Origin of the sequence: Labrenzia sp. R5_0, assembly GCF_017743835.1 — a bacterium.
Taxonomy (GTDB): Bacteria; Pseudomonadota; Alphaproteobacteria; order Rhizobiales; family Stappiaceae; genus Roseibium; species Roseibium algicola.
Map to the genome: position 1 here is coordinate 283,269 of NZ_JAGHRK010000002.1, position 57,671 is coordinate 340,939.

50 protein-coding genes and 1 riboswitch (1 of these 51 only partly in view) are annotated in these 57,671 nt (G+C 59.5%); of the genes, 36 read left to right on the forward strand and 14 right to left on the reverse strand.

Annotated elements, in window-relative coordinates; translation table 11 throughout:
• The first annotated feature begins 124 nt into the window (after nucleotides 1-124).
• The 5 genes from J7447_RS10165 (at nucleotide 125) to J7447_RS10185 (ending at nucleotide 6,590) form a co-directional block, all read left to right on the forward strand.
• On the forward strand, nucleotides 125-1,027 hold the full coding sequence (locus J7447_RS10165; protein ID WP_209169535.1) for a LysR family transcriptional regulator: 903 nt from the start codon (nucleotides 125-127) through the stop codon (nucleotides 1,025-1,027).
• A gap of 116 nt (nucleotides 1,028-1,143) precedes the next feature.
• A complete protein-coding gene (locus tag J7447_RS10170; protein ID WP_209169536.1) occupies nucleotides 1,144-2,799 on the forward strand; it encodes a sulfatase-like hydrolase/transferase in 1,656 nt (551 codons plus the stop codon).
• Between the two features lies 1 nt (nucleotide 2,800).
• Complete coding sequence (locus J7447_RS10175; protein WP_209169537.1) at nucleotides 2,801-4,912, forward strand: TRAP transporter fused permease subunit; 2,112 nt, start codon at nucleotides 2,801-2,803, stop codon at nucleotides 4,910-4,912.
• A gap of 28 nt (nucleotides 4,913-4,940) precedes the next feature.
• On the forward strand, nucleotides 4,941-5,915 hold the full coding sequence (locus J7447_RS10180; RefSeq protein ID WP_209169538.1) for a TAXI family TRAP transporter solute-binding subunit: 975 nt from the start codon (nucleotides 4,941-4,943) through the stop codon (nucleotides 5,913-5,915).
• A gap of 186 nt (nucleotides 5,916-6,101) precedes the next feature.
• Nucleotides 6,102-6,590, forward strand: coding sequence for a LysM peptidoglycan-binding domain-containing protein (locus J7447_RS10185; RefSeq protein WP_152506182.1), 489 nt, complete (start codon nucleotides 6,102-6,104; stop codon nucleotides 6,588-6,590).
• Nucleotides 6,591-6,677: 87 nt separating this feature from the next.
• Here J7447_RS10185 and rpsD read toward each other — a convergent pair whose 3' ends face one another.
• Entirely contained in the window at nucleotides 6,678-7,295 is a 618-nt protein-coding gene (gene rpsD / locus J7447_RS10190; RefSeq protein ID WP_023000837.1) for a 30S ribosomal protein S4, read from the reverse strand.
• 491 nt (nucleotides 7,296-7,786) lie between these two features.
• Between rpsD and J7447_RS10195 the strand changes: the two genes are divergently transcribed.
• Nucleotides 7,787-9,583: an EAL domain-containing protein gene (locus tag J7447_RS10195; protein WP_168692686.1), complete on the forward strand. Its 1,797-nt coding sequence runs from the start codon at nucleotides 7,787-7,789 to the stop codon at nucleotides 9,581-9,583.
• A gap of 183 nt (nucleotides 9,584-9,766) precedes the next feature.
• Here J7447_RS10195 and murI read toward each other — a convergent pair whose 3' ends face one another.
• Both murI and J7447_RS10205 read right to left on the reverse strand, forming a co-directional pair.
• A complete protein-coding gene (murI, locus tag J7447_RS10200; protein WP_152506181.1) occupies nucleotides 9,767-10,561 on the reverse strand; it encodes a glutamate racemase in 795 nt (264 codons plus the stop codon).
• 9 nt (nucleotides 10,562-10,570) lie between these two features.
• On the reverse strand, nucleotides 10,571-11,383 hold the full coding sequence (locus J7447_RS10205; RefSeq protein ID WP_023000834.1) for an RNA methyltransferase: 813 nt from the start codon (nucleotides 11,381-11,383) through the stop codon (nucleotides 10,571-10,573).
• A gap of 519 nt (nucleotides 11,384-11,902) precedes the next feature.
• Between J7447_RS10205 and J7447_RS10210 the strand changes: the two genes are divergently transcribed.
• From J7447_RS10210 to J7447_RS10225, 4 genes are all read left to right on the forward strand, one after another.
• A complete protein-coding gene (locus J7447_RS10210; protein ID WP_023000832.1) occupies nucleotides 11,903-12,220 on the forward strand; it encodes a hypothetical protein in 318 nt (105 codons plus the stop codon).
• Nucleotides 12,217-14,088 carry a bifunctional diguanylate cyclase/phosphodiesterase gene (locus J7447_RS10215; protein WP_209169539.1) on the forward strand — a complete coding sequence of 624 codons (1,872 nt, stop codon included), beginning with the start codon at nucleotides 12,217-12,219 and terminating at the stop codon, nucleotides 14,086-14,088. Before J7447_RS10210 ends, J7447_RS10215 begins: the two co-directional genes overlap by 4 nt.
• 311 nt (nucleotides 14,089-14,399) lie before the next feature.
• Nucleotides 14,400-16,625: an NADP-dependent isocitrate dehydrogenase gene (locus J7447_RS10220; protein WP_353653769.1), complete on the forward strand. Its 2,226-nt coding sequence runs from the start codon at nucleotides 14,400-14,402 to the stop codon at nucleotides 16,623-16,625.
• 76 nt (nucleotides 16,626-16,701) lie between these two features.
• Complete coding sequence (locus J7447_RS10225; RefSeq protein WP_077292513.1) at nucleotides 16,702-17,388, forward strand: hypothetical protein; 687 nt, start codon at nucleotides 16,702-16,704, stop codon at nucleotides 17,386-17,388.
• 187 nt (nucleotides 17,389-17,575) lie between these two features.
• Here J7447_RS10225 and J7447_RS10230 read toward each other — a convergent pair whose 3' ends face one another.
• Nucleotides 17,576-18,397 (reverse strand): alpha/beta hydrolase, encoded by an 822-nt coding sequence (locus J7447_RS10230; RefSeq protein WP_031269231.1) that lies wholly within the window; start codon nucleotides 18,395-18,397, stop codon nucleotides 17,576-17,578.
• 248 nt (nucleotides 18,398-18,645) lie between these two features.
• Between J7447_RS10230 and J7447_RS10235 the strand changes: the two genes are divergently transcribed.
• Both J7447_RS10235 and J7447_RS10240 read left to right on the forward strand, forming a co-directional pair.
• Nucleotides 18,646-19,146: a MarR family transcriptional regulator gene (locus tag J7447_RS10235; protein ID WP_209169541.1), complete on the forward strand. Its 501-nt coding sequence runs from the start codon at nucleotides 18,646-18,648 to the stop codon at nucleotides 19,144-19,146.
• Nucleotides 19,143-19,859, forward strand: coding sequence for an HAD family hydrolase (locus tag J7447_RS10240; protein WP_209169542.1), 717 nt, complete (start codon nucleotides 19,143-19,145; stop codon nucleotides 19,857-19,859). The genes J7447_RS10235 and J7447_RS10240 overlap by 4 nt, the downstream gene beginning before the upstream one ends.
• 6 nt (nucleotides 19,860-19,865) lie before the next feature.
• Here the strand turns inward: J7447_RS10240 and J7447_RS10245 are convergent, their stop codons facing one another.
• Complete coding sequence (locus J7447_RS10245) at nucleotides 19,866-20,813, reverse strand: AraC family transcriptional regulator (protein ID WP_023000825.1); 948 nt, start codon at nucleotides 20,811-20,813, stop codon at nucleotides 19,866-19,868.
• 183 nt (nucleotides 20,814-20,996) lie between these two features.
• Here J7447_RS10245 and J7447_RS10250 point away from each other — a divergent pair, with 183 nt between their 5' ends.
• Nucleotides 20,997-21,368 (forward strand): hypothetical protein, encoded by a 372-nt coding sequence (locus J7447_RS10250; RefSeq protein ID WP_023000824.1) that lies wholly within the window; start codon nucleotides 20,997-20,999, stop codon nucleotides 21,366-21,368.
• A 182-nt stretch (nucleotides 21,369-21,550) separates the two neighbouring features.
• Nucleotides 21,551-22,036, forward strand: coding sequence for a YHS domain-containing (seleno)protein (locus tag J7447_RS10255; RefSeq protein ID WP_023000823.1), 486 nt, complete (start codon nucleotides 21,551-21,553; stop codon nucleotides 22,034-22,036).
• Nucleotides 22,037-22,126: 90 nt separating this feature from the next.
• Here the strand turns inward: J7447_RS10255 and J7447_RS10260 are convergent, their stop codons facing one another.
• Nucleotides 22,127-22,804 carry an energy-coupling factor ABC transporter permease gene (locus J7447_RS10260; protein ID WP_023000822.1) on the reverse strand — a complete coding sequence of 226 codons (678 nt, stop codon included), beginning with the start codon at nucleotides 22,802-22,804 and terminating at the stop codon, nucleotides 22,127-22,129.
• A 53-nt stretch (nucleotides 22,805-22,857) separates the two neighbouring features.
• Nucleotides 22,858-23,069, reverse strand: a riboswitch (cobalamin riboswitch).
• Nucleotides 23,070-23,393: 324 nt separating this feature from the next.
• Between J7447_RS10260 and J7447_RS10265 the strand changes: the two genes are divergently transcribed.
• Entirely contained in the window at nucleotides 23,394-23,627 is a 234-nt protein-coding gene (locus J7447_RS10265; protein ID WP_023000821.1) for a hypothetical protein, read from the forward strand.
• A 50-nt stretch (nucleotides 23,628-23,677) separates the two neighbouring features.
• A complete protein-coding gene (gene aroQ / locus J7447_RS10270; RefSeq protein ID WP_209169543.1) occupies nucleotides 23,678-24,202 on the forward strand; it encodes a gamma subclass chorismate mutase AroQ in 525 nt (174 codons plus the stop codon).
• 35 nt (nucleotides 24,203-24,237) lie between these two features.
• On the opposite strand, the gene J7447_RS10275 is transcribed toward aroQ, so the two are convergent.
• Complete coding sequence (locus J7447_RS10275) at nucleotides 24,238-26,340, reverse strand: EAL domain-containing protein (protein ID WP_209169544.1); 2,103 nt, start codon at nucleotides 26,338-26,340, stop codon at nucleotides 24,238-24,240.
• Between the two features lie 740 nt (nucleotides 26,341-27,080).
• Between J7447_RS10275 and J7447_RS10280 the strand changes: the two genes are divergently transcribed.
• Nucleotides 27,081-27,881, forward strand: coding sequence for a class I SAM-dependent methyltransferase (locus tag J7447_RS10280; RefSeq protein ID WP_209169545.1), 801 nt, complete (start codon nucleotides 27,081-27,083; stop codon nucleotides 27,879-27,881).
• A gap of 9 nt (nucleotides 27,882-27,890) precedes the next feature.
• On the opposite strand, the gene J7447_RS10285 is transcribed toward J7447_RS10280, so the two are convergent.
• Entirely contained in the window at nucleotides 27,891-29,312 is a 1,422-nt protein-coding gene (locus J7447_RS10285; protein WP_209169546.1) for an MFS transporter, read from the reverse strand.
• 131 nt (nucleotides 29,313-29,443) lie between these two features.
• Here J7447_RS10285 and J7447_RS10290 point away from each other — a divergent pair, with 131 nt between their 5' ends.
• From J7447_RS10290 to J7447_RS10315, 6 genes are all read left to right on the forward strand, one after another.
• Nucleotides 29,444-29,884, forward strand: a complete 441-nt coding sequence (locus J7447_RS10290; protein ID WP_209169547.1) for an Rrf2 family transcriptional regulator — start codon at nucleotides 29,444-29,446, stop codon at nucleotides 29,882-29,884.
• 223 nt (nucleotides 29,885-30,107) lie between these two features.
• Entirely contained in the window at nucleotides 30,108-31,325 is a 1,218-nt protein-coding gene (locus tag J7447_RS10295; protein ID WP_209169548.1) for an NADP-dependent isocitrate dehydrogenase, read from the forward strand.
• Between the two features lie 142 nt (nucleotides 31,326-31,467).
• Nucleotides 31,468-32,076, forward strand: coding sequence for an ABC transporter ATP-binding protein (locus J7447_RS10300; protein ID WP_353653770.1), 609 nt, complete (start codon nucleotides 31,468-31,470; stop codon nucleotides 32,074-32,076).
• Nucleotides 32,073-32,879: an ABC transporter permease gene (locus J7447_RS10305; protein WP_023000812.1), complete on the forward strand. Its 807-nt coding sequence runs from the start codon at nucleotides 32,073-32,075 to the stop codon at nucleotides 32,877-32,879. The genes J7447_RS10300 and J7447_RS10305 overlap by 4 nt, the downstream gene beginning before the upstream one ends.
• Complete coding sequence (locus tag J7447_RS10310) at nucleotides 32,876-33,508, forward strand: glutathione S-transferase family protein (protein WP_209169549.1); 633 nt, start codon at nucleotides 32,876-32,878, stop codon at nucleotides 33,506-33,508. The genes J7447_RS10305 and J7447_RS10310 overlap by 4 nt, the downstream gene beginning before the upstream one ends.
• A 148-nt stretch (nucleotides 33,509-33,656) precedes the next feature.
• Nucleotides 33,657-34,094 carry a hypothetical protein gene (locus J7447_RS10315; protein WP_209169550.1) on the forward strand — a complete coding sequence of 146 codons (438 nt, stop codon included), beginning with the start codon at nucleotides 33,657-33,659 and terminating at the stop codon, nucleotides 34,092-34,094.
• Nucleotides 34,095-34,111: 17 nt separating this feature from the next.
• Here the strand turns inward: J7447_RS10315 and J7447_RS10320 are convergent, their stop codons facing one another.
• Complete coding sequence (locus tag J7447_RS10320; protein WP_208993906.1) at nucleotides 34,112-35,443, reverse strand: cyclic nucleotide-gated ion channel; 1,332 nt, start codon at nucleotides 35,441-35,443, stop codon at nucleotides 34,112-34,114.
• A gap of 190 nt (nucleotides 35,444-35,633) precedes the next feature.
• Between J7447_RS10320 and J7447_RS31285 the strand changes: the two genes are divergently transcribed.
• Entirely contained in the window at nucleotides 35,634-35,759 is a 126-nt protein-coding gene (locus tag J7447_RS31285; RefSeq protein WP_023000808.1) for a hypothetical protein, read from the forward strand.
• A gap of 302 nt (nucleotides 35,760-36,061) precedes the next feature.
• Here J7447_RS31285 and alaS read toward each other — a convergent pair whose 3' ends face one another.
• Together alaS and recA are read right to left on the reverse strand one after the other, a co-directional pair.
• Nucleotides 36,062-38,719 carry an alanine--tRNA ligase gene (gene alaS / locus J7447_RS10325; protein ID WP_209169551.1) on the reverse strand — a complete coding sequence of 886 codons (2,658 nt, stop codon included), beginning with the start codon at nucleotides 38,717-38,719 and terminating at the stop codon, nucleotides 36,062-36,064.
• Between the two features lie 353 nt (nucleotides 38,720-39,072).
• The gene (gene recA / locus J7447_RS10330) at nucleotides 39,073-40,146 is read right to left on the reverse strand and encodes a recombinase RecA (RefSeq protein WP_209169552.1); all 1,074 of its coding nucleotides are present in this window, start codon (nucleotides 40,144-40,146) and stop codon (nucleotides 39,073-39,075) included.
• Nucleotides 40,147-40,485: 339 nt separating this feature from the next.
• Here recA and J7447_RS10335 point away from each other — a divergent pair, with 339 nt between their 5' ends.
• Nucleotides 40,486-41,409: a PfkB family carbohydrate kinase gene (locus tag J7447_RS10335; protein WP_209169553.1), complete on the forward strand. Its 924-nt coding sequence runs from the start codon at nucleotides 40,486-40,488 to the stop codon at nucleotides 41,407-41,409.
• Nucleotides 41,410-41,514: 105 nt separating this feature from the next.
• Entirely contained in the window at nucleotides 41,515-42,447 is a 933-nt protein-coding gene (locus J7447_RS10340) for a pseudouridine-5'-phosphate glycosidase (protein WP_353653771.1), read from the forward strand.
• Between the two features lie 84 nt (nucleotides 42,448-42,531).
• Here the strand turns inward: J7447_RS10340 and J7447_RS10345 are convergent, their stop codons facing one another.
• Nucleotides 42,532-44,958 (reverse strand): DUF3772 domain-containing protein, encoded by a 2,427-nt coding sequence (locus J7447_RS10345; RefSeq protein WP_209169554.1) that lies wholly within the window; start codon nucleotides 44,956-44,958, stop codon nucleotides 42,532-42,534.
• A gap of 350 nt (nucleotides 44,959-45,308) precedes the next feature.
• Here J7447_RS10345 and J7447_RS10350 point away from each other — a divergent pair, with 350 nt between their 5' ends.
• From J7447_RS10350 to J7447_RS10365, 4 genes are all read left to right on the forward strand, one after another.
• Nucleotides 45,309-46,514, forward strand: coding sequence for a hypothetical protein (locus J7447_RS10350; protein ID WP_055655151.1), 1,206 nt, complete (start codon nucleotides 45,309-45,311; stop codon nucleotides 46,512-46,514).
• Nucleotides 46,515-46,576: 62 nt separating this feature from the next.
• A complete protein-coding gene (locus J7447_RS10355; RefSeq protein ID WP_209169555.1) occupies nucleotides 46,577-47,503 on the forward strand; it encodes a DUF6384 family protein in 927 nt (308 codons plus the stop codon).
• A 37-nt stretch (nucleotides 47,504-47,540) separates the two neighbouring features.
• Nucleotides 47,541-49,007, forward strand: a complete 1,467-nt coding sequence (locus J7447_RS10360) for a hypothetical protein (RefSeq protein ID WP_209169556.1) — start codon at nucleotides 47,541-47,543, stop codon at nucleotides 49,005-49,007.
• Between the two features lie 169 nt (nucleotides 49,008-49,176).
• Nucleotides 49,177-49,671 carry a hypothetical protein gene (locus J7447_RS10365; RefSeq protein WP_023000797.1) on the forward strand — a complete coding sequence of 165 codons (495 nt, stop codon included), beginning with the start codon at nucleotides 49,177-49,179 and terminating at the stop codon, nucleotides 49,669-49,671.
• A 145-nt stretch (nucleotides 49,672-49,816) separates the two neighbouring features.
• On the opposite strand, the gene J7447_RS10370 is transcribed toward J7447_RS10365, so the two are convergent.
• The gene (locus J7447_RS10370) at nucleotides 49,817-50,245 is read right to left on the reverse strand and encodes a VOC family protein (RefSeq protein ID WP_209169557.1); all 429 of its coding nucleotides are present in this window, start codon (nucleotides 50,243-50,245) and stop codon (nucleotides 49,817-49,819) included.
• A 140-nt stretch (nucleotides 50,246-50,385) separates the two neighbouring features.
• On the opposite strand from J7447_RS10370, the gene J7447_RS10375 reads away from it, so the two are divergent.
• Both J7447_RS10375 and J7447_RS10380 read left to right on the forward strand, forming a co-directional pair.
• Entirely contained in the window at nucleotides 50,386-50,994 is a 609-nt protein-coding gene (locus tag J7447_RS10375) for a TetR/AcrR family transcriptional regulator (protein ID WP_209169558.1), read from the forward strand.
• Between the two features lie 87 nt (nucleotides 50,995-51,081).
• Nucleotides 51,082-51,477 (forward strand): VOC family protein, encoded by a 396-nt coding sequence (locus J7447_RS10380; RefSeq protein WP_077293550.1) that lies wholly within the window; start codon nucleotides 51,082-51,084, stop codon nucleotides 51,475-51,477.
• Here the strand turns inward: J7447_RS10380 and J7447_RS10385 are convergent.
• Nucleotides 51,429-52,091 (reverse strand): helix-turn-helix domain-containing protein, encoded by a 663-nt coding sequence (locus J7447_RS10385; protein WP_209169559.1) that lies wholly within the window; start codon nucleotides 52,089-52,091, stop codon nucleotides 51,429-51,431. The genes J7447_RS10380 and J7447_RS10385 overlap by 49 nt on opposite strands.
• Before the next feature lie 172 nt (nucleotides 52,092-52,263).
• Between J7447_RS10385 and J7447_RS10390 the strand changes: the two genes are divergently transcribed.
• From J7447_RS10390 to fdhF, 4 genes are all read left to right on the forward strand, one after another.
• On the forward strand, nucleotides 52,264-53,148 hold the full coding sequence (locus J7447_RS10390) for a LysR family transcriptional regulator (RefSeq protein WP_031269215.1): 885 nt from the start codon (nucleotides 52,264-52,266) through the stop codon (nucleotides 53,146-53,148).
• A gap of 175 nt (nucleotides 53,149-53,323) precedes the next feature.
• On the forward strand, nucleotides 53,324-53,752 hold the full coding sequence (locus tag J7447_RS10395; protein ID WP_230057679.1) for a formate dehydrogenase subunit gamma: 429 nt from the start codon (nucleotides 53,324-53,326) through the stop codon (nucleotides 53,750-53,752).
• The gene (locus J7447_RS10400; protein WP_209169560.1) at nucleotides 53,749-55,266 is read left to right on the forward strand and encodes an NADH-quinone oxidoreductase subunit NuoF; all 1,518 of its coding nucleotides are present in this window, start codon (nucleotides 53,749-53,751) and stop codon (nucleotides 55,264-55,266) included. Before J7447_RS10395 ends, J7447_RS10400 begins: the two co-directional genes overlap by 4 nt.
• 32 nt (nucleotides 55,267-55,298) lie before the next feature.
• A protein-coding gene (gene fdhF, locus J7447_RS10405) for a formate dehydrogenase subunit alpha (RefSeq protein WP_209170130.1) crosses the window boundary here: on the forward strand, nucleotides 55,299-57,671 show its 5' portion. It continues 471 nt past the right edge of the window; only the first 2,373 of its 2,844 coding nucleotides appear in the window; it begins with the start codon at nucleotides 55,299-55,301; the stop codon falls past the right edge of the window.

Below are 57,671 nucleotides of genomic sequence, written 5' to 3' on the forward strand. Positions count from 1 at the left end.
CTGCAAGCCCGATAACGGCGGTTTCCGCCCCTTGTCCCAAGCCGAAATGCAGCGTTCTGTAGCCTGATCAACCGAACTTTGGCACAGTCTGGCACTGCCAGAAATCAACCGGAAGGCCCATGGCGTGAAAGCCCAGTATGTGGAACTGATCGACGCTGTCGCGACCCTTGGAAGCCTGGCGGCCGCCGCGAAGGTCCTTGGAAAATCTCAGCCAGCAATCACCAAGGCGTTGAAGAAGATCGAGGGCGATCTCGGCGTTGTTCTGTTTCACCGGGTGCCGAGCGGCATCGTGCCGACACTGGAAGGCCAGACCGTCATCGACCGCTGTCGCCGCATCCAAAGCGACCTGCAGAAGCTTTCGGAAGATGTCGCCCAGTCACGCGGGCAATATGTCGGCATGATTTCGGTGGTGGTCTCGCCGCTCGCCGCACTGAAGATCATTCCTCCTGTGCTGCGCCGGTTTCAGAACCGGTTTCCGGGCATCGAGCTGAACATCACCGGAGGCCACGCCCCGAAGGCCTTTCACGCGCTGAGGTCGGGCGAAGCGGATTTCGTCATCGGCCCGGCTCCTGACGGACAGCCCAAGGCAGGGCTTCATGTCGAACCGCTGCTGACGACATCGGTGACCTTCCTTGCGGGCCTGCAGTCCTACCTGAAGGACCTGTCAAAACCGCAAGACCTGTTGAACGCACGATGGGCCGTTATCGGCCCGAGCAGCCGCCGCCCTCTTTTTCAGGACTTCTTCCGCCTGCACGGTCTGCAAGGGCCCGCCCCTGTCATCCGCTCCGATTCGATCCTCAGTATTCTGTCCGTTCTGGAACAGTCCGACATCGTCTGTTCGTTTCCATCGCTCATTGTGGACGAGGTCAGGGAACGGTGGTCCGTGACGGCGCTGCCTGTCGACCTGAGCATGCTGACGGTGGATATTGCCCTTACTTGGACCAAGGAAAGGCTGCTGACGCCTGCTGCCCTCGCCTTTGCAGACATCGTTCGCGAAGAAGGCCGCAATTGCGCTCCCCAGACATGATTGGATATAACCTGAAGTTATATCCATGAGTTCGAGTTAATTGAGGGATATACCTCCGGAGTGCTAGTCTTCCCCCCAAGAAGGCCGCAGAAGCGGCACCTTGGGAGGACATCTGAGTGAATATCCTGTTCGTCATGTACGACCAGCTGCGCTTCGACTATCTGAGCTGCGCGGGACACCCTTATCTGCACACACCGAATTTTGACCGGGTTGCCGCCAGGGGCGTGCGCTTTACCAATGCCTATGTGCAATCCCCCATATGTGGCGCCAGCCGGATGAGCTTCTACACCGGGCGCTATGCGTCCTCCCACGGGGCACAGTGGAATGGCTACCCGCTCCGGGTCGGCGAACACACGCTCGGCGATCACCTGCGCAAGGCCGGCATGGACTGCTGGCTTATCGGCAAGACGCACATGAAGGTGGATGCGGAAGGCATGACCCGGCTGGGGCTATCCCCGGACAGCATCATCGGCGCCCGGCAGGCCGAGTGCGGATTTGATGTCTGGGTGCGGGACGACGGTCTCTGGGGCGAAGGGCCGGACGGCTTTTATGACGAAAAACGTTCGCCTTACAACGAATACCTCAAGTCCCGCGGCTATGCGGGAGAGAACCCCTGGGCGGATTTCGCCAACGCCGGCGTCGAAAACGGCGAGAAGGCGTCCGGCTGGATGTTCGACAATGCGGACAAGCCCGCCAATATCCGCGAGGAAGACAGCGAAACACCCTGGCTGACGACCCGCACGATCGAATTCATTGAACAGGCAACTGCACCCTGGTGCGCGCATGTCAGCTATATCAAGCCCCATTGGCCATACATCGTGCCGGCGCCCTACCACGACATGTACGGGCAGAACCACGTTCCCGCCGCGATCCGCGCCGATGTCGAGCGCGAAAATGCGCATCCGATTTATGCGGCCTTCATGGCCAACAAGATTGCGGCCGCCTTTCAGCAGGAAGATGTGCGCCGAAAGGTCATCCCCGCCTACATGGGCCTGATCAAGCAATGCGACGACCAGCTCGGCAGGCTCCTGGACTACCTGGAAGAGACCGGCCGGATGGAGGACACGATGATCGTGCTCACCTCCGACCACGGCGATTATCTCGGGGACCACTGGCTCGGCGAAAAGGACCTGTTCCACGAGCCTTCCGTCAAGATCCCGATGATCATCTATGATCCGCGGTCCGAAGCCGATGCCACAAGAGGCACCACCTGCGATGCGCTGGTAGAAGCCATCGACCTTGCCCCGACATTTCTGGAAGCTGCCGGCGGGGTCGAAGCTGGTCACATTCTGGAAGGCCGCAGTCTGAGCCCCTGGCTGCGCGGGGAGACGCCCGACTGGCGAGAGGCGGTCATCAGCGAATACGACTATTCCGTCACCCCCATGTGCGCCTCCCTTGGCGTCAGCACCAAGGATGCCCGTCTCTTCATGGTGTTCGACGGCCGCTACAAGCTGATCCATGCCGAAGGCGGTTTCCGGCCGATGCTGTTCGACCTTGAGAACGACCCGGAAGAATTCCACGACCTGGCCAAGGCCGACGGCCATGAGGCCGAGATCGCCCGCATGTACGACCTACTGGCCCGCTGGGGCCGGCGTATGTCGCAGCGTGTGACGCGGTCGGATGCCGATATCGCCGCCATGCGCGGCAAGTCCGCCCGGCGCGGTATTCTTCCGTTCCTGAAGGATGGATCGGAAGTGCCGGAGGAACTGACCGAGGCCTATCGCGGCCCTGCCCTGCAGGATCATGTTTCGCCCGAAAAGGGAGGACGTTGAGGTGAGCACGGCAACAGGCGACACCCCGGCCATTGTCCGCAGCGACAAGTGGATTGCCGACTGTCTCGCCGTGCTTTTCGTGCTCGTGATCGTTACCTATGCGGCCTCCGGCCCGATCACGGATTTTGTCCGCTGGTTCATCGAGACCACAACACAAGGCTTCGATGAACTGTCGCGCCGCGATCAGCGCGCCCTGCTTCGCGACCACTGGCTTGGGGCTGGTTACCGCTCGTTCGAACGATCCTTCCTGCTGCCGACCGGGCTGATCATCGGCCTGCCAATCGTCTTTTCCTTTGCCATCTGTCTGCTGACACTGCACCGGGGCCGCGCCTGGCGCTGGCTCAACTGGGCGCTGACGCTGCTCGCGCTCGCCGCCTTTGTGTCCTGGATGCTGAAGATCTTCGCGACTGACGGCGGTGCGCTGCCAAGCGCCAGCCCCATCGACTTCGTGATGTTCCCGATCGCCACCGCCATTACGCTTTATCTGACCTGGCGCATGTTCGGCGGCTTCATCGTCGCCTTCTGCCTGTTCTGGGTGGTCTATTTCTTCATTCGCGGTTACCTGCCGGACTGGACCGGCATTCTGGCCGGATCCGACTCCACATTCGGGCAGAGCCTGCGCGCCATGGTGTTGAACTTCTGGGCCCAGACCGGTGGCCAGTTCGGTCAGCCCCTGCAGGTCGTCTCCGGCAGCGTGCTGATCTTCATCGTTTTCGGTGCGGTGATGATGGCTTCGGGCGCGGGCGACCTGCTGATGAAGATCGCCAACCGGCTCACCGGCGGGCTCGTCGGCGGTGCCGCTCATGCGGCGGTCGCTTCCTCCGCCCTATTCGGCACGCTTTCCGGCGCCGCGATTTCCAACGTGGTCTCCACCGGCGTGATGACCATTCCCGTCATCAAGAAATCCGGCTTCAAGCCGGCCTTTGCCGGGGCTGTGGAAGCTGCCGCTTCCACGGGCGGTCAGATCATGCCGCCGGTGATGGGGGTTGTCGCCTTCTTCGTCGCCGGGCAGATCGGGCTGGAATACCGCTACATCGTTGTGGCCGCCATCCTGCCCGCGATCATGTTCTACTTCGCCACCTTCCTGACGGTCTATTTCGAGGCCCGGCGTCTTGGCATCGGGGCCCTGCCGAAAGAGCAACGGCCGCCACTGACAGGCAAGGAATGGGTGCAGTGCCTCGTGTTTGTCGTGCCACTGGGTGTGCTTACCTATTTCCTGTTCAGTCAGCCATCCGTACCCAAGGCAGGGTTCTACGGCTTTGTTGCCGCCATCGTCTCCGCGCTGGTCCTGTTCCGCGAATTCCGGTCCCGCACACGCCTCTGGCAGGCGTTCGTCAACGCAGGTCGCATGGCGGCTACGATCGTCGTCATCGTAACGGCGATCGGACTGATCGTCGGCCTGATCCAGGTGTCCGGTTTTGCCGGTCGCCTTGCGCTGTTGCTGACACAGCTCGCCAGCGGGCCGCTGCCGCTCGTACTGGTGGTCGTTGCCCTCGGCGCCATCGTGCTCGGCATGGGTCTGCCGCCTGGCGCAACTTATTTCATCATCGTGATCGCGCTCTCTTCCGGCATTGATGCGGTTGGTATCCCCGAACTGACGCTGCACCTGTTCGTGGTCTTCTTTGCGGTCATGTCCACGGTTACCCCGCCCGTTGCGCTCGCCGCCTTTGCCGCCGCCCCGATTGCCGGGGCAGACCCGATCCGCACGGGTTTCGAAGCCGCCCGGATCGGCATTGCCGGCTTCCTGATCCCCTTTGTCTTCGTCTATCACCCGGCGGTTCTCTACAAGCTGCAGGTGCTGTTCGCCTGGTTCGGCACCGGCGCGCCGGACAGCAAGGCGATGGTCGATCTCGCGACAGTTTCCTGGGGAGCGTTCTTCTGGATCATCGCCGCTTTTGCGCTCGCCATGTGGTCGATCGCTTCCGCTTTAGCCGGGTTCGACCGGGGGCGCCTGCCATACTGGGAGCGTATTTTGCGCATTTGCCTCGGCCTGCTGGTTCTGGTGCCGCACGTGGCCATTGCCGGTGCAGCCGCGGTTCTGATCCTGGCGGACTTCGCCTTTCACGCAATGCGGCACCGGAGCCCAGCCGCCGCGCCCAATCCATCACAATGAAAAGAGCAATTTTCCACGGGAGGACGGAATGAAACGATTTGCCTTTACAGCCCTTGCCGGCCTGATGCTGGCCGGCTCTGCGTCGGCTCAAGACAACACGCTCAAGATGCAGACCATAGAGCCAAGCCTCGGTCAGGCAATCACCATGGCGACCTTCGCCAACATCGTGACGGACAAGCTCGATGATGTTTCCATCGAAGTCGCCGGCGGCGGCGCGGCAACGCTGCACCAGATGGAAACCGCTCGCGGCAACCTCGACATGTACATGATCTCGCCCACGATCCACATCCTGATGAGCAACGGTGCGGCCATGTACAAGAACGAGCCGGAAGCCCCGGAACTTGCCAAGAATGTGCAGGTGCTGATGTGGTTCCCCTACGGCCAGTATCACTTCGCCGTTCGTGGAGACAGTGACATCACCGTTCTGGATGACATCGAAGGTGCAACGGTCTTCCTCGGACCGCAAGGTGGCGGTGCGTACAACGCAGCCAAGGGCTGGATCGAGGCCACCACCGGACTTGTCGCCGGTGAGGACTACGACGCCATCAAGGCAAACTGGGCAACCGGCTTCCAGTCTTTCCTGGACGGCAAGGTGGAAATGTATGTCAATGGCTGTATCGACCCGTGCCAGCAGTTCATCCAGTTCACCGAAACCGAGACAGTCCGCTTCATCGGGCCGGAAGACGATCAAGGTGAAGAGGTCGACAAGTTCCTCGGCAAGTTCCGCCAGCGGGCTGAAATTCCGGCAGGTCTCTACGAGAACCAGGTGAATGACGGTCCGGTCATGTCCAACGACACGGCAGTCGGGATCGGTGTGCGTGCAGACCTTGACGAAGAGCTCGTCTACCGGATCACCAAGGCCTTCTGGGAAAACCTTGGCAGCATCACAACCGATGCCCCCTGGGCCAAGGCCTTGTCGCCAGACTATGCCGCCCAGACACTCGGCACGGCCACGTTCCACCCGGGCGCTGCCCGTTACTACAAGGAAATCGGGGTTCAATAACCGGCGTTGGCCCTGACCGACGAAGAGCGGCCGGGCAAATCCACCAAGACCGGGGGTCTCCAGCCGTGAGCGCAGACCCCCGGTAAAGCTGCATCTATCGTTTTTCCGCCAAAACGTTGTACCCTTGTCAAAGCCGGCTGGGGGCAGCGGAAGATACCTGAGACTTTTTACGCGGAAGGTATTGATATGACTGTAACTCTGGATATTCAGCAACCACAGCCGTTTGATCTGGTGGGATCAAGAATACTGATCGCGGGTAATGCGACCGCATTCGAAGGAACCTTGAGCATTCGGGTTTCCGAAGGACACGACGAATATGCCTCCTTCACCCAGGTCGGCTCACTCGGCCTCAAGCAGTTCCAGGGATTTATCGATATCCCGGACACCAACCAGTTTCAGCTCAATCGCCTGTTCCTGACCCTGGCCGACGACACCGGCAACGAAAATGGCCCGTCCGTCGTCGTCCCTGTCCTGTTCGGCCCCAGGATCCTGGCGGGATACGGTGGCTGGCAGCCCTACACGGTGAAGTCGGGCGATACCCTGACCAAGATCGCGCAAGACCAGTATGGCACTAGCGACTATCAGCCGATCTTCGATGCCAACCAGCACATCCTGAGCAGTCCAAACGTTATTTTCCCGGGTCAGGTTCTTCGAATACCGCGCAACGACATCTGACGCCCGGCATCCGCCTCAAACAAAGGCCGGCAAAAAGAAAAGGCCCGCCAGAGGCGGGCCTTTCCGTCAAACCGTATTCGGCGCTGATTAGCGCGAATAGAACTCGACCACCAGGTTCGGTTCCATCTGTACCGGGTACGGTACGTCAGAGAAGCCCGGAACGCGGGAGTAGGTCGCGGTCATCTTGTTGTGGTCGACGTCGATATAATCCGGAACATCACGCTCTGCGGACTGGGTTGCTTCCAGAACCAGGGCGAGCTGCTTGGACTTCTCACGAACTTCGATCACGTCACCCGGACGGATCTGGTAGCTCGAGATGTTGACGCGCTTGCCGTTCACCTTCACGTGGCCGTGGTTGATGAACTGACGTGCTGCGAAAACGGTCGGGACGAACTTCGCACGGTAGACGATGGCGTCCAGACGGCGCTCCAGCAGGCCGATCAGGTTTTCGGAAGTGTCACCTTTCATACGGGACGCTTCAGCATAAACCTTGCGGAACTGCTTTTCGGAAATGTTGCCGTAGTAGCCTTTCAGCTTCTGCTTTGCGCGGAGCTGAACACCGAAGTCGGACAGCTTGCCCTTGCGGCGCTGGCCGTGCTGACCCGGGCCGTATTCACGCTTGTTGGCCGGGCTCTTCGGACGACCCCAGATGTTTTCGCCCATCCGGCGGTCAATTTTGTACTTAACGCTATGGCGCTTCGACATCGCGGTTTCCTTTGAATTCGCGTTGTTATTTAAAAGGAAACGCGCCCTCCTTTATCGTCACAACCCGTCTTGCGACGGAAAGGTCAGATCGACAGGGACCCGGCTAGACGGCGCCGGCCGGATGCCCACGGGTGCGTAGATCCGGAAGACATTGCCTGCCGGACCGCGCGGAGATACAGGCAGAGCCTTGAAATGTCAATGCGTGCTCCCGGTCCGCTTCGGAAAAGACCCGCCGAACCCGGCCAATTCTGCTTATTTTGTCGGACAAGCAGGCATATTTAACGGTTCAGATGGAATTCATTGCCATAATTTATGACGTAGCGTCCACAAAATGGGGAAAACAATGCATACATTTAGAGATTTTTAATTGCAGCTTTTCACTATGCAATCGCCGTTGCAACCATAGCGAATAATATCAGTGCAACGGACTGTTCCGAGACCCCATCAAACAACGGAAGCTTATCGGCCGGACCTCGGCAATAGGATCTAGAATGTCAGCGAATCGTCAACCAGTTCTTCAGACAGTTCCGGAAGCGCCCGGCTTGCTCTGTCGTACGCCGAAGGACACGCTGGCGAAACTGGACTATGCCCTTCAGCCGGTCGTCGATATCGGCACCGGTGTTGTTTACGGCTATGAGGCCCAGATCCGGAACTGCGATCTTGTCGGTGCGCAATCGCCTGACGAACTGATTGATTTTGCCCACGCCGAAGGATATCTGCCCCAGTTGGAGGCCCATCTTCTGGAAAAGGCGATGAACCGCTTCGGTAGGTTGAAGATCGCCCAGGGCACCAAACTCTATTTCAAGCTGGATGGACGCGACCTCGGCCAGGACAACGATCCGCGCATGCGGCTGGCAGGCCTTGTGGCGGAAGCCGGCTTGCAGGTGAACCAGATCTGTCTGGAATTTTCCGAGCGGCACCAGCAGACCTTCACCGACGTTACCCACCACGCCGTCAACGATCTGCGCCAGTTGGGTTTCCTGATCGCGCTTGACGACTTCGGCCGGGGCTCCTCCGAGCTGCGTCTGCTGCACGACATGTCACCCGACTACGTCAAAATCGACCGTTTCTTCCTGAACGGCATCGATTGCGACGCCAGGAGAAAGCTCTTTGTCACCACGGTGGCCAACCTGGCGCACGTGCTCGGCGCAAGGGTGATTGCCGAAGGTGTTGAAACGGAGAGCGAGTTCAAGGCTTGCCGGGAAGCAGGCTGCGACCTGATCCAGGGCTACTTCGTCGCCAAGCCGTTCCAGGAGGCCTCTTCCGCCAAGCTCTTTTATGACCATGTGCGCGCGCCGGGTGTCGGCCGCAAGCGCCGGGAGGAGCTGGACCGGATCCGCAACGAGCTGATCAAGGTACCGACCATCCAGTCGAACGCTTCCATGAACGACCTGCTCGACATGGTGGTCCATAACCAGGAGGCCAGTGTGGTTCCGGTTGTGGATGCCAACAACGAGCCGCGCGGCCTGATCCACGAACGCGACCTGAAGGCCTATCTTTATGCGGGCGCACCGGACGACGACGATGCCAAGGCAGCCCTCGATTTCCCGCTGCGCTCTTTCGTCCGCGCCTGCCCGATCGCCGACATCGATTCCAATGCGGACATGCTGCTGGTGACCTTTGCCTCCTCGATCAATTCGGATGGCATCATCATCACCGAGAACTTCCGCTATGCCGGTTTCCTGTCAGCCACCTCTCTCCTGAAGATCATTCACGAAAAGCGTCTTCAGGAAGCGCAGGACCAGAACCCGCTGACCCGCCTGCCGGGCAATGGCGCCATTTCCAGGTTCATCGCCGAAAGCGGGCGCAAGGGCACGTACGACCGGCACATGTGTTATTTCGACTTCGATAACTTCAAGCCGTTCAACGACACCTATGGCTATCGCCAGGGCGACCGGGCGATCATTCTTTTCAGCGAATTGCTGCAGCGTCATATTTCGGGGTCAGGCACGTTTTACGGCCATATCGGCGGCGACGATTTCTTCGCCGGTTTCCAGAATGTCGACCAGACCGATGTTGCTGCGCGCATGCTGGCGCTGAAACGTGCATTCCGCCTGGATGTGGAAAGCTTCTATGAACCCGAGCACCGGGAACGCGGCTTCATCGAAGCCCAGGACCGCTTCGGCACGACGCGGCAGTTCCCGCTGCTGCAGTGTTCCATATCGATCCTCAGCCTGCCCAAGGGCCTGACGCTGCATCCCGATACGCTCAACCACGAGATCATGGAACTGAAGCGCGCAGCCAAGCGCTCCGACGACGGCCTGGCCGTCAAATGCCTGGCTGCGTGAGGCCAAGCCACACTTCTACACTTCTCAGGGAACACGTTGCACGTTCTCACCTGACCGGCGGGACACGGCTCTGAGCGCACCTCTCATAGGAGGGCACGTTCGGGATGATGCCTTGTGCTGCTGTGTGGCTCGATCCGGGCGACCGATGGCCAGGAAAAAAGGCCCGTGCGACTACGTTGCCAATCAGTCCAGTACCAGGCCAAACCCGGCCAGCAGCCGTGACACCCCCGCATCCTTCGTGCCCGAGGTGAAGATCGCCCGATCTGGCAGATGGCGGGAAGGTTCACTTGCAGCCCCCTCCCCCAGAACTCGGACCAACTGGCGGGCGATGGCTTCCGCCGGATCCAGCCAGTCGACCGGCCAGGGAGCAATCCTGCGGAAACGGTTGGCAAGAAACGGATAGTGGGTGCAGGCCAGCACGACGATGTCGGTCCGCTTGCCGTCCTGTTCCAGGAAACAGTCAGAGATTTCCGGCAGAAGGTCTGCGTCGGAGACGGTGTCGCCACGCAGATGTTTTTCGGCCAGTTCCGCCAGCTTGTCCGATCCGACAAGCCGGACATGGCACTGGCTGGCAAAACTCTCGATCAGGCTTCGTGTATAGGTTCTGCGCACCGTGCCCGGCGTTGCCAGAACCGAGATCAGCCCGGAGGAGGTGCGCTCCGCCGCCGGCTTGATTGCCGGAACAGTGCCGACAAAAGGCACGTCTGGATGTCTCTCTCGCAAGGCGTCCCCTGCGAGCGTGAAGGCTGTATTGCAGGCAATCACCACCGCCTTGGGGCCGTGTTCGGCAATCAGATCGTCGAAAAGGGATACGATCCGTTCTTTCAATTCCGCTTCCGGCCAGCGGCCGATGGGAAAGGCCGCATCGTCGGCGACATAAAGGAGCGGCTCATAAGGCAGCAGATATCGCGCTTCGCGCAGCACCGTGAGCCCGCCAAGACCTGAATCGAAAAAGAGTACCGGCCCCGAACCCTGCAAGATCTGCCTCTATTCTTCGCTGCCTGAACCTGATCTGTCCTTGCGCGGTCGCGTTTCCCGTTTTTCCAGCGAGGCCACGACACCGCGCAGCGCGCGCACTTCCTGGTCGGTCAACTCGGCCTTCTGGAAGATGTTGCGCAGCGTACGCACCATATGCGGCCGCCGCTCCGGCGGACGGAAGAAGGTAGCCTTGTCGAGTGCCCCTTCCAGGTGCTCGAAGAAACGCAGCACTTCGTCCTTCTTCGCCGGTGGATGCACTTCTTCCGACAGGATAAAGGGCAATGCACCGGACGTCGCGGTCTTGCGCCATTCATAGGCACACACCAGCACTGCCTGCGCAATGTTCAGCGAGGCAAAATCCGGATCGACCGGCAGCGTGACGATCTCGTCGGCGAGAGCTACTTCCTCGTTGTTGAGACCCCAGCGCTCTCGGCCGAACAGATAACCGGTCGCGGCACCCTGTTCTCCGAGTTCGACGGATTTTTTGGCAGCTTCATCCGGCCCCCGCACAGGCTTGGGCACTTCGCGCGAGCGGGCCGTGGTGGCGAAGACGAATTGCAAATCGGCAATAGCCGCCTCGACACTGTCGAAAACCTGCACCTTGTCGATAACATGATCCGCCCGGCTTGCCGCGGCTCTTGCCTTCTCACTCGGCCAACCGTCGCGCGGGTTGACGATCCGCAGATCCACCAGACCGAAATTCGCCATCGCCCTTGCCGCAGTGCCGATGTTCTCGCCAAGCTGCGGCTCGCAAAGGATCACCGCCGGCGGCTTGGCCGTCACGGCGCGGGCTTCGTCTCTGATGTGTGCATTCTTGCTCATGAAGCGGGGATTTAGCGGAAGCAACGTCGGATGAAAAGACCGAAAGGCCTGCACCACAGCTGCGGTCGGCCTCATTCCTCCGATAAATACGATGATTTTTGAGGTCCGTCTGCGTTCCGTGCATCTTGGCCTTGTCAGACGCATCTCCGCCACTGCTCGGAAGGTCTCTCGTTTTCCGAGGGGAAGCCGGTTCGCCGGCACCACAATCTGGCAGCCGGAAAGCGTCAAAGCCTGAGATTGAAACATGTGCGTGTGGATGACCCAACGCTTTCCGAAGGCCGGGAAGTCCAGACATCTTGAAATCAGCCAATTACACCTACGATTAAACAACACTGCAAATATTACCCAGGCACACAAACATTTTATTGTTAATATTTAAGATAAATTGCAGGAAAGATACAATATCAACTTTACACGCCCTCAATAAGTGCATGGGATACTGCTTTTCACGTTTCAATTCGGGTGTATTTCGTGCGAAAATCTGCAACCCTCTTCCGGACTTATTGTCCAGCGGTTTCAATGCTTTGCGTTGCCGTGCTGTTCAGTGCGGGGCTGCTTGTGACCAAGAACGCCGGTGCGGTGGGACTGCAGGCAGTGGCTGTATTTCCGCCCTGGTTTTCTGAACGACAAAGCTTCACTTCGGTAGCGCTTACCGGAGCCCCCATCGCAGCACCTGGACCTTTCGACTGGATGGTGGTTGCCATTCCGCAATCCGCGCAACAGTCGCAAAGTCTGAAATCTTCCAACGCACTCTTTCTTCTCAATGCCGAATTTGCACGGTTGTGCGGTATCGACCAGCACGGCCCCAGACTATCGGAGGCACGACCGGTCGAATGAAACCTTCGTTTCTGAATAATTTCTGGGTCGATGTTTCGGCACTGAACGTGCAGCGGCTTCGCCAGGCTGTGAGCTGGATTCTCGTCTGGTACTTCTGGCTGGCTGCAGCAATAGCCGTTATCGCATCTTATCTTACCGGCGGCTCAGTGCTTTTTGTTGCCCTTCCTCTGGCCCTGATCGGTACCGTCACGACGGCAACCGTCATGGCCGACGCGTCGGCCTTGCGCACGCGGCTGATCGTGACCGTCGCGATCAATTCCACATGGATGTTCGGGCTCTACGTCGCCTCCGACATCCACAATGGCGAGTATATGCTTGAAGTGCATATGCTTTATTTCATCAATACGTCGATCATCATTGCCTATGTCTGCTGGCGATCGGTGCTGATGACCACTGTTGCCGCCCTTGTCCATCATTCGGTGCTGACGCTCCTCCACCCGGAACTTGTCTGGCCTTCCTCCAGTTATTCCTGGTGGCATCTGATGAACCACTACATCCTGGGAACGATCAATTGTCTGGGGGGCATCTATATTGCCGCTTCACTCAAGAGATTTCTCGACCACATGGAAAGCGCAAGGCTTGAAGCGCACCATCGCTCGATCCACGATGACCTGACCGGCCTACTGAACCGCCGCGGACTTCGCCACGCCATTGGAAAGCTGCACCAGGACGACGGCACCCTGCCCGACATGACCCTGTTCCAGATCGACCTGGACGGTTTCAAGAACATCAACGACACAGTCGGCCATGCAGCCGGCGACAAGCTGCTTGTGCTGGTGGGGGAAAGACTGAATGCGATTGCTCCCGTCAACTCGATCATCGCTCGTATTGGCGGCGATGAATTCGTGGTAGCGTCTCCTGCGATCGGCGCAGACCAGCAAACCGATTTTCTTGAGGGACTGAAAAGCTGGATGCAACGCCCCCATGTCGTCTCGAAAACCAAGCTTCGCGTGGGCGCCTCGGTTGGCGTAACCCATTCCAGCATAAGCGGCGGCAAGCTCGACAGCATGATGGTCGACGCGGACATAGCGCTTTACGAGGCCAAGAAGGCCGGGAAGAACAGGGCCGTGATGTTCAATCCGGGCCTGAAGAAAGATGCGCAGCATCTGATGAAAACCGCCGAAGCGGTCCTCTACGGGTTGGAGAACGACGAGTTCGAGCCTTATTTCCAGACCCAGCATGACACCCGGACAGGTGCTGTTGTCGGGATTGAAGTGCTCGCCCGCTGGAACCATCCCAAGCAGGGCATTCTGGGTCCCGCCGCTTTCCTGGACGCGGTTCAGGAAGCGGGCAAGGCGGCTGCCTTCGACAGCCACATCATGTCGAAAGCAATCGATCTTATCCTGGCCCAGGAACGCACGGGGGTCGTTTTTCCGAAGGTGAGCTTCAACGTCAGCTACCAGAGGCTGGCCGAACCCGGACTTGCCGAATACATCCAGAACCTGCCGAAGGTCCGTGCCGAAATCGCATTCGAGCTGGTCGAGTCGGTCTTCTTCGATACGCTGTCGGACGATGAAGTCGAAACCGTCAACGCCCTGCGCAAGCTCGGCATTCGAATAGAAATCGACGATTTCGGCACCGGCCACGCATCGATTATCGCGCTCACAAAACTCAAACCCGATCTTCTGAAGATCGACCGGGCCCTGATTTCTCCGCTGTCCAGCAATCCGGAGCAGTTCAAGCTGATCAAGACAATTGTCGACATGGCACACGGGCTCGGCATCGAAGCCCTTGCCGAAGGGGTCGAAACGGAAGACACGATCAACAAGCTGCGCATGCTCGGTGTCAACTACGTTCAAGGATATGCCTTCAGCAAACCAATGAACATTGCCGACCTGCAAGGCTTCCTCGTTCGCAAGTCAGCCTGACGCGGGCGGTCCTTTCCTTCAGCCTAAGGATATTCCGATCCCGATCGGAAAGCTCCGGCAGATTGCCCATAACTGCCGGCCAACCTCCGTCGGACCGCCGGTCTGCCCGTTGAAAATCAGGCTCGGGCCGATGCCACTCCCTCCACTCCTGATTGCCTTTTCCAACGGCTTTGCTAGAACACCTGCGGACTTCACACCCTTCGCCTTCCGGAGGGCTTTCAATTGATTGCGTACAATTGTATACGCATGTCGAAATTCATCGGGAGCGGTCCCGCACCACTCCTTTGACCAATGTTCGAACGCTAGGAAATGTGACTGTCATGGCCGACATTATCTACACCAAGGTCGACGAAGCACCGGAACTGGCCAGCGCCTCGTTCCTGCCGATCATCCGCTCCTTCACCAAGGCAGCCGGTTTGACCGTCGGTACCAAGGATATCTCCCTCGCAGGCCGTATCCTGGCGAACTTCCCCGAGTATCTGACGGACGCACAAAAGCAGTCCGACGATCTTGCGGTCCTCGGCGAAATGGTCAAGCAGCCGGACGCCAATGTCATCAAGCTGCCGAACATCTCGGCATCGCAGCCCCAGCTCAACGCCGCCATCAAGGAACTCCAGGCCCAGGGTTACAAGCTGCCTGAGTATCCGTCCGAGCCGAAGACGGACGAGGAAAAGACCGTCAAGGCCAAGTATGACGCGATCAAGGGCTCTGCCGTGAACCCGGTGCTGCGCGAAGGCAACTCTGACCGCCGCGCGCCGAAAGCGGTCAAGGAATACGCCAAGAAGAACCCGCACCGCATGGGTGAATGGCTGCCCTCTTCCAAGACCCACGTCGCCACCATGGGTGAAAACGACTTCTTCTCCAACGAAAAGTCGGTGACCGTTTCTGCCGCATCCTCAGGCAAGGCGAAGATCGAATTCGTCGGCAAGGACGGAACCGCCACGGTTCTCAAGGGCGACTTTGCCCTGGACGAAGGCGACGTCGTTGACGGCACCTACATGAGCGCCAAGGCGCTGTTCGCGTTCCTGGAAAAGGAAATCCAGGATGCCAAGGACATGGGTATCCTGTTCTCGCTGCACATGAAGGCAACCATGATGAAGGTCTCCGACCCGATCATCTTCGGTTACTGTGTGCGGGCGTTCCTGAAGGACGTCTTCGACAAGCACGCCGCAACCTTTGCCGAGCTCGGCGTCAATCCGGACCTCGGCATCGGTGATCTGGAAGCCAAGGTCGCCACGCTGCCGGCCGACAAGGCCGCCGAGATCAATTCCGACATCAAGGCCGCTCTCGACAACGGCCCGGCCATGTACATGGTGAACTCCGACAAGGGCATCACCAACCTGCATGTCTCTTCCGACGTCATCATCGACGCCTCCATGCCGGCCCTGATCCGCGCAGGTGGCAAGGGCTGGGGTCCGGACGGCAAGGAAGGCGACGCCAAGTGCGTGATCCCGGACAGCTCCTATGCCGGCGTCTACTCCGCCGTGATCGACTTCTGCCGCGAAAACGGCGCGCTCGATCCGGCCAAGATGGGCACCGTGCCGAACGTCGGACTGATGGCCCAGAAGGCCGAGGAATACGGCTCGCATCCGCAGACCTTCAAGGCTCCGGCTGACGGCACCATCCGCATCGTCGACGCTGCCGGCAACACCCTGATCGAACATGCCGTCGAAGAAGGCGACATCTGGCGCGCATGCCGCACCAAGGACGCCCCGATCCGCGACTGGGTCAAGCTCGGCGTCACCCGCGCTCGCCTGTCCGGCATGCCGGGCGTCTTCTGGCTGGACAAGACCCGCGCTCATGACGCGGAACTGATCAAGAAGGTGGAAGCCTATCTGCCGGAACACGACACTTCCGGTCTCGACCTGCAGATCATGGCTCCGGCCGATGCGGCGAAGTATTCCACCGAGCGTATCGCCCGCGGTGAAGACACGATCTCCATCACCGGCAACGTGCTGCGTGACTACCTGACCGACCTCTACCCGATCCTGGAAGTCGGCACCTCGGCAAAGATGCTGTCCATCGTTCCGCTGATGAACGGTGGCGGTCTTTTCGAAACCGGCGCAGGCGGCTCCGCTCCCAAGCACGTTCAGCAGCTGATGGAAGAGAACTACCTGCGCTGGGACAGCCTGGGCGAGTTCTGTGCCCTCGGTGCATCGCTGGAACACCTGGCCAACGTCAAGGGCAACGACAAGGCACAGGTTCTGGCGGACGCGCTTGACAAGGCCGTCGAGAAGCTGCTCGACAATGACAAGTCCCCGTCCCGCAAGGTCGGTGGCCTGGACAACCGCGGCAGCCACTTCTACGTCGCGCTTTACTGGGCACAAGCACTGGCCGCACAAGACAAGGACGCCGAGCTGAAGGCGCATTTCGCACCGATCGCCGAAGCGCTCTCTGCCAAGGAAGATGCGATTGTTGCCGAGCTCAACGGCGTTCAGGGTTCACCCGCCAACACCGGTGGCTACTACCATGCCCCGCAGGAAAAGGTGAACGCCGTCATGCGTCCGAGCGCAACGCTCAACGCCATTATCGGTTGATTTGCAAATACACCCTTGGGTAGAAGTAGGGCGGCTCAGGCCGCCCTCTTTTTTTGCGCCAGGGAGCTCATTTCAAATGGTCCTTCAAAACGAGAACCATCAGCCGGTTGTCCGGAATGGAGCCGGGGAAGAGTTCACCCTCTTCTCGGCAACAAACGACCCTCAATCAGCCAAATGGTGGCCGGACACGAGCTTTCTGGTGCATGCGCTCAGCGATGGCGATTTTTCGACCCTGCGCGGTGCCATACAGCTCATGGACGATGAGCACGAACCAGTCTTTCTGACCGGGCCCGGCAGCGTCACGAACGAACTTTATGCCCGCCTGGAACACCTCGGCTACATGAGGACCACGGAAAAGCCCCTGCCCGAAGAGATGCAGGGGCACCTGATCGAGCGCGGGCTGACCGACTATGGCAAGGAACATATCGCCGACTTTGTAATCGCCCAGCGCATCCAGATGGAAGAGCTGGATGGCAACAGGGAAACGCTGGAAGACTTCTGCACGAAATTCGACAATCTGCGGGAGCATCACACGGGTTTCCCGCTCGAGGCGCTGCACACGTTCCGGATGTTCTTTTCCGATCCACGCTACGATTTCGATCTGGACCAGTCTTCGAACTATCTTTTCCGCCTCTACAAGATGTTCGGCATTGTGGAGATCTCCGACGAAGGTGTCGCACGCGCGAGCCGTTTCGGCTCCATGAATGTGCCGTTTCTCTTCGATCTGCTTCTCAACGAGCGTGGGGCAACAGTCAGACACTAGCCCCGAAAAGCGCTATTGCCTGGGTGCAGGACATCCCCAGGGCTCATGACGATCGGTTGCCTTAGTTGACGTTCCCAAGCCTCAGATCCAGGTCCGGGTCTTTGCTGCGCTCCGTGCGGGGAGACGATTTGAGGCTGGCAACGAAAAAGGGCGGCTCACCGAGCCGCCCGTTTTTTACCGACGCCGCTTATCCGCGGATGAATGCCAGAACGTCGTTGTTGAACTCCTCGGCCTGCAATTGTGCAAGACCGTGGCCACCGCCTTCATAGATCTTCAAGGTGGCATCGTCGACGATTTCCGCCGCCCGGTGGGCAGAAGCCTTGATGGGCACGATCTGGTCGTCGTCGCCATGCACGATCAGCGTCGGCACCTTGATGGCCTTCAGGTCACCGGTGTAGTCGACTTCCGAGAACTCTCGGATACAGTCGTACTGACCCTTGATGCCACCGGCCATGCCCTGCAGCCAGAAGCTTTCCTGCAGACCCTGATTGGTGTCGACCCCATCGCGATTGAAACCATAGAATGGCACCGTCAGATCCCTGAAGAACTGCGACCGGTTGTAGGCGGTCCCCTGGCGGATACCGTCGAACACTTCCATCGGCGTGCCGTCCGGATTGTCTGCCGTTTTCAGCATCAGCGGCGGCACAGCACCGACGAGAACGACTTTGGCGACCCGGTCATTGCCATGCCGGCCGACATAATGGGCAACCTCGCCACCACCGGTGGAATGACCGATCAGGATCACGTTCTTCAAATCCAGATGCTCGATCAGTTCGGCAAGATCGTCCGCGTAGCGGTCCATGTTGTTGCCGTCCCATGGCTGGCTGGAGCGGCCGTGGCCGCGGCGGTCATGGGCAATCACCCGAAAACCGTTCTGGCCGAAAAACAGCATTTGCGCGTCCCAGGCATCAGCCGACAGCGGCCAGCCGTGGGAAAAGACGATCGGCTGCCCCTGCCCCCAGTCCTTGTAGAAAAGCTCTGCGCCATCGGATGTCGTGAAAGTCGTCATTTTCAGATTCTCCTGTTCAAGCAGTTGTTTTGCGGCACCGAACCTCGGCGCCATCACCAGACCGAGCCCAAGGACACCGCCGCCAATCAGCGCCTGGCGACGGTTGACCTGCGGCCCAACGATCTTGTTTCCCATCGGATGATCTCCATTTAACTCGTGCACGATTTAATCGTGTGCGATGTATATGTATCGGCAAGTTCGCTCTGTCAACGCTTGCCAAGAAAAAAAATGCTGCTTAGGAACGTTTCATGTCAGAACGCACTGAAAACAAAGGCGCCTCGAAGCCCTTGAAGAACGCCGGCCCGGGCGCCTTGGGCAGAGATCTCGACGATTTTCTCTGTTTTGCCGTCTATGAGGCCAATCTGGCCTTCAATCACCTTTACCGGTCTTTGCTGGAAGAGCTCGGCCTCACCTATCCGCAGTATCTGGTGATGACCCTGCTTTGGCGCAGAAACGAGAGGACGGTCAAGGATATCGGCGACGCGCTCAGCCTGGAATACAACACGCTGACACCGATGATTAAGCGCCTGGAAGCAATGGAGCTTGTCTCCCGCGTCCGCGATCTGGAGGACCAACGCGTCGTCAACGTCTGCCTGACAGCCAAGGGTAACGCGCTTCGGGAAAAGGCAGCTGCCGTGCCGCAGTGTGTTGCCGAGGCCTCCGGTCTTTCGGAAAAGGCTTTCGAGGATTTGAAGTCCGCCCTCGACACATTGCGGTCCAACCTGAAATCCACGGGAGACCGGACATGAACAACCTCACGGGCAACATCACCGCCATCCTGTTTGACAAGGACGGCACCCTGCTTGATTTCGACGCGACATGGGCACCGGCCTATCGCGAAACCTCGCTCCATGCAGCCAGAGGCGACCGCGCCCTGGCCGACAGGCTCCTGGAACAGACCGGCATGGATCTGGCGACCGGAAAGTCCGCGGCCGGGTCTCTGCTTGCAGCTGGCAACTCTGCGGAAATCGCGGCTGCCTGGATTGCCTGCGGTGCTGATTTTCAGGAAGGCCCGCTGACCGCAGACCTCGACCGGGTGTTCATCGGCTGCATGCATGATGCTGCGCCCCTTACTGGCATTCCGGAAGCTGTCGAGACCTTGAGCGGAACCGGGTTCACTTTGGGTGTTGCCAGCAGCGACAGCGAAGCGGCCATAAGGGCCTTTCTTGCCGGCACCGGGCTTGCGCCCCGATTTGCCTTCGTCACGGGTTACGACACGGGTTTTGGCCCGAAGCCGGAACCGGGCATGGTTCGCGGCTTTGCCGAGACAACAGGTCTTGCACTGGACCGGATCGCCGTTGTCGGTGACAACACGCATGATCTGGAAATGGCCCGTTCGGCGGGCGCCGGACTTTGTATCGGTGTCCTGACGGGCACAAGCGCGCGCCACGACCTGGAAACCCTGGCGGATGCCGTTCTGGAGAGCGTTGCCGATCTGCCGGCCTATCTGGCCGCCAACTGATTCACATCAGGCCGGCACCGCCGCGCCTTGCCGTCGCACCTGTCCGGGCGTCTGGTTGAATTGACGCTTGAAGGCCCGGTTGAAGGCGGCTTCCGAGCTGTAGCCGATGTTTTCGGCAATATCGATCAGGGGCAGATCCGTCTCCCGAATGTCGCGCCGTGCCCGTTCCATGCGCCAGTGGGTGACATAGGCCAGCGGCGTCATGCCGACGAGGTTCGTAAACCTGTCCGCAAAAACCGTCCGGGACATGCCGGCTTCCCGGGCAAGGCTCTCCACCGTCCAGGGCTTTTCCGGCGCCAGATGGATCTTGGACATGCTGCGCCCGAGCTTCGGGTTGAGCACCGCCGCCAGGCATCCGGCCCTGTCCCCCTCCCTGTCGACGAACGTTCGCACCACCTGGATGAAGATGATCTCCGTCAACCGGTGGATGATCGCCTCGGACCCCGGCTGCCCGGCGCGCACCTCGCTGGCAACAAAACGCATCACTGCTTCCAGCCAGAAGGCGTTCATCGTCTGTGTGTTGGGCAGATGAATGACCGATGGCAAGGCATCGAGCAGCGGATGGACCGAGCCTTCCTCGAATTCGAAATGGCCACAGAACAGTTTGCAGGCCAGTTCCTCGTCCGGACCACCGTAATAGAGCGCACCTTCCCCCGTATAACCGGATTGCCGCACGACCTCGTCCACTTCGGCGGCGGGACGGCCCGGTTCATCACTCAGGATATGAGCGGCCCCGTGCGGAATGACGGCCAGGTCACCGGTCGCAAGGCGGATCGGCTTGTCAACACCGTCTACCGCGAGCCAGCAGCCACCACGCATGGCCATGTGAAACCGCGCGACATTGCCGAAAGCCGGCACCCGCACAGCCCAGGGCGGCGAAAAGCAGGTATGGAAATAGACGGATCCCCGTAGCTTCAAGGCATCCAGGATCTGGGTCAGGGCGTCATGTTTCATGAAAGGCCGGTTCCGGTTGAAGTCTCATTCCCGCATTTTTGCCTCAACACCGCAAAGCGCAAGGCTCCCGGACGATCGGTCAATTTTCAGGGACTTTCGTGCATGGATAGAACTGAAGTCGACCAACATCTTTGGGCTCGTGGGCAATCCGCCCGCAGGAAACCAACCTGGAGCACTTGAAAGATGTCTGTTCGCTTCGTCACCAAGACCATGCACGCCTATCTCGATTATCCCGTCGCGATCGGCCTTATTGCCCTGCCCGTATTCCTTGATCTCGGCCAATCCAACCCGATCGCCTTCTGGCTATCCTTCCTGACAGGCTTTGCGGCCCTGGCCCTGACGATCCTGACGGATCACCAGACCGGCATCATCCGCATTCTGCCGTATTCGGTTCATCTGGCGGTCGATTTTGCCGTCGGCATCGTGTTCCTGGCAGCTCCCTTCGCACTTGGCTTCACCGGCCTCGACTTCGCCTATTACCTGGTCAACGCCATTGCCGTCCTGACAGTGGTCAGCCTTGCCAAACCGCAGGAAACGGTTGCGCAGGCCGCTTGACAGCCACCGTCAACGCACAATGACACCGGCCCTCGCGCCGGTGTCTTTTTTTGAACTGCAATCCGGACGATCTGCAAATCCTCGGGAACTTGCGAACATGGAGACGCCTGAGCTTCGGACGCAAGGTAGAGGCACCGGAGCAAATCCGGCCTTCAACCTTCATACCCTTTCAGGAGTAGAACATGTCCTTGATGAAATCCGCCATTGCCGCAACGCTGCTGTCTCTTGCCGCTCTCTCTGCCCCGGCAATGGCCGCGGACGAATACAACACCTCCAGTGGCCTGACGGCCGCCGGCAGCCCGCTCGGTCTTCATGGTGTCGATCCCGTGGCCTTTGTCAGCCTGGGCAACCGGATTGACGGAACCGCGCAATATACGGCCGTCCACGACGGTGTTGCCTATTACTTCGCATCCCAGGAAGCCATGGATGCCTTCACCGCGCATCCGGATCAGTACCTGCCGCAAAACGGCGGCTTCTGCACCTTCGGTGTTTCAGTCGGCAAGAAGTTCGACGGCGATCCGCAGTTCGCGGCTGTTGTGGACGGCAAGCTTTATCTGTTCCTGAACGAGGCCATCTTCCGCGAGTTCCAGAAAGACCAGTCCGGTACAATCGCCAAGGCGGAAGCCAACTGGAAGAAGATCCGCTCCACCGAGGCAACGAAGCTCTGATTGTTCGTTGCCAAGGCGTCGGAACGACAAACAAAAAGGGCGGCCCCAGGGCCGCCCTTCGTGACTTGATTTCGGCAAAAGCCCGAAGACTTAAGCCGCGTTGTGCAGCCGATTTTCGAAAGCAAGGTTCCGGGTCAGCGGTGCCAGTGTCTTGGCAGCGGCCAGAACAGCCAGATCAGCCAGCGGCTCGCCCAGGATCACCAGCATATAGGCAAAACCGAAGGAACCGACGGAAGCCATGTTCTCGGCACCGAAGCCCTGGCCGTAGAATGCCCAGAAAGCAACCCAGCCAACGATACCGGCCTGGAACGTGGTGGAAAGAGCCAGTGCCTGAACGTAGGAAACATCAACATAGGCGGTCTTTTCCGGAATGATGCGGTTTGCCAGCATGCTGACAGCCCACAGCGGCACAAGCAGCGTGGTGACGTTGATGCCGTACTGCGGCAGGTCGAAAGGAGCAACCAGCGTCCCCTGGAGCAGAAGGCCTGCAGCAAGACCGATTGCTGCCGGACCAGCGCCGAACATCAGGAACAGGGTGGAGCCCAGGATAAAGTGCACTTCGGAAACACCGACCGGGTAATGCGGCAGGATTTCGAAGAAGCAGAACACGGCAACCGTCGTGATGACGGAGCGGACGGCAAGGCTGAGAACGCCGCTTTTGCGGATCGTGTCGAGAGCCATTTTGCCCAGAAGGCCGAAGGAAGCAGCCGCGGTGCCGTAGCTGAGTACGATTTTGGCACCGTCGACGATGCCCGGTTCGATATGCATGTCATTTCTCCTTTGCGCACCCTCCGTGCGCGAGCAGATGGTGTGAACCGGCCCCGATGGGACCGCTGGATGGCAGGTTTCCTGGCTCGCGAGTCTCTGCGCTGCCCGCCTTCCCGGATCGCTCCAGTGGCTTGAAGGGCTTTGCTCGTCGCATACAGTTGCGGGGGCAGCCACGGTATTGGTCCCTGTTGGGTACGCCTCACCGTGTTCCCATTTCATCCGCCCTTACGCTTGTTCGGGCGAAACCATCGCATCGTCTAGATTTGCAAGGATTGGCGATATTCTGCAAGCGAATTTTCGCCATATTCGGTCTGAATGCGACATTGCACCGAAATTTTGCCTTCTGAAGACCACCACCGAAATCAGCCGAATTAGCACTACCAACAAGCTTCAGATCTCAAAATACTTCTTCAGGGAATTGCGTCAGCCACCTGAAAAACATGACATTTGAAGCACCCAATCAAAGATGAAAATCAAAACCATTGTTTATTAAACTTTTCTGTATTTAGGGTAATTGTGATTTTTACTTGCAGAAACCCTAACGAAAGATAACCTCACTCGCATACAAAGCACATCATGAGAGTTTGCAATGCCCTTTACCAAATTGGGAACGCTTATCGCTGGTGTCGTCTTTTTCCTTGGCTGCATTCAGCTGGCACTTCTGGCCGGCGTTACTCTTGGTGCAGTCACTGAACCAAGACCGGGTTTTTTCCTTGGCAATCTGACACGCGAACAGGCGCTCGACAGCGGACTATTGAAGATCATGGCCGCCGTCGCATTCGGCGTGATCACCGAGATCAGCCGCTCGGTTGAAAAGAAGTAGACCACAACCAAAGACTTGCCGCAGGCGGTGACCTGTGAAAGTCTTCGGCCATGTTGAAATCGATTCCCCAGACCGCTCTCGCGGTATCTCTCCTTGCTGCCACCGTCACTCCTGGCTGGGCGGCACCTGACAAGCTGTTCGGCGCCATCAACGAACGTCTGTCGTTCATGCAGTCGGTTGCAGCCTGGAAAGCGGATAACGACAAACCTGTCGAGGATCTGCCGAGGGAAAAGGTGGTGCTGGATGCTGCCCGCGAAAAGGCAGTCGAAAACGGCCTGTCGGCTGACAATGTCACCTTGTTTTTCCAGGCGCAGATAGATGCGGCCAAGGACATTCAAACCTGCTGGATCGAACGCTGGGAGAGCGGTGAAGCTCGTCCGCAGAACGTACCCGACCTGATCAAGGATGTCCGTCCGGAGCTGTTGCGCCTCGGCAACGAGATCCTGACGCTACTCGCAGAAAGCCCCGTCGAGGCCTCTGACCAGCAGGCCTTCACGGAGGCGCTGACCGTGGAATGCCTGTCCGACGGATCAAAGAGCGCTCTGTTTGAAGGTCTGGTCGACGTACACGACTAGACACATACGGCCATCAGGACATCCCTTATCGGAGTTCAGGAGGCTGCCTGCCTCCAGGGCTCGGCCGCATTCGCCTCTTCTTCCCGCTTCATGACCATTCGCGAGAACTCGCCGAACGGCACCGCCGGGCTCCACAAGTAGCCCTGGCCGAGAGTCCCGCCCCACAGATTGATGTAATCCATCTGCAACTGGGTCTCGACCCCTTCGGAAACTGTGTTGAGATTGAGCTGCCTCGCCAGCATCAGGATCAGCTCGACGATGGTCCGTCGATCCTCGCAATTGGCAATGTCCATGATGAAGGACCGGTCGATCTTCAGCGTGTCGAACGGCATGCTCGCGAGACTGTGCAGCGAGGAATAGCCGGTGCCGAAGTCGTCGATTGCAAATTTGACGCCTTCTTTCTTGATCGGCAGGATCTGATCCAGAAGGTTCTGCGAATAGTCGACAAGGCTCGATTCCGTCACTTCCAGTTCCAGCTTCTCCGTCGAGAACCCGCTCTCGCCAATGATCCCGAGCATTCTGCCGGTAAATCCCTTTGCCTGCAGCTGCGCGGGCGCAACGTTCACGGCGACAGATACATCGACATTCTGCCGGTGCAGGGATTTCATGTCGGAGAGCGCGGATGCCAGCACGAATTCTCCGATCGGAACGATCAGACCGCATTCTTCTGCCACGGGAATGAACTTGTAGGGCGGTACGGATCCGAGTTCGGCATCGTTCCAGCGCAGCAGCGCTTCAGAACCGACAATCTTGCCGGACGAAATGTCGACCTTCGGCTGGTAGTGAACGGATAGCGTGCGGTCTCTCAGCGCGCTTTGCAGCCTGTGCCGGATCTGTTCGCGCTCGGTCATCCGTTCGCGAATGATATCGTTGTAGGCGATCGACTGAGCCCTGCCGGCACCCTTTGCTTCATACATGGCCATGTTGGCGTTTCGCAGAACTTCCTCGGCCGTTGTACCGTGCACCGGGTATCTCGCGATCCCCGCGCTGACGGTCAGCGAAAGGGAAAGCCGGCCAATTCTGTAGGCCCCACCCAGCCGCTCGACCATCGTCCTGGACAACTTGGCAAGCGTCTGCAGATCATCGACGCCGGGTAACAGTACGACAAATTCGTCGCCGGAAAACCGGGCAACGCAGGGGGGTTTTGACGTCAGTGGCTTGGCCAGCTCGTCGACCAGGACGGCCAACCGGTTGCCGACCAGCCGCAACAGCTTGTCGCCTACGGCATGTCCGTGCATGTCGTTGATCAGTTTGAAGCGGTCCAGTCCGATGTAAAGAACGCTGCCCGTTTCCTTGGGGCGCAGATCGATCAGCGTCATCGCGACATTGTCCAGCTTGGCCCTGTTGGGCAAACCGGTGATGCGATCGGTGTAGGCGAGTTCCTCGATCCGCAGAATATTCTCGCGCAGCTTGACCATCATTCCGCGGAACGCGGTTTGCAGGTCACCCACCTCGCCTGGTGCATCAGTTTCCAGATTGCAGTCGAGGTAACCGGCAGCGGCCTCATTGGCTGCCTGCGTCACGCGGCTGACACCTGCCGTTGCCCGGTACATCAGCGCAGCAATCACCGGAACGAAGGCAAGAAGAAGAACCGCCAGGATCAACACCACCTGAACAATCTTTTCCCTCAGAACGCCCGCAAGCTCGTGCTTCGAAATGCGCACCAGCACGGACCCCACCACTTCCCCGCTGCGGGAAACCGGCAGGATGTATTCGATCATGTCGGCGGTTTCCGAATACTGAGCCTTGCCCGACTGCGCGACATTCAGGGCGCCTTCGTTGAACTGCACGGCGCTCGAGGGTTCTGCGGAGGTAAAATCGCTGGCGAACTCCTGACCGAAGCGGCTATAGGCCTTGGCTGCGATAATGTATTTGTCACCCGCAATCGCATTCAAAAGCCGCTCGACTTCACCATAGTTCTTGTTGGCGATTTCGCGCGCCGCAATATTGGTGACAAACAGCGCCTTGTCGTGAGCAGTCCGAGCAAGGCGTTCCTCGATCTTGTCCGTCTGGGTCAGATAATCGATGCCGATCAGAACCAGCGAAAAAGCCAGCAATCCGAACACGCCATAAAGCGTTGCCCGCACAAAGACGCGCTTGAACAGCGCGTTTCCTCTTGATCGAACGGTTTCGAGCACGAAACAAGCCCTTTCGGTCCATTGCGTTGCCCGGGTCGAACTGCGACCCGATACCAGCAGTGTTTCGGCAGTCGCCTCAACAAATTCTGAACCTGAAAGAGGAAACACGGCCCTATTCTGGAACTATTGAACCTACGAGCATCTATTTCTTTCACACCGGCCAAATTGCTCGTCAATTTTTCCTAGGCACTACTGAATTCACGAGAAACCCTGTCCGCGTAGAATTACCAAGCCTGACCGGCATCTACGGAAGATTTGAATCGATCACACTCTCAACGTGGCCCGATTTCTGTACCGAAAGGAGCGATTTTAACCAACACCCCAAATCGACGCGCGTCTGAGTAGCGTCTGAACATGCTGTTCTCGGCGTTGTCGGTTCGTAGGCAATTTTCGTGGTTTGTTGTCGAGCAAGGGCAACTATAAATAGTTTTTGCTTTACCGGGACCGGATTTGGCATATTGGCAAGGGCGCAGTGCAGGCGCGGCCCTACGTGGACACCTGGATTGCAGAAGCCCAGCTGCCGCACTGTGAACCTGGTGCGGCCTTCAATCGCCTGATCGAAGTGCGCCGGTTCGCCCGCCGGTCAGGATCTGACCTGCAGCTCTCGAAAGTCCTGCCCCCTCTCATCAGTTTTCTCGCGGTTTAGGTCCGGCGCTAGATAGATTGCCGTTGTCCAATTCCACTTTCAAAGGCACTATTTTTGTATCTGGAATATCAATCCTGGGCGGGAGGCCAAGGACATGTCCGGCAATGCGAAACACGATTCCTGGAGTGCAGGTCGCAGTTACGATCACTACATGGGCAGATGGAGCCGATTGATCGCAAGAAAGTTCGTGTCCTGGCTCAACGCGCCTGCTGATGCAGACTGGGCGGACATAGGGTGCGGCACCGGAGCCCTGACCGAAACCATACTCGATATGGCCAAGCCAAAATCGGTTGTCGGTCTCGATCTTTCGGAAGGCTTCGTGATGCATGCGCGGGAAGCGATCACCGACGAGAGAGCCCGCTTTGAAGTCGGGTCTGCACAGGACCTGCCGCTTCCCGACAACTCCATTGACGTATCAACGTCCGCGCTCGCGCTCAACTTCGTTCCGGACAAGCTGCAGGCGCTGGCCGAGTTGCGTCGCATTACCCGCCCTGGCGGAACAATATCCTTCTATGTCTGGGACTACCCGGGAGGTGGCATGGGCTTCATTGACGCCTTCTGGAAAGCAGCCGCTTCAATCGACCCCGCAGCCGAAGACCTTGATGAGGCGCTTCGGTTTCCCTTTTGCACTCCGGACGGGCTCCGCCAACTTTGCACTGAAGCCCGGTTGCCGGGTGCCAGTGTTCACACCCTTGAAGTCGACACTGTGTTTCCGGGGTTTGAGGAATTCTGGCATCCGTTCACGCTCGGCGCCGGGCCTGCGCCCGGCTATTGCATGAACCTGCCACGGGAAAAACGTGACGAGCTGAAGGCAAAGCTCCGGCACCAACTCGATACCGGCGAAGAAATCCGCTTGCCCGCACGCGCCTTTGCTGTCCGCTACCAGCAGCCGTGAACACGCAGTTCATCCAGAGCGGAATTTACAGGCAAGACCAACGGCAAGCACAGCAAGCGCGAAACACGAACTCACCGGATAGAGCAACGCTGCAGCCGCAGCATCCCGGTACAGAGCCTCACTACGACCAGCCGCCAGAACCTGGAAGAAGATCTGGCCCTGCACCGCGATGCCAAGCGCCATGCCGATCTGCTGGAAGGCCTGGAGAACTCCGGACCCCGCTCCGGCATCCGGTCCGGAAACCCGCGACAACACGAGCTGGAACAATGCTGGAATCATCGTTCCGGTACCAAGTCCGACAATCAGGAATGGCACCACCAGCAGGCTTGCCGATAGTCCATCGGAAACAAGCAGGCGCACCACCACTAGACCGCAGAAGACCGCCAGCATGGCAAGGCTGATCCTTGCCGCCTGATAGCGGGCTCCGAGGCGGCCTGTCATCGCGGATGCAAGGATGACACCAACCGGATGTGGCGCCAGGATGAGCCCGGCTGTCATGGGCGATAGTCCAAGGCCTGCCTGCAGGAAGAGCGCCATCATGAAGAACATGCCTGCAAGACCGGAAAAGAACAGCGCGACAAACGCGACACCCGCAACAAACACGCGGTCCCCTGTCAGAAGCACCGGCAGAAGCTGCGCCTGGCCGAGGCGCGCCTTCTGAACCTGCAGCCGGTAGAACAGGACAGCCAGAACTGCGCTTAGCCCCATCAAGGCAAAACACCAGAACGGCCAGCCGAATTGCCTGCCTTCCACAAGCGGAAACACCAGCGCCAGCACTGCGAGGGCAAAAAGAAACGTTCCGGACCAGTCCGGCATCACCCGGCTTTCGGTTTCAAGGTGAGGCAGAAAGCGAAGAGCGCCGGCCAGCGAGATCAACCCGACAGGCAGATTGATCAGGAAGATCGGCCGCCAGCCCAGCCCGAAGATATCGGCCGCCACAATTGCCCCGCCCACCAACGGCCCCGCCACGGCCCCAAGTGCGCTGACGGAGCCGAACAGGCCGATGGCCTTGCCTTTTTCTTCTGCCGGAAAGATCACGTGAACAATGGCAAGTACCTGCGGCACCATCATCGCCGCGCAAAGCCCCTGCAGGCCGCGGGCGGTAATCAGGGTGCCTATATCGGGGGCCAGGCCGCATGCCAGGGAACTGGCGGTAAACCCGGCGACACCCCAGCGGAAGACCCGCCCCCTGCCGACCACGTCTCCAAACCGGCCGAAAGGCAGCAAACCGGCGGCAAAGGCCAGCACATAGACAACCAGCACCCATTCCAACTGGGTGTCATTGGCACCAAGCCCTTGGCGGATGGACGGCAGCGCCAGATTGACCACCGACACATCGAGAATATTCATGAACATGGCAAGGTAGAGCGCCGCGAGTGCCGCCCAGCGATTGCGCCTCTCCCTGGTCGCACCGTCAAACAAAAGGGACATTCAGAACTCCTGGCAAGGCGTGAACTCGATTTTGTTACTTATAAAGTTACATATTCACACACGTCAATCTCATGTGCCTTGAATTGTCACGTAATCGAATCCGGCATAAGGTTTTTCAAACGGAGATTTCCATGCGAACCGACAGCCGATTGCCGCGCGTGCTTCACGTGCTCCTGCATCTGGACCAGACTGAAGACCCGGTGACGTCCGATCAGATCGGGAAGATGCTCAACACCAACCCTTCCCTGGTCCGGCGCACCATGGCGGGGCTGCGGGAAGCGGGTTTCGTCGGGGCCACCAAGGGTCATGGCGGCGGTTGGGTGCTGGCCAAGAGCCTGGACAGCATCTCGCTTGCCGAGGTCTATGCCGCCCTTGGCTCACCACAGCTTTTTGCCGTCGGTCAATCCGCCGACGCCCCCACCTGCCTTCTGGAACAGGCGGCCAACCGGGCAACTTCAGCCGCTCTGGAGGCGGCACGCGAAACTTTTCAGGAGAAGCTTGGGCAGGTCACGGTGGCCGATCTGGTACGGCCGCATGCGCAGGAAATCCGGGAGCATCAGGAAAAACCTTAGGTCCGAATTTTAGCCGCAAACCTTGGGCAATCTTCGGAACACCTGTGAAGACTTCCACTAAAGAACCTTCTTCGAGGCATGGTCCGGGGCAAACTGAACAGCCCCCTTGCCTCGCGGCGCAACATTGTATACAAGCGCACACAATAGAAATCAGGTACAACTCGCACCATTCAGATTTCCGTTTCACCTTCCCATTTTCCAGACCCGCGAGGCAATGCGTCCCATGGCAAAGATCAAAGTCGACAATCCGGTCGTCGAGCTCGACGGCGACGAGATGACCCGGATCATCTGGGCCTTTATCAAGGACAAGCTGATCCACCCCTATCTCGACATCGACCTGCTCTACTTCGATCTGTCGATCCAGAAACGCGACGAGACCGACGACCAGATCACGGTCGATGCGGCCAACGCCATCAAGGAACATGGCGTCGGCGTCAAATGCGCCACGATCACACCGGATGAAGCGCGGGTTGAGGAATTCGGCCTGAAGCGCATGTACCGTTCGCCCAACGGCACGATCCGCAACATCCTTGGCGGCGTCATCTTCCGTGAGCCGATCATCATGCAGAACGTGCCGCGCCTCGTGCCGGGCTGGACCCAGCCGATCATCGTCGGCCGCCATGCCTTTGGCGACCAGTATCGCGCCACCGACTTCCGCTTCCCCGGCAAGGGCAAGCTGACCATCACCTTCACCGGCGAAGACGGCCAGGTGATCGAACACGAAGTCTATGACGCGCCGTCCGCCGGCGTCGCGATGGCGATGTACAATCTCGACGACTCGATCCGCGATTTTGCCCGCGCTTCGCTGAACTACGCGCTCAACAGGAAGGTGCCCTGCTACCTCTCCACCAAGAACACGATCCTGAAAGCCTATGATGGCCGCTTCAAAGACCTGTTCCAGGAGATCTACGAAGCCGAATTCAAGGACCAGTACGCGGAAGCCGGCATCTGGTACGAACACCGGCTGATCGACGACATGGTCGCCTCCGCGCTGAAATGGTCCGGCGGGTACGTCTGGGCCTGCAAGAACTACGACGGTGACGTCCAGTCCGACACGGTTGCCCAGGGGTTCGGCTCGCTCGGCCTGATGACGTCCGTCCTGATGACACCGGACGGCAAGACGGTGGAAGCGGAAGCCGCCCACGGCACGGTCACCCGCCACTATCGCCAGCACCAGAAGGGCGAGAGCACGTCGACCAACTCCATCGCCTCGATCTTCGCCTGGACCCGCGGGCTCGCGCACAGGGCCAAGCTCGACAACAACCAGGAGCTTGCCCGTTTCGCCCAGACGCTGGAAAAGGTCTGTATCGACACGGTGGAAGCCGGCCACATGACGAAGGACCTTGCCCTGCTCGTCGGTCCGGATCAGGCCTGGCTCACCACCACCGGTTTCCTGGACAAGATCGACGAGAACCTGGCCAAGGCCATGGCCGCCCGCTAAAGCTTGGCCTTTGAAGGCCGAAGGAGCGACACCGCGGACATTGTCCGCGGTGTTTTGCTTTTCGGCCCAACAACAACCTGCCGATTGTCCCTCTTCCCGGCCCGCGCTAGGCTCACCTGGCCGGTAGCCAGAGGAGAGGACGGTGTTGACGATCCGCGAATTGAAGACGCCTCTGATCGGCCCCCTGGACCTTGCCTTGCTGGCGGGTGAAGCCGTTGCGATTTCAGGACCCTCCGGCGCAGGCAAATCCCTGTTTCTCAGAGCAATTGCCGATCTCGATGAAAGCACCGGCCATGTTGCCCTGGATGGCACGGAGCGCGAAGCCATACCGGCTCCTGAATGGCGCCGAAAGGTGGCTTACGTGCCTGCCGAAAGCGGCTGGTGGGCGGACCGAGTTCAGGATCATTTTGCCGAAACTTCCGACCTTCCCAACCTGCTGCACCAGGTTGGTCTTGCCGATGCGCTTGCCTGGGAGGTCTCCCGGCTTTCCACCGGTGAGCGCCAACGCCTTGCCCTTGTGCGCGCTCTCCAGACAGCACCGCAGGTTCTTCTCCTGGATGAACCCACCTCCGCGTTGGACCCGCCTTCCGTTGACCTGGTCGAAACTCTCCTGAAACACCAGCTTGCTGCCAATCGCGCTCTTCTGATCGTCACGCACGACCCCGGCCAGCCCGAACGGCTCGGGGCACGACGGCTTGTCATGGACAAAGGCCAGCTGACGGTAGGTGCTGGCCAGGGAGCGCCCGCGTGACCGGTTATCTCGCCCTCACCTATTGGGACCTCGTGGCTGCCTCGGTGTTCCTGCTATTGAACGCGGTTTTTTCGATCGTGCTTGATCTCGGCCTCACCCGCACGCTCATCATCTCGGCCTTGAGAATGAGCGTGCAGCTGATCCTGGTTGGGCTTGTCCTCAAGGCAATCTTCTTTGCCGGATCCCTGTTGTGGACATTGCTGGCTGCTGCCGTGATGCTGGCTTTTGCAGGGCGCGAAATCTGGGCGCGGCAGGACCGTCGCCTGGCTGGCCTCTGGGGCCCGGGGCTGGGCGTCGCCGTCATGCTGGTCGCAGGCACCCTCGTCACGATCTACGCCCTGGCAGGGCTCATCCGCCCCGACCCGGTCTGGATGCCGCAATATGCGCTGCCGCTTTTCGGCATGGTGCTCGGCAACACCATGACCGGGGTCAGCCTCGGCCTTGATACGCTTCACACGTCGCTTGCCCGCGGGCGGCGCGATGTGGAAGCCCAGTTGCTGCTGGGGCGCACCCGCTGGGAAGCGACGCGCCCCTTTTCCCGTCAGGCACTGCGGTCAGGATTCACGCCGATCATCAACGCCATGGCGGCAACAGGCGTCGTGTCATTGCCCGGAATGATGACAGGGCAGATCCTGTCCGGGGTCGATCCGCGCGAAGCAGTCAAATACCAGCTCATGATCATGTTTCTGCTTGGCGGCGCTACCGGCCTCGGTGTCCTTGGCGCTACCTTCGCCAGTGTGTGGCGCCTGACCGACAACCGTGACAGGCTGCGTCTCGACCGTTTGAACGGAGGGTCTCGATGATTGAACTTTATGGTGCGGACTATTCGGTCTATGTGCGCTCGGCCCGAATGGCACTTATCGAAAAGGGGATCGCCTACGAGCTTGTCCCGATCGATGTGTTTGCCCCGGGCGGACCGCCGGAAAGCTATCTTGAGCTGCAGCCTTTCGGCAAGATCCCCACACTGAAGCATGGCGACTTCACCCTGTTCGAAACAGCGGCCATCCTGCGCTACGTCGACGAAGCCTTCGACGGCCCTCCGCTTCAGCCAGCCTCTCCGCAACCGAGGGCGCGCATGGCTCAGCTTCTCTCCATCCTCGACAATTACGCCTACAAGACCCTCGTCTGGGACATCTTCGTCGAACGGGTGTCAAAGCCCTCTGGCGGCGCTCCCGCGGATGAAGTCAAGATTGCCTCGGCGCTCGGCCGGGCAAGAACGATCGTCGAAACACTGGAAGCGCTTGTGACGGAAGGCCCATTCCTGATGGGGGATCAGCTCACCCTTGCCGACTGCCATGCGGCCCCGATGCTTGCTCTCTTCGAGCTTTCAGAAGAAGGCCGGCTGCTGCTGCGTTCGGCGCCGAAGCTGTCTTCATGGCTACAGATGTTCAAGGAACGCGACAGTTTCAGAAAAACCGGATTGCCTGGTTGAGCGCGATTACGCGTCAGGCCTTTATCTTTTCCGCAGGTCAGATCCATTGCAAACATGTTAGTCTTTTGCCGTTCCACGACGCCCGTTGTTCCATTTGTCTTCAGGCAGGCACAACATTGAATCATTTTATGAAGAAAGGGATTTTTTGATGAGGTTTCAAAAGCTTGCAATTGTTTTCTTGAGCAGCCTTTTGCTGATGTGTGCCGGTTTGACAGCATCGGCACAAACCGTCCACGAGCCCTCCCGCGGCACTGCCGAGCGCAAGGACATACTCGATGCAATGCGTCCGATGATGGAGGCAAGGGTGGGCCCGCCGGTCGAGTTCGTGGTCAACTGGATGCGTTCCGGCCATGGCTGGGCTTTCGTCCAGGTCTCACCGCAGCGCCCAGGTGGTGGCGCCATTGACCTGTCCCGCACGACTTTCGCCTCGCAGGCGGACTATATGGATGGCCTCGTCACCTTCGCCTTGCTGCGTTACCAGTTCAACCGATGGAACCTGGTCGACTTTGTCGTCGGCCCGACAGATGTCTTCTGGCAGGGCGATCCGCTCTACGCCCAGGTACCCCTCGGCCTGACACCCTACTGAACGCCTTTCTGACTGGCCTACTTTGCCGGATCCTTCTGCGTTCCGGCAACTTCCTCCATCATGTCATCTTCAGAGTCGGCTTCGTCCTTGGAATCGTCCCCCTGGAAAAGCTCCGGCTCCTGGTCGGTGTTCTCTGAAGATGCAAACACGCCCGACTGCTGAAGTTCCTCTTCCGCCAGCTCGCCCAGCACGCGTTTTCCCGCCGCCACACGGTCGCGCGCTTCATCCATGATCTTCTTGGCCAGCCCCTCATCCCTGTCCATCAGGTGTTTGAGGGCTTCCGCTTCCAGCACCAGAAGCTGGCAATCCTTGTAAGCGACCACTTTCGCGGTTCTGGGTGTCTGATTGATCAGCGCCAATTCGCCAAAGAAACTGCCTTCTCCCAGATAGACCGTGTCGTGCTGCAGCCGGATTTCGACTTCTCCGTCGGCGATGAAATACATCTTGTCCGCAACATCGCCCTGCTCGGCAATCGTGCCGCCCTTGCGCACGCGAAGCGACTGCAGCAGCTTCGCAACTTCGGCAATCTCCGTCGCCTTCAGGTCTTCGAACAGAGGCACGCGCGCCACCATCGACCAGGTGACGACAAAATCCCGGCTATGGATTTCCCGGGCAAAGGCCGAAGCAATGATGCCGACCGGCAAGGCTATCAGCCCGTAGCCCATCAGCATGACGATACCCCCAACCGTCTTGCCGAGATTGGTGACCGGCACGACATCGCCATAGCCAACGGTCGTCACAGTGGTAATCGCCCAATAGATGCCGTGCAGAATGCTGCGGAACTTTTCCGGCTGGTCGTCATGCTCGATCAGATACATCAAGGTGGCAGCCATCAGGATCACACCGCAGATGATCATGCTCGATCCGAGCAGCGCCCTGCGCTCGTTGCCGACGGCGGAAATCAACGAACGCAACGCCGGTGAATACCGGGCCAGCTTCAGGAAGCGAAGCAGCCTCAGGATAACGACCATCGTGACGGCCTGATTGGGCAGGAACACCACGAACAACAGCGGCAGGGCCCCGATCAGATCGATGATCGCGTCCGGCTGCATCGCATAGCGCAGCCTGGAAAACACCGGCCCGTAACGGCGCAGCGGCGGATGGAGATCGGCCACGTAAAGACGCATGACGTATTCGGCCAGAAAGACAAGTCCGCTGCCCAACTGGATCAGACGCAGGTGCGTGCTCAGGATGTCGCGGATTTCCGGCACGGTTTCCAGCACCGCAAGCGCGATGTTGATCAGAATGAGGACGATCAGGAAGTTCCGCAGCACGCGCGCGCCGATGCGGCGTTTGCCCGTGTCCTCAAGCACCTCATAGAGCGCCCGTTTGAATTCGTGGCCGGACACCGAGCCCCCCGTTTCTGATTTTGCTCGCGTTTTCATGAATAGCCGAAAGACAGGCTACGACAAAGCTCTCCACGCGGACAGCCCTCACCATGCCGCACGAAGCTGTGCATAGGGGTGAGCGGAACGTGATTGGGCAATTTTGTCGCAGGCCCCATCTCCATGAATAGCCAACGAACTGAAGGAGGACACCATGACCATAGACACCGACAAGGTTCGCGCCGCAGAAACCACGCCTCACCATATCGTGCTGAAAATGTTGCTGGTCTCGACGTTCTTCGCAGCAGCCGCGCTGGCAGTGACTGCTTTGCTGAACTGAACCAACCGGCAGGCCACCGGAGGTAGACCTGACCAGACCACCTCAAACGACGCCCCCCTCCGTCGTCATCCCGGCCAAGCGAAGCGCGAGCCGGGACCGGGGAGCGATAAGCCTTGCAGGACCTCAAGAGGCCATGCCGAGAGCAATAGGGCTCCCCGATCCCGGATCTTCGCTTTACTGCGTCCGGGATGACCAAGGAGGGGCTCGCGTAATTTCTCCCCGAGAAGTGACCGAGCGCCTTAAACGAACAAGGGCGGCCCTGATGGGACCGCCCTTTTCAATTTTGACTGCCGGAAGGACCATCAGAGCCCCGTGAGGTGTGCCTCGATTGCGGCAACGGCTGCGTCGGCCTTGGAACCATCCGGTCCACCGGCCTGCGCCATATCAGGCCGACCGCCACCACCGCGGCCGCCGAGCGCTTCCGAACCGATCCGCACCAGATCCACGGCGCTGACCTTGTCGGTCAGATCCTGCGTGACGGCAGTCACGATGGCAGCCTTGTCGTCTTCGGCAACGCTGATCAGAACGACCACGCCGGACCCGAGCTGGGTTTTGGCCTCGTCGGCCATGCCTTTCAGATCCTTCGGGTTGATCCCCTCGACGATACGCGCCATCAGCTTGAACGCGCCGGCGTCCTTCACCGGCGTGCCGCCTTCCGCTCCACCGCCCATGGCGAGCTTCTTCTTGGCGTCCACCAGTTCGCGCTCCAGCTTCTTGCGATCTTCAACCAGCTGGGCCACGCGAGCCGGAACATCATCGGCGCTGATCTTCAGCAGGCTGGCCAGTTCGCGCATGCGCTTGTCCTGGGCATCCAGATATTCACGGGCTTCTGCGCCGGTCAGCGCCTCGATCCGGCGAACACCGGCAGCAACCGCACCTTCCGAAACCAGTGTCACCAGACCGATATCGCCGGTACGTTTCACATGTGTACCGCCGCACAGTTCAAGCGAATAAGGCTTGCCTTGCTTGGGGCCATGGAGAGCAGTCCCCATGGAAACGACGCGAACCTCATCACCATATTTTTCGCCGAACAGAGCCATGGCGCCAGCTTCAATTGCGTCGTCGACCGCCATCAGGCGGGTATCGACGGGCGCGTTCTGCAGCACGATCTCGTTGGCAAAGCTCTCGACCGTTGCCAGTTCCTCATCGCTCACCGGCTTGGGATGCGAGAAGTCGAACCGCAGGCGCTCCGGCGTCACCAGCGAGCCCTTCTGAGCGACGTGATTGCCAAGGACCTCGCGCAAGGCCTCATGCACAAGGTGCGTCGCCGAGTGGTTGGACCGGATCGACTTGCGACGGGAATGGTCGACCTTCAGTTCCAGGGCAAGGCCCGGAACCAGCTCGCCTTCTTCCACGGCGACCGAATGAACGAAGAGCCCTTCGGCCTTCTTCTGCGTATTGGTCACGGCAACCTTGACGCCATTGGCCAGCATCCAGCCAGTGTCGCCCACCTGGCCGCCGCTTTCGCCGTAAAACGGCGTCTGGTTGAGAACCACGAAACCGCTTTCACCTGCGGACAGTTTGGCAACTTCCTTGTCGTCAGCAGCAAGACCGGCAACGACGCCTTCGGCCGTCTCGGTCTCATAGCCGAGGAAGTCCGTGGCACCGTGCTTTTCCTTCAGTGCGAACCAGACTGCTTCCGTCGCGGCGCTGCCAGACCCTGACCAGGCCGCACGGGCTTCCGCTTTCTGGCGCTCCATTGCAGCATCGAAGCCATCCGTATCAACGGAAATGTCGCGCGTTCTGAGCGCGTCCTGGGTCAGATCCAGCGGGAAGCCGTAGGTATCATAAAGCTTGAACGCGGTTTCCCCATCCAGACGCCCCCCAGCCTCAAGGCCTTCGGTTGCGGTATCGAGCAGGCCGAGGCCACGCTCCAGCGTCTTGCGGAAACGCGTTTCTTCCAGCTTCAGCGTTTCGGTGATCAGATCTTCAGCGCGGCTCAGCTCCGGATAGGCACGGCCCATTTCACGCACCAGCGCCGGAACCAGCTTGTGCATCAGCGGTTCGCTCGCCCCAAGAAGATGGGCGTGGCGCATGCCGCGGCGCATGATCCGGCGCAGTACATAACCGCGCCCTTCGTTGGACGGTAGTACGCCATCGGCAATCAGGAAGCTCGTGGACCGCAAATGGTCGGCAATCACGCGGTGGCTGCCGGTGGCGTCGCCTTCTGCTTCCACACCCGTGGCGTTGACGGACGCCGCAATCAGCGCCTTGAAGAGGTCGATGTCGTAGTTGTTGTGAACGCCCTGCATGACAGCGGCGATACGCTCGATGCCCATGCCGGTGTCGATGGACGGACGCGGCAGGTCGAGACGCTTTTCCGGCGTCTGTTCGTACTGCATGAAGACGAGATTCCAGATCTCGATGAACCGGTCGCCATCTTCTTCCGCAGAACCCGGAGGGCCGCCCCAGATGTGGTCGCCATGGTCGTAGAAGATTTCAGAACAGGGGCCGCACGGGCCGGTATCGCCCATGGACCAGAAATTGTCCGACGTCGCGATGCGGATGATCCGGTCTTCGCTGAGACCTGCGATCTTCTTCCAAAGATCGAACGCCTGATCGTCTTCGGCAAAGACGGTTACCAGCAGCTTGTCCTTCGGCAGGCCGAATTCCTTGTTGACGAGGTTCCAGGCCAGTTCGATCGCCTGGTCCTTGAAATAGTCACCAAAGGAGAAGTTGCCCAGCATCTCGAAGAAGGTGTGGTGGCGTGCGGTGTAACCGACGTTGTCCAGGTCGTTGTGCTTGCCGCCGGCGCGAACGCATTTCTGCGCCGTGACCGCACGGGAATAGTCGCGCTTTTCCAGACCGGTGAACACGTTCTTGAACTGGTTCATGCCCGCGTTCGCAAACATCAGGGTCGGATCGTTACGCGGCACCAGCGGCCCGGACTCGACCACTTCGTGGCCGTTTGTCTTGAAATAGTCCAGAAAGGCAGAGCGGATTTCATTTACGCCGGTCATTCGGATCTCGCATCGGTCACAGCCCCGCATATGAGGGCCTGTTGAAAATCTTGAAGGCGCTGGATCTGGGTCGCCGATCCGCGCCGGAACAGCCTTTTAACTTTCACCTCCAACCCTGTCCAGCGGTTGCACGGGTCCGACCTAACGGAAAGCTGCCGGGAAACAGGCGATTTCCGGAATGAAGGCTGCCCTCATGCGCAGGACAACCGCTCCAACGGGATCTGACCTCTTCCAATTTCGCTCCGTTGCGGGTCCCGAAAAGCAAAAGGCCCCCTTCCGGAGTGCGGAAGGAGGCCCTTGGAAGACCGGACAAACGTCCGGAGCTCTTGCAGACGGAGACCGGAAGCTGAGGATCAGTCCTCTGCTTCGTCTTCCGCTCCGCCGTCCGGATCGATGATCGCATCGGCGATCAGGCCGGCGTTCTGGCGGATCGCCAGTTCGATTTCATCGGCAATTTCCGGATTGTCCTTCAGAAACTGCTTTGCGTTTTCCCGGCCCTGGCCAAGACGCTGGCTATTGTAGGAGAACCAGGCACCCGACTTTTCAACGATGTTGCCCTTGACGCCAAGGTCGATGAGTTCGCCGGTCTTGGACACGCCTTCACCATAGACGATGTCGAATTCCACCTGACGGAAAGGAGGCGCAAGCTTGTTCTTGACGACTTTCACGCGGGTCTGGTTGCCGACGACTTCGTCCCGGTCCTTGATCGCACCGATACGGCGGATATCCAGACGGACGGACGCGTAGAATTTCAGCGCGTTGCCACCTGTCGTGGTTTCCGGAGAGCCGAACATCACGCCGATCTTCATGCGGATCTGGTTGATGAAGATCACCATGCACTTCGACTTGGAAATCGACGCGGTCAGCTTGCGAAGAGCCTGGCTCATCAGACGGGCCTGCATGCCCGGCAGACTGTCGCCCATCTCGCCTTCGAGTTCGGCCTTCGGCGTCAGCGCGGCGACCGAGTCGATGACCAGAACATCAATGGCGCCGGAGCGCACCAGTGTGTCGGCAATTTCAAGTGCCTGTTCACCAGCGTCCGGCTGGGAGATCAGCAGATTGTCGATATCGACGCCAAGCTTGCGTGCATAGATCGGATCCAGCGCGTGCTCCGCATCGACAAAGGCGCAGATACCACCGGTCTTCTGGGCTTCGGCAACCGCATGCAGGGCAAGCGTGGTTTTACCTGAAGACTCAGGCCCGTAGATCTCGACGATACGGCCGCGCGGCAGACCGCCGATCCCGAGCGCGATATCAAGTCCGAGTGACCCGGTCGAGACGGCTTGCACCTCAACCACCTGGCCCTGCCCCATCTTCATGATGGAACCTTTGCCGAAGGCGCGTTCGATTTGGCTGAGCGCTGCGTCCAGCGCTTTTGTCTTATCCATCTGGCTGCTTTCTACGAGACGAAGTGTACTTTGCGACATGGCTTACGCTCCTTATTCCACGATGGACGCGCCGTTTCAATGAGAGCCTTTGTACACATTTTGTTCTCATTTGACAAGCCGGCAAAACCGATTGGTATTAAAATGAAAATGGCTGTTTGTTTCCAATATGTTCTCACTTATCGATTTTAGAACTTACCTTGCGTAATCTATTGATCGGAACATCCCGTGATTCCGCGATCGTGCAGAATCACCGGCGCTTGCCTGCCGCCAGTTGCCGCCCCGGCCTTAATCTGCTAGCCCGCCTCTTCAACGGTTGCCAGTACCGGCGCATCGAACGCTTCTGTTTTGATCCCGGCTTTTCATGAGACAGTCCAGAACGTGACTTCAGCCATCTCCTCCCCCGTCATCGCAATCGGTGCGATCCATTACGATACGATCGCCCATGCCAGCGAGCCGATCCGCCCCGAGACCTCGACCCCATCGAGGCTGAACGCAAAGCCTGGCGGCGTTGCCACGAACATTGCACGTGCGCTGGTTCGGCTCGGGGTTGGAACACGCCTTGTGGGAGCGGTTGGAGAAGACGGCGCTGCAGACATGCTTTCCCGCCAGCTCAGCCAGGAAGGGCTCGAGCTGCATGTGAAGGCCCGGAAAGGTTTCGCAACGGGCCAGTACCTCGCACTGCATAATCCGGCAGGTGATCTTGCAGCCGCCTGCGTTGACGACCGTGTTCTGTCCGAAGCCCCCGAGGATCTCTTCGACGGTATCGTTGCGGATCTTGCAGCAAACGCGACGGACGATACGATCTGGTTTCTGGATGCCAACCTGCCCGCTGCAATGCTGGTCCGGCTGACGGGTCGTGCCTTGCCCGGGCGTCTTGTTGCCAATGCCGTTTCGGATGCCAAGGCAGTCCGGCTGCGTGGGGTTCTCGGCAAACTGGATTGCCTGATGTTGAACCGCGGCGAAGCGGTCACGCTTACCGGGCTTTCCCGCGGCACGTCTTCCGAAGACCTGGCGGCGGCCTTGTCGCAGACCGGTCTCAAGAGTTTTGTCCTGACCAGTGCAGCATCTGATGTGCTGGTGCTCGAAAGCGAGAAACTTCACCGGTTCGCACCGCTTCAAACAGATATCGTCGATGTCACCGGAGCAGGCGATGCATTAAGCGCCGGAACGGTCGCGGCGCTCGCCAGAGGCTATGGCCTGACGCAAGCAGTCCCTTTTGGCCTTGCAGCTGCGGCCCTGACCTTGCGCAGCACTGGCGCTCTCGCGGAAGAGCTCTCCTGGGATGCTCTCGCCAACTTTTGACCATATGGACAAATTCCAATCTTGGCGCTGCTCCGCCTTGCGCCTATAAGACCCGCAGAATTGACCCGGCCCGAGCTGCCGGACGAAAACAGAAAGGCACACGCCGTGACCACTCCGACAACGCCCTCCGCCATCAAGGATCTGATCGTTTACAGCGATGAAGTGCGCGAGGCACTTGCGAACGGCAAGCCGGTCGTTGCGCTGGAATCGACCATCATCACACATGGCATGCCTTTTCCGAAGAACGTTGAGACCGCCCGTGAGGTGGAAGCCGATATTCGCGCGGAAGGCGCCGTTCCGGCCACCATCGCGCTGATGGACGGCAAGATCATGGTGGGCCTTTCCGATGAGGATCTCGACCGCCTGGCACAGGCCAAGGACGTGATGAAGTGTTCACGTGCCGACCTGACCTTCGCACTTGCCACCGGACGCTACGGCGCGACAACCGTCGCCGCCACGATGATGGCAGCGCATGCGGCGGGCCTGAAGGTCTTTGCCACGGGCGGCATCGGCGGCGTTCACAAGGGTGCGGAAGACAGCTTCGACATTTCCGCCGACCTGGATGAGCTTGGCCGCACGCCGGTCTGTGTGGTGTCCGCCGGTGCCAAGGCATTGCTCGACATTCCCAAGACCCTGGAAGTTCTGGAAACCAAGGGCGTTCCCGTCATTGCTTTCGGCACGGAAGACCTGCCGGCATTCTGGTCGCGGGCCAGTGGTCTCAAGGCCCCCTACTCCCTGAATTCGGCCGCCGAAATCGGTTCGCTCCTGAAGATGCGGTCCCGTTTCCCGGATCATGGCGGTGTCCTGATCGCCAACCCGGTACCGGAAGCCGACCAGATCCCGCGGGATGAAATGACCGATTATATCGATGCCGCCATTGCGGATGCCACTGCAAAGGGTGTTCGCGGCAAGGACGTGACCCCGTTCGTTCTCGGCGCCATCCTGGAGTTGACCGGTGGCCGCAGCCTCGACACCAACATTGCGCTGGTGCGCAACAATGCCCGCCTGGCCGCACGTATTGCTGCTGAACTGGTCTGACGGCACGGTTTCTCGAGAAACCAACTGGACCCAAAAAATCTGCCGGGCTTTCAATCCGTTTGAAGTGAAAGCCCGGCAGACTTGTCAGGACGGTTTGTCTTCCACCGGTTGAGGCACTTCCGGCGCCTGACGGCGCTCAAGTGCCGCCGCCAACCGGTCGATATCCTTGAAATGCAGGTCACGCTGCGGGAACGGTATCTCGATACCCGCCTTGCCAAGCTCGTTGTAGACCGTGAAGTAAAGGTCCGACTTGGTAATCATCACATTGCCGATGTCTTTCAGGAAACATCTCAGTTCGAAATTCAGCGAGCTGTCGCCCAGCCCGATGAAGAGAACCTGCGGCGTCGGATAACGTGCGATGGTGTTGTGTCCGCGTGCCGCATCGAACAGGATGGATTTTACCTTTTCCAGATCACTGCCATAAGCAACGCCAACCGGCAGGATGAGCCGGCCCGACTTGTTGGTCAGCGTCATGTTCTTGACCGTGCCGGCAATCAGGTCCGAATTCGGAATGATGACGTCATGCCGGTCGAAGGTTTCGATGCGCGTTGAACGGACAGAGATCTTGCGGACATAGCCGGATTGTCCGGAGACCTCGATCCAGTCGCCTTCCTTGATAGGCCGTTCAATCAGCAGAATGACGCCGGAGACAAAGTTGGACACGATGGTCTGGAGACCAAAACCGATACCGACCGATAGCGCACCGGCGACGACTGCAAGACTGGACAGGTTGAGTCCGGCGGTGGAAATCGCAATCAGCGACGCCAGCGTGAGCCCGACATAGCCTGTGCCGGTGACGACGGCGTTCTGCGCACCGCTGTCCATCCGCGTCTGCGGCAGTACGGTCGCCTTCAGCAGGTTCTGCAGCCAGCGCGTTACGACAACGCCAATGCCGAAAATGGCAACCAGGACGATGAAGGAGTCCAGCGAAAGGTGAATGTCGCCCAGTTGCACGCCGTTCGTGAGCAGATACCAGACCTCGACGATATCCGTTCCGCGTGCGCCCCAGGTCATGGCGATCAGGGGCGCGAAAATCAGTGTCAGAACACAGATCAACCCAAAGGCAACGAGGACCGGAGCAGGTTCGTCTTCCCGCTTGCCGATAGCCGTTTTCACGACAACGAGCACGAGATGGTAAAGCATGAAGCCGAAACCAAGCTGCGCAACCGTCATGATCACCGGCAGGATCGCCACCCGGGCAAGCTGGACATAACCGACCAGCGTTACGCAGACGGCAAGAACAGCGGAAGTTTTCATGAGCAGCGACAAGAAAAGCAGAAAGCCGGATTCCTGCGGCTTTACTGTTGCCTCTTCGGGCTCTTCCGCGGACTGCTCGCTCTCCTCGGCATTGCTTTCCACGGACTTGTTGGACCTGATGACGCTGGCCAGAGACCAAAGCAGTACCGCCGCCATCGCAATGGGGGGAGCAGAAAGCACCGAAATCGCTGCCGTACCGAAAGCGTTATCGAGTTCGAATGCCTCGACCGCCACTTCAAGGGCCATGAAGACGCCCAGCCCCTGGCAGAGACGCAACCCGAGCTTTGCTTCCCTGTCCCCCAGCTCCAGCAGACGCCAGCGATCCTGCCCGGGGGCAAAAATCGTGTGCCCCAGCCAGTTCGCTATGATCATCACGAGAGCCATCACCGGCACAGCGATAACCGCCGTGCGAACCGAGTTCGGATAGATATCGAGAATGGGAAATATGGAGACCAGGGCGACGGCACCAATGGTCGGAAGCACGATAAAGCTGGCATTGTAGAGCACCGCCAGCATCAACGCCTTTGCACCAGTGGCCGGCTTTTCGCAATAGACCTTCAAAGCCCGTGAAATCGGATGCTGCAGAACCGTCAGGAATAATATCCCGAAAATAGCCAGACCGAGGGAAAGTGGCACTGTCTCATGCAGTTTCTTCGAGACGCTTGGGCGGGCCAGCTCGTTCTGCACACCGCGTTCGAACCGCTTTATGAATTCCCCTATCTCCTGAAAGCCCGCGGCCCAGGTCGACGGCGCAAGCGGCGAAGGATACCTGTCCAACAGCGTTGAAAATTGCCGCGCACGAAGCTGCCTGTCGACCTGGCGAATGTAGAAGATAGCCTGATTGTTGATTTCGCCGGCCACACGGACCGGTGCATTTGCGGCCGCCAGCGCATTGGTAAGCTCAAGACGTCTTGCAGCAACTTCTTCAGCTTCCTTCTGCCCGTCTGCAGGCGGTGCACCGAGGCTGTTCAGCTGGGCTTCCAGGGCGCTCGCCCGAATGTTCCCGCGATCTATGATCTCCGCGCTGGCGTCCCGAACCTCAACGAGCTGAGACCGGAGCTGATCGAGGGTCTTGGGAGAAATGCTTCTTTCTTCCAGCGCCGTTGCCGCCCGGCTGAACAATTCGGCCGACCGCGCGAGGGGCTCAGCCGGAGCCTGCCCGGCCTCCTGTGCAAGCAGCGTTCCGGCCGGCATGCCACCGGAAAAAGTGATGGATAAGGCCAGAACCAGCAGGATACATTTGAGAAACTTCATGAAGACGCCATCACTTTTGGGACAAGGCCCCGAGTCCGGTTCGCAGGCCGATTGCTTCGCCAGGGAAGCCAGGTGGGCTTCAAGGCATATGCATCCATCCGCGGTCCGATTCGAACAATCAGCTTATTTGCGAATTTCGGCAGATCTTTCACCATGGAAACACATTTGTCGCAAAACGGGCCTAAGGAAAGGCTCTGGCAGGTTTTAAGGCTGCCCGGCTTTGGCCCGAAATGCATGCCAAGCCGTTGACAGAGCGGCGTAAGCCTGCCCTAACATGCGAAATTATGACGTTAACAGGACGTTGCGGCAAAATACCTGAAAACAAGCCGCGTCCTTCAAGGAGGTCAGACATGACAGACGCGGCAACCCCAGAAAACCCGCAGACTGCAACGGCTCCGGCAGGAAGCTTTTCCCCGCTTCAGTACCTCGACCGTGCGCTGTCGACCCTCCGCGACATCGGCATCACGCCGGAAAGCGAGCAGGACGCACCGATCAACGCCCTTCTGGAACAGATTACCGACCTTTCTCCCGACAAGGTGCTGATCATCACCCGGACCCTGGCCCAGGCTTCCAATTTCAACGAGGTTGTTCGCTCGCAGGTTCAGCAGATGGATATCGGCGAACGCTACGAGCAGATCACCGAGGCATTCAATTCCATCCGTGATGACGCGAAGGCGCTGGTCGATCAGCTGGCCGATGGCAAGATCTCCTTCACCGAAAACCTGTCCAACAAGTGGCGCGACTTCCGCCGCGGGACCATTTCCGATCGTTTCGATGATATCCGGGGTACCTACAAGGACGTTGCAAAGGCAACCAAGGACCAGATCGAGCGGGAACAGACCATTCTGGAAGCCTATCGCGATTTCCGCGGTGCCTTGAAGCAGGCGGAAGTCACCGCACTGGAACTGCTGAATATCGCAACCGGCAAACTGGACGCTGCCAAGGGTGCCCTTGAAGCTGCCTCCGGCGAAGTCGAAGCCTACACCGGTGACGACCCGGCGCAGAAGGCTCGCCTTGAACTGGCACGCGACGAGAAGCTGCGTGAAATGCAGGACGAGGAAAAGCGGTATCAGATCGCCAAGGACCTCTCCGACAACCTGACGATCGGCTACAACACCTCAGAAGTCATCATGGCGCGCCTGGTCCAGACGACCAACGCCAAGGAGCGCGTTTACGCCCAGTCGGTCAGTTTCTTCTCCACCAACGAATCCGTTCTCACCGCACTCAACGCCTCGTTCACCGGCCTGCAGGGCCTGCACGAAAGCACCGAGACGCTGAACGCCATGAAGGACGGTATCAACAAGAGCCTGGAAACGCTGGCGGACATCGGCGACGAAGTGCAGAAAAAGGCGCTCGAAGCCGGCTATGGACCGACCGTTGCCGCAGCCTCGGTGAAGAAGCTTGTCGACTCCGTCGTCAATTTCCAGGTGCAGTCGCGTGAAATCATCGACGAAATGCGCGAGATGTCGACCAAGAATTCCGAGGAAATCCGCAACGCCGTGGAAGACGGCAAGCGGCGGCTTGCCAAGCTGACCGCCCAGGGCAAGGCCCTTTGATCTGACGATAATCCGGCAGGCCGGACCCTCCGGCCCGCCCTTTTTCAAGAAGACATGCATTCATGGCAAGCAAATCCGACGCCCCGCTTGACGATCTGATGATGGCGATGGACGTGGTCGACACGCTGCGTCATGAAGAAGGTCAGGTGGCCCGCGAGCTGAAGACCGATGAACGCGATGCCGCCATGGTCGAGCGGCTGCGTCAGGTCTATGCGTCCCAGGGCATCGATGTTCCGGACCATATCCTGAAGGCGGGTGTCGAGGACCTGAAGCGCGACCGCTTCGTCTATTCTCCACCTTCCGCAGGCTTCCAGCGCACCCTGGCGATGATCTACATCTCGCGCAGCACCTGGTCAAAATGGCTGGCGGCGGTCGTTGCTGTCGTCATCGTTTGCATTGCGGCCTGGTACTTCATCGTCAAGCTGCCGGCGCAACGCGCGGAAGCGGACCTGCTGGCAAGGCTTCAGGCCCTGCCCGCGACCTACACCGAATTGGTCGGGCGGATCGATTCCCTGACCGAAAATACCGAAATCGAAGCCAACGCCGCACGTCTGGCCACCGACGGCAACCTTGCCCTTTCGGACGGTAACAACGAGGCAGCCTTCAAGGCGGAGACCGACTTGCGCGATCTTGCCGGACGGCTGCAGGAAGTGTTCGAGGTCCGGATCATTTCCCGCGAAGGCGTGCCGACCGGCGTTTCCCGCATTCCCGAATCCAATCCAGACACCGAGAATTACTACATCGTGGTCGAAGCCGTGGACGCGGACGGCAAGATCCTGGAGCGCAGGATCGTATCGGAGGAAAGCAGCGAGGCCGAACTTGTCGACAAATGGGGCCAGCGCGTTTCGGAAACCATCTACAACGCCGTTCGGCGCGACAAGATGGAAGATGGCATCGTGCAAAAAGGTGTCCTTGGGCAGAAGCGGCGCGGAGAGCTGGATATCAAATGGCGCAGCGGCGTTCAGGACGGAGCAATTACGAAATGGTAGCGGTTAGGATTGCACCGCCTCACCGGGAGGCACCGGCATGCTGACGGGACGCCAGACCCTGGGCACCATCGAGCAGTCGCTTGCCGATTTGCGCCGTGAAGAAGCCGAGCTGAGCAAGCGGATCGAGCGTTCGACCCGCGCTTTGACGGACCTGCAGGAACGCCAGAGCGAAGCCTACCGGGACCTTGCCCGGTTCCGACTGGATACCGACAGTGCCGGTGCACTCAACACACGCCTCGACAGCGCCGCGCGGGAAGCCCGCAAGCTTCTGGACAAGCGCAATGCGGACTACAAGGTCCTGACCGACCAGTTGCGCCAGTGCGAAAGCGACCGCAGCCAGCTGCAGAAGAAGCGCGTCGAGCTCGATAGCGCCCGTGATGCCGCCGAAAACCAGATGGACGAGTTGATGGAGGCTGTCGACGGCCGTCTGGAAGGCGATGCCGGTTATCAGGCACAGCGCGAGAAGACAGAAGCCGCTCTTGCGACTGCGGAGGCAGCCGCCTCCAAGGCGGCTACATCCGAAAAGGACCGAAAGGAAAAAGGCAAGGCCTATGAGGCCGATCCGTTGTTCATGTATCTGTGGCAACGCGGTTTCGGAACGCCGGCATACGCGCACCGCGGTCTTGTGCGCTCGCTCGACCGATGGGTGGCCGGCCTTGTCGGTTTCAACGACGCCCGCGCCAATTTTGCGATGCTGACCAGCATTCCGGACCGCATGGCCCGCCATGCGGAACGCTGTGCTGAAATCGCACTGGAAGAACAGGACAAGCTCGCGGAGTTCAGCCGGAACGCGATGACCGACGCTGCCGGAACGGATATTGTCGGCACCATCGAAACCCTCAGCGCGGACATCGACCGTATCGACGGAGAACTCGACAATCTGGACAGGCGGATCGAAACGCTGTCCTCGGCCCTCGCCGAATTTTCCAGCGGGGAAGACACCGACTTCCAGAAGGCGGAAGAGCATCTGTCCGTTTCTCTGCAGGCGGATGACCTCAAGGATTTGTGGCGCGCCGCGCTCGACACCCCCTCGCCCGAGGACGAGAAAATCGTTCAGCGGATCGAGGATCTGAAGGAGCGCATCGACCAGGTTACACGCGAGATCCGTCAGGACAGGGAACTGCAACGCGATATTGGTCGACGCCGCGCGGAACTTGCAGACGTCATCAAGCGTTTCCGTTCCAGCGGCTATGGCAGCTGGGAGTCCACCTTCTCTGACGAGAAGCTGACGACCGTCCTGTTGGGCGAGTTGGTCAAGGGTGCGATTACCGGTGCCGAATACTGGGCCCGCGCGGAGCGTTCGCACAAACGCCGCAAACCGAAGGGACGCCAGGTCGCGTTCCCCAACGGTTCGGGTCTTCCCAAGTCCATGGGAGGCTTCGGTGGCGGCTTTGGCGGAAGTTCCGGCAAACGGTCCGGCAGCAGTGGCGGCTTCGGCGGTGGTGGTTTCAAAGGCGGTGGAAGTTTTGGTGGTGGCGGTTTCAAGACAGGCGATACATTCTGACCTTCACCGATTGAAATCCCTGCCCCCGTGAGGCCACAAGGCTTCGTTAGGAGTGTTATGTCAGTTTACTGGCAGAAGATGGTGGCGGTCACATGCAGTTTTCTTGTGCTTTGTGAAGACGTGTTCTAGACCGGCTCTTAAGTTGACCATTTTAACCTTGGGACTGCCCATGCGACGTATCGTTTTATCCGCTTTTTGCGCTCTTGCTCTTGCCGCCTGCCAGTCCGGGTCCTCTCAGCGCCCCACACAGCCGGATCAGCCAAGGCTGGACGTGCCAGCCGGCGCGCAATCGGTAAATATCGCAGCCGATCCGGCAAGCGTGCGGTCCGCACTGGTCTCCAGTGCCCAGGAACGCGGCACCGTCGTACTGCAGGACCAGCCGAACATGGTGGTTCTGGAACGCCCGATGACCGGCGCGAACCCGGCGCTCGATTCCGAATTCGGCCCGTCCGACAACGGCCAGCGCGTGATCCGCATCCGGGTTCGCTTCACCGGAACGCCTTGCCAGACGCTGGCTGTTCAGGATCTTGCCGTGATCAACAACGTGCGCACGGCACTTGAGCAGAGCTTCGTTCTGCCGGGCAACCCGAACACAATGCAGAGCCTTCAAGGTCTGAAGTCGCGCGCCGAACAGGGTAGCTCCTGTCCGCCGGTTTCCTCCTGACGCATCAACAGTCAGTCTTGAAAATGACGAGGCGTGGCCGGGTTTCCGGCCACGCCTCTTTCATGCCGGCCTACTCCGAAGCGGATCACAGCAGTGGGAGACTTCCCTCACTCCGGACGCATTCACCGGCATGACTGTCGACGCGTCAGGCAGGCACAGCTTCAGCGGCGAACTGCTTCAGAAACTCTTCGCTGGGCGGGATCGGCTTGATCACGTCGATCAGCACTCCGTTCGGATCACACGTGATGAAATGGCGCTGGCCAAAGGCCTCGTCCCGCAGCACCTGCAGAATGGGTAACCCGTTCGCCTGGGCGGCCTCATAAACCGCATCGACATCCTCAACCTCAAAATTGATCAGAAGCCCTCCTGCGCCCCGGCCACGACCGGCTTCCGGAATGGTTTCGTGGTTCTGGTCGAGGATCGCGAGATTGACGCTTTCGTCCTCCTCCGACTGCAGGTGCACGTACCAGTCGGCTTCAAACATCGGCTTGAAGCGGAAATGTTCCGAATAGAACCGGGCAGTCTCCGCGACCTTGTCGGTCATGAGGACCGGATAATACTGGGTGCATTTCATCGTTTTTCTCCTGTTCCTCGCCAATTTCGGATGTGGATTGCCTGTTCCATCCGGCCCCCGGCTGTTTCCGAGACTTTCCAATCGCAACAAAAAGACATACAGTCTGTATGTATTTTTCAACTAACATACAGGCTGCATGTATGCAAGACAAAAACTCCGAGAAATCAGGTGAACGCCGTACACAGGCGGAAAGGCGCGCGGAAACGCGCAAGGCCCTGCTGGATGCGGCAAGGGCGCTGATCGTTGAAAAAGGCTATGCGGAAACCGGAACACCTGAGATCGTCAAGGCGGCAGACGTCACCCGCGGCGCGCTCTATCATCACTTTGCCGACAAGGCAGACCTGATGCGGGCGCTGGTCCACCAGGAATCGGAAGCGATCGCGGCGGAAATCAACAGCCAGACGAACACGGGCCAGACACCGCTCGATGCCTTCATGTCCGGCGCCAGCGCCTATTTCTCGGCCATGTCCGTTGCGGGCCGCGCAAGGATCATGCTGCTGGAAGGACCGACGGTGCTCGGCCTGTCGGAAATGGCGGAGATCGATCGCCAGACCGGCGGCGCCACGCTTCTGGAAGGCCTGCGGCATGCAGCCAATCACGGTGCACTGAAAGATATTCCCCTGGAGCCTTTGGCGGACCTGCTCTCTTCCGCGTTCGACCGCGCGGCGCTGACAATTGCAAATGGCGGTAACAGGAAAGCGTATGAAGCCGCGACCCGCAAGCTATTGGCCGGCATCCTGGCAGACTGACAATCGGCCCTGATGTCGTGATCCTTCAAGACGGCCTTGCACCAACCTTCTATGGCTGGCGCCAAACCAACCGACCGGGAGACTCAAGTGATTCTGAGATACACCATCCTCTACGTTGAGAATGTCGCCGCCGCTCTCGATTTCTACGAGAAGGCCTTCGGACTGGAACGTCTGTTCCTTCATGAATCCGGAGACTACGGCGAACTCGCGACGGGCGAGACAAAGCTCGCGTTCTCATCCAAAGCACTGATGAACCAGCTCGGAAAGACACCCGGCACCCCCGAACCGAAGGCACCCGTGTTCGAACTGGCGTTCGAGACGGATGACGTTGCAGCCTCCCTTGCCCGTGCAGTCGCCGCCGGTGCAAACAAGTTGCAGGATGCACGCGAGGAACCCTGGGGGCAGATCACATCCTATGTGAGCGATCCTTTCGGCTACCTCGTGGAGATCTGCTCGCCGATCCAGTTGCCCAGTGCTGGTTGAGACAACAGCGACAGGCTATCGGAGTCCCGGCGCAATTGCGCCGGTGACCGTCCGAACCAGCGCTGCAGGTCGCGCGTCATATGGGCCTGATCGCTGAAACCGCACACAGCAGCGATCTCCACCAGCGGCACCTCCGTCGCCAGCAGTCCTGCAGCCCTGCGCGCTCGCGCGAGCAAGCGCCAGTATTCCGGTGGTGGCAGGCCCTGCTCCCGAAACCGCCTCTGCAGTGTTCTCACCGACACGCCTGCCTGTTTCGATGCCCGCTCGACGGTCGACTGTGGCAACGTCAGGGCAACGATCACGTCATCCAGGTCATTGGTCTCGTCAAGTGCGTTGCCGAGGATGTCTTCCACTCGTTCGCAGTCGCGTTCAATGGCCTGAAGAACCTCGTCCTCAACGACGCCACCCGGGCGCAACCGGAACCCCGTGATATGCGTCCCGGCCGCGAGTTCGGCGATGCGCGGCTGGAAATCGAGGTCCGTCAGCAGAACCTTTTCCCGCTTGCCCTGCTCACGCACCACCAGCACATCCCGGCAGCCATCCGGAAAGATCAGCGCATTTTCCGCTGTGTCGATCCGGTGATGCCATTTTTCAAATCTGACGGTGCCACTCATGCCCAACCTTTAGCAGGTGGCGGCAGCGCACGCGAGATTGTTCAACCTGGCGTGAGCAGCTGCAAGTAAACATCGATCGAAAATTCTGATTGAAAACGCCACTTTCAATTCTTCTGATCAAATGTCATGAAGCATGGACCCACCCATTACTGACCGGTTCGGAGCCTTTGTGATGATCGAAAAGCTGGAGATGTTTCTCGCCGTGGCCCGGGAAGAACATTTCGGCCGTGCGGCTGAAAGCCTCGGCATCGCCCAGCCGACACTCTCGACTGGCATCAAGCAGCTTGAGGATCAGCTTGGTGTTCAGCTGTTTTTCAGAGGCTCCCGGTTCGGCGGTCTGACACCGGAAGGCCAGCGTGCCCTGGTCTGGGCCCGACAAATCGTGGGGGACGCCCGCCAGTTGCGCGAGGAGATGCGGTTCTCCCGCGATGGCCTGACAGGACAATTGCGCATAGCCGTCATCCCGACCGCCCTCACCTGGGCAGCCAAACTGACGACATGGTTCGGCAACAAGCACCCGAACGTGCGTTTCACCATCTTGTCGCGAAATTCGATGGAGATCCTGTCGATGCTGGAGAACCTCGATATCGATGCCGGCATTTCCTACCTCGACAATGAACCGACCGGCAGGGTCAGCACCGAACCGCTCTACAATGAAAGCTATATGCTGGTTTGCAATGAGGCTTCGTCCTTCGCTGGCAGAAAGTCGGTCAAATGGAAGGAGCTGGCCGAGGAACGGATCTGCCTTCTGACGCCCGACATGCAGAACCGGCGGATCATCAACCGTCATTTCGGTGAAGCCGGAATCATGCCGGAAGCCCGGATCGAGTCCAATTCCACGGTCGTGCTGGTGGCAAATGTGCTGGACGGCGGCTGGATAACCGTCCTGCCAGCGGACCTGGCAGAATTTCTGACAGCCGGAAAACCCTTGAAGACGATCCCTCTTGTCGGCGTTCACACCGGTCACACTGTCGGCCTCGTGGCCCCCTATCGCGAACCGCACACCCCGGTTTTGCGGGCTCTTCTGTCCGAAGCAAGGCGTATTTCCGAGGTCTGACCGGAAGTTAGCCGAAACGGTCAAATGATGTTCGATCATGATTTCCAATCGATCAACGGAAAATCATTATTGATATCAAATCAAACTTAATGGTGTGATGCGCCTCGAAATATACGGGAGGACGCGCATGCCGTATGCGACGGGAGAGCCCACGGCCGAACAGATCTCGGCCGTGATGGAAGATTTTATTACCTTGGAAGGTCCACTTCTGCCCATGCTGCACGGCTTGCAGGCGGAATTCGGCTATGTGCCCCAGGCAGCGGTCGAGCTGATTGCAGAGGCGCTCAATCTGTCCAAGGCGGAAGTTCACGGCGTCATCTCCTTCTACCATGATTTCCGCAAGGCCCCCGCCGGGCGCCACGTCGTCAAGATCTGCCGGGCAGAGGCCTGCCAGGCCGTCGGCGGCGAAGCCCTTGGCGAGGCGGTTCTGGCCAAACTCGGCCTGGACTGGCACGGCACAACCCGCAACGGTGCCGTCACTCTCGAACCTGTCTACTGTCTCGGCCTGTGTGCCTGCGCCCCTGCCGCGATGGTCGACGGCAAGGTCATCGGCCGTGTCACCGAAGATCGCATGACGCGTATCCTCCAGGAGGCCGGTGCATGAAGATCTTCGTTCCCCTCGACAGCGCTGCCAAGGCACTGGGTGCCGATGAAGTTGCCGCAGCAATTCAAATCGAAGCCGGCAACCGCGGTCTCGATGTCACCGTGGTGCGCAATGGCAGCCGTGGCATGATCTGGCTTGAACCGCTCGTCGAAATCGAAATCGACGGCACTCGCAAGGCTTTTGGCGCCGTCACAGCCGAAGACGTTCCCTCTCTTCTGGATGGCACGCTGGAAAGTCTCGGCACGGTGGAAGACATCCCCTTTTTCGCCCGCCAGACCCGGCTGACCTTTGCCCGTTGCGGCCTGATCGATCCGCTCGACCTCGCCGAATACGAAGCCCATGGCGGACTTGTCGGCCTGAAACGCGCTCTTGCTCTCGGCGAAGAAGAGATCGTTGCGGAAGTCACCAACTCCGGCCTGCGCGGCCGTGGTGGCGCAGGGTTTCCCACGGGCATCAAGTGGGACACGGTCCGCAAGGCAGTTTCGGCACGCAAATACATTGTCTGCAATGCGGACGAAGGTGACAGCGGCACCTTCGCCGACCGCATGCTCATGGAAGGCGATCCCTTCACGCTGATCGAAGGCATGATCATCGCCGGCCTCGCCACAGGGGCCACCAAGGGCTTCGTCTATATTCGCTCCGAGTATCCGGACGCCATCGCAGTCATGGAAGCCGCTGTCAGGATCGGTCTCAAGGCCGGCCTGCTCGGCACGAACGTTCTGGGTTCCGGCAAGGCTTTCGACCTGGAAATTCGCACTGGCGCAGGCGCATACGTGTGCGGTGAGGAAACGTCCCTCCTCAACAGCCTGGAAGGCAAGCGCGGCATCGTGCGGGCCAAGCCGCCGCTGCCGGCGCTTGAAGGCCTCTTCGGCAAGCCGACCGTCGTCAACAACGTGCTCTCGCTGGCAACTGTTCCGGTCATTATGGAAAAAGGCGCGGAGTTCTATGCCGGGTTCGGCCTCGGCCGCTCCAAGGGCACCATGCCGATCCAGATCGCCGGCAATGTCCGCCACGGCGGTCTTTTCGAGACCGCTTTCGGCATGCCTCTGGGTGAGCTGATCAACGATATTGCCGGTGGCACCGCCAGTGGCCGGCCGGTCAAGGCTGTCCAGGTTGGTGGCCCCCTCGGGGCGTATATGCCCGTCTCCAAGTTCAACACGCCGTTCGGTTATGAAGAATTCGACGGCCAGGGTGGCCTCATTGGACATGCCGGCATTGTCGTCTTCGATGACAGGGCGGACATGCTGAAGATGGCCCGCTTCGCCATGGAATTCTGCGCTGTGGAAAGTTGTGGCAAATGCACACCGTGCCGGATCGGCGCTGTGCGCGGTGTCGAGACAATCGACCGGATCGATGCTGGCGATGCAGGGGCTGTCCACCTCCTGACGGATCTCTGCGACACGATGAAAGACGGCTCGCTTTGTGCCCTTGGTGGGTTCACGCCCTATCCGGTCATGAGCGCCCTTACCCACTTCCCTGAAGATTTTGCCCGCCAGAAGGAGGCCGCCGAATGACGGATCTCGCCAACATCCATGATGATCGCGACATGGGCACTCCGGCAAAGGAAGGCGCTCCGGTCACGCTGACCATCGATGGCTTCGAGGTCACTGTGCCGGAAGGCACCTCGGTGATGCGCGCGGCCTCTGAAATCGGTCTTCAGGTTCCCAAGCTTTGCGCCACGGACAGCATTGACGCCTTCGGTTCCTGCCGCCTTTGCGTGGTCGAAATCGAGGGCCGGCGCGGCACACCCGCCTCCTGCACCACACCGGTTGCGCCGGGCATGGTCGTTCACACCCAGTCCTCCAGGGTCAAGCAGATCCGCAAGGGTGTGATGGAGCTCTACATCTCCGACCATCCGCTGGACTGCCTGACTTGCGCTGCCAATGGCGATTGCGAGCTGCAGGACATGGCCGGCATGGTTGGTCTGCGTGATGTCCGTTACGAGCCGGGCCGCAACCACTTCGAACAGCGTACCTCCGTTGGGCCGAACCCGGAGTATATCCCGAAGGACGTGTCCAACCCCTATTTCGCTTATGATCCGGCCAAATGCATCGTCTGCTCGCGTTGTGTTAGGGCCTGCGAAGAGGTTCAGGGTACCTTTGCCCTGACCATCGAGGGCCGTGGTTTTGAAAGCCGTGTTTCGCCGGGCGCGGCGTTCGACGATTTCCTGTCTTCCGACTGCGTGTCCTGTGGCGCCTGCGTGCAGGCCTGCCCAACCGGCACGCTTCAGGAAAAATCCGTCATCGAACTGGGAACGCCGGAACGTTCCGTCGTCACCACCTGCGCCTATTGCGGCGTCGGCTGTTCGTTCAAGGCTGAACTCAACGGCGACGAACTGGTGCGCATGGTGCCTTACAAGCACGGCAAGGCCAATCGCGGCCATTCCTGCGTCAAGGGTCGCTTCGCCTATGGCTATGCAACCAACAAGGACCGGATCCTCAACCCGATGATCCGCGACAGCATCGATCAACCCTGGCAGGAAGTTTCCTGGGACGAGGCCCTCAGCTTCGCCGCCAATCGCCTGCGCGGCCTGCAGGAAAAGCACGGCCGCAAGTCCATCGGTGTGATCACCTCCAGCCGCTGCACCAACGAGGAAACCTTCCTGGTGCAGAAGCTGACCCGGGCGGTCTTCGGCAACAACAACACCGACACCTGTGCCCGTGTCTGCCACTCGCCGACTGGCTACGGCCTCGGCCAGACCTTTGGGACCTCTGCAGGGACGCAGGATTTCGATTCCGTCGAACATACCGACGTCGTCATCGTGATTGGCGCCAACCCGACCGACGGTCACCCGGTCTTTGCCTCCCGCCTGAAGAAGCGTCTGCGCGCCGGTGCCAAGCTGATCGTTATCGACCCGCGCCGCATCAATCTGGTGAAATCGGCTCACATCGAGGCGTCCCACCATCTGCAGCTGCGCCCCGGCACAAACGTTGCCGTGGTAACCGCCCTCGCCCATGTCATCGTTACCGAAGGTCTTTTCGACGAAGACTATATTCGCGATCGTTGCGACTGGGACGAGTTCCTGACCTATGCCGACTTCGTTCGCGATCCGCGCCACAGCCCGGAAACCAGCGAAGGCCTGACCGGCGTTCCGGCGGAAGAACTGCGCAAGGCGGCTCGCCTGTTCGCGACCGGCGGCAATGGCGCGATCTACTACGGCCTCGGCGTGACGGAACACAGCCAGGGTTCGACCACGGTCATGGGCATCGCCAACCTTGCAATGCTCACGGGCAATGTCGGGCGAAAGGGTGTCGGCGTGAACCCGCTGCGCGGCCAGAACAACGTCCAGGGTTCCTGCGACATGGGCTCCTTCCCGCACGAACTTCCGGGCTACCGCCATGTGAAGAACGAGGACGTCCGCGCGATCTTCCAGGACATCTGGGGCGTTGAGATCGATGCCGAGCCGGGCTTGCGCATCCCCAACATGCTGGATGCCGCTGTCGATGGCAGTTTCAAGGGGCTCTATTGCCAGGGCGAGGACATTCTCCAGTCGGACCCCGACACCAAGCATGTGGCGGCCGGTCTTGCTGCCATGGAATGCGTCATCGTTCACGATCTCTTCCTGAACGAGACCGCCAACTACGCCCATGTCTTCCTGCCCGGTTCCACGTTCCTGGAAAAGGACGGCACCTTTACAAACGCCGAACGCCGCATCAACCGCGTGCGCAAGGTGATGGCGCCGCGCAACGGCTATTCCGACTGGGAGATCACCCAGATGCTCGCCAACGCCATGGGAGCAGGATGGACCTATAGCCATCCGTCCGAAATCATGGCTGAAATCGCTGCAACCACGCCCTCCTTCGCCGGCGTCACCTACGATCTGCTGGAGGAAAAAGGGTCGGTGCAATGGCCCTGCAACGAAGCCTCGCCGGATGGCACGCCGCTCATGCATGTCGATGGTTTCGTGCGTGGCAAGGGC

Bases quoted from the DNA above. Each gene is read 5' to 3' on its own strand.
- rpsD (WP_023000837.1), bottom strand. From the start codon at position 7,295: ATGTCGAAGCGCCATAGCGTTAAGTACAAAATTGACCGCCGGATGGGC.
- J7447_RS10395 (WP_230057679.1), top strand. From the start codon at position 53,324: ATGGAAGATTTTATTACCTTGGAAGGTCCACTTCTGCCCATGCTGCAC.
- J7447_RS10385 (WP_209169559.1), bottom strand. From the start codon at position 52,091: ATGAGTGGCACCGTCAGATTTGAAAAATGGCATCACCGGATCGACACA.
- aroQ (WP_209169543.1), top strand. From the start codon at position 23,678: ATGTTGAAATCGATTCCCCAGACCGCTCTCGCGGTATCTCTCCTTGCT.
- J7447_RS10390 (WP_031269215.1), top strand. From the start codon at position 52,264: ATGATCGAAAAGCTGGAGATGTTTCTCGCCGTGGCCCGGGAAGAACAT.
- J7447_RS10295 (WP_209169548.1), top strand. From the start codon at position 30,108: ATGGCAAAGATCAAAGTCGACAATCCGGTCGTCGAGCTCGACGGCGAC.
- J7447_RS10210 (WP_023000832.1), top strand. From the start codon at position 11,903: ATGCTTTGCGTTGCCGTGCTGTTCAGTGCGGGGCTGCTTGTGACCAAG.
- J7447_RS10360 (WP_209169556.1), top strand. From the start codon at position 47,541: ATGCTGACGGGACGCCAGACCCTGGGCACCATCGAGCAGTCGCTTGCC.
- J7447_RS10260 (WP_023000822.1), bottom strand. From the start codon at position 22,804: ATGCATATCGAACCGGGCATCGTCGACGGTGCCAAAATCGTACTCAGC.
- J7447_RS10195 (WP_168692686.1), top strand. From the start codon at position 7,787: ATGTCAGCGAATCGTCAACCAGTTCTTCAGACAGTTCCGGAAGCGCCC.
- J7447_RS10230 (WP_031269231.1), bottom strand. From the start codon at position 18,397: ATGACGACTTTCACGACATCCGATGGCGCAGAGCTTTTCTACAAGGAC.
- J7447_RS10345 (WP_209169554.1), bottom strand. From the start codon at position 44,958: ATGAAGTTTCTCAAATGTATCCTGCTGGTTCTGGCCTTATCCATCACT.
- J7447_RS10265 (WP_023000821.1), top strand. From the start codon at position 23,394: ATGCCCTTTACCAAATTGGGAACGCTTATCGCTGGTGTCGTCTTTTTC.
- J7447_RS10205 (WP_023000834.1), bottom strand. From the start codon at position 11,383: ATGAGCAAGAATGCACACATCAGAGACGAAGCCCGCGCCGTGACGGCC.
- J7447_RS10315 (WP_209169550.1), top strand. From the start codon at position 33,657: ATGAGGTTTCAAAAGCTTGCAATTGTTTTCTTGAGCAGCCTTTTGCTG.
- J7447_RS10240 (WP_209169542.1), top strand. From the start codon at position 19,143: ATGAACAACCTCACGGGCAACATCACCGCCATCCTGTTTGACAAGGAC.
- J7447_RS10250 (WP_023000824.1), top strand. From the start codon at position 20,997: ATGTCTGTTCGCTTCGTCACCAAGACCATGCACGCCTATCTCGATTAT.
- J7447_RS10225 (WP_077292513.1), top strand. From the start codon at position 16,702: ATGGTCCTTCAAAACGAGAACCATCAGCCGGTTGTCCGGAATGGAGCC.
- recA (WP_209169552.1), bottom strand. From the start codon at position 40,146: ATGTCGCAAAGTACACTTCGTCTCGTAGAAAGCAGCCAGATGGATAAG.
- J7447_RS10400 (WP_209169560.1), top strand. From the start codon at position 53,749: ATGAAGATCTTCGTTCCCCTCGACAGCGCTGCCAAGGCACTGGGTGCC.
- J7447_RS10255 (WP_023000823.1), top strand. From the start codon at position 21,551: ATGTCCTTGATGAAATCCGCCATTGCCGCAACGCTGCTGTCTCTTGCC.
- J7447_RS10235 (WP_209169541.1), top strand. From the start codon at position 18,646: ATGTCAGAACGCACTGAAAACAAAGGCGCCTCGAAGCCCTTGAAGAAC.
- J7447_RS10375 (WP_209169558.1), top strand. From the start codon at position 50,386: ATGCAAGACAAAAACTCCGAGAAATCAGGTGAACGCCGTACACAGGCG.
- J7447_RS10290 (WP_209169547.1), top strand. From the start codon at position 29,444: ATGCGAACCGACAGCCGATTGCCGCGCGTGCTTCACGTGCTCCTGCAT.
- J7447_RS31285 (WP_023000808.1), top strand. From the start codon at position 35,634: ATGACCATAGACACCGACAAGGTTCGCGCCGCAGAAACCACGCCTCAC.
- J7447_RS10185 (WP_152506182.1), top strand. From the start codon at position 6,102: ATGACTGTAACTCTGGATATTCAGCAACCACAGCCGTTTGATCTGGTG.
- J7447_RS10285 (WP_209169546.1), bottom strand. From the start codon at position 29,312: ATGTCCCTTTTGTTTGACGGTGCGACCAGGGAGAGGCGCAATCGCTGG.
- J7447_RS10245 (WP_023000825.1), bottom strand. From the start codon at position 20,813: ATGAAACATGACGCCCTGACCCAGATCCTGGATGCCTTGAAGCTACGG.
- J7447_RS10350 (WP_055655151.1), top strand. From the start codon at position 45,309: ATGACAGACGCGGCAACCCCAGAAAACCCGCAGACTGCAACGGCTCCG.
- J7447_RS10355 (WP_209169555.1), top strand. From the start codon at position 46,577: ATGGCAAGCAAATCCGACGCCCCGCTTGACGATCTGATGATGGCGATG.
- alaS (WP_209169551.1), bottom strand. From the start codon at position 38,719: ATGACCGGCGTAAATGAAATCCGCTCTGCCTTTCTGGACTATTTCAAG.
- J7447_RS10215 (WP_209169539.1), top strand. From the start codon at position 12,217: ATGAAACCTTCGTTTCTGAATAATTTCTGGGTCGATGTTTCGGCACTG.
- J7447_RS10365 (WP_023000797.1), top strand. From the start codon at position 49,177: ATGCGACGTATCGTTTTATCCGCTTTTTGCGCTCTTGCTCTTGCCGCC.
- J7447_RS10370 (WP_209169557.1), bottom strand. From the start codon at position 50,245: ATGAAATGCACCCAGTATTATCCGGTCCTCATGACCGACAAGGTCGCG.
- J7447_RS10180 (WP_209169538.1), top strand. From the start codon at position 4,941: ATGAAACGATTTGCCTTTACAGCCCTTGCCGGCCTGATGCTGGCCGGC.
- J7447_RS10310 (WP_209169549.1), top strand. From the start codon at position 32,876: ATGATTGAACTTTATGGTGCGGACTATTCGGTCTATGTGCGCTCGGCC.
- J7447_RS10280 (WP_209169545.1), top strand. From the start codon at position 27,081: ATGTCCGGCAATGCGAAACACGATTCCTGGAGTGCAGGTCGCAGTTAC.